Origin of the sequence: Streptomyces violaceorubidus (assembly GCF_000717995.1) — a bacterium.
GTDB classification, from domain to species: domain Bacteria; phylum Actinomycetota; class Actinomycetes; order Streptomycetales; family Streptomycetaceae; genus Streptomyces; species Streptomyces violaceorubidus.
Genome location: NZ_JODM01000012.1, coordinates 1 through 55602, shown reverse-complemented (window position 1 = coordinate 55602; position 55602 = coordinate 1). Strand labels below are relative to the sequence as shown.

Sequence of the window (55602 nt, the reverse complement as noted above, 5' to 3'; positions counted from 1 at the left end):
TTGGACGGCACCTGCCCGGCCGACTCGTTGAACTTCGAGTTCTGCTCCTTGGACAGGGCGAACTCGATGAACTTCCAGGCCGCCTCCTTGTTCTTCGAGCTCTTGAACATGCCGAGCCCGTCGACCGGGTTGGACACCTGGACCCGCTTGCCACTCGCGCCGACCGGCTGCGGGATGCCGCGGAACTTCTCGACGCCGAGCGCCTTCACGTGGTCCTGGTAGGAGCCCAGGTTGTGGTTGAGCATGCCGATGGTGCCGGTGTCCCACTGGGCGACCATCTTGGCGAAGTCGTTGTTGACGTCGGCGGCCGGCGTGACCTTCTTGTAGAGGGCCGCGTACTTCTCCAGCGCCTCCACGTTCTTCGGGTCGTTGACGGTGGTCTTCTTCTTGTCGGCGTCCCAGAACGAGGTGATGCCGGACTGCCCGTACATCGCGTCGAAGGCCTGGGCGATGGATCCGGAGCCGCCGCGGATGGTGTAGCCGAACTCGTTCTTGCCGGTGTCGGTCAGCTTCTCGGCGGCGTCGTAGAACGCGTCCCACGTCGTCGGCGCGTCGAGACCGGCCTTCTCGAACAGGTCGGTGCGGTAGTAGAGGACACCGTTGTTGGCGGAGGTCGGCATCGAGTAGAGGGTGCCGTCGCCACCGCCGGCGGCCTTCAGGGACTCGACCATGTCCTTGTTGAGCCTGCCGCTCAGGGAGGACTTGGTGAGCCGCTCGTCCAGCGGCTCCAGGGCGCCCTGGGCGGAGAAGCCCGCGAGCATCGAGGCCGTCACGCCGCCGACGTCCGGCAGGCCGCCGCCCTGGATGGCGGTGTCGACCTTGGACTGGTACTCGGTGGCGGCGATCCCGACGTACTCCACGTCGATGTCCGGGTTCGCCTTCTCGAAGTCGGCGATGATCTCCTTCCAGACGGCCGTGCGGATGCCGCCGTTGTTGTCCCAGAAGACGATCTTCCCCTGGCCGCTGCCCTCGGCGCCCTTGTCGCCGCCCGCCCCGCTGCCGTCGTCACCGCAGGCGGTGGCGGTCAGCGCGAGCACGGCGCCCAGGGCGACGGCGGCGGACGTCCGGCGCCGGGCTGTGCCTTTGTCTCTGCTGCTGAGCATGCTGATCCTCATTGGTCGGCTCTCTTCCGGGTCTTCTGGGTCTTCTGGGTCTTCTGGTTTTCCGGATCCGGCAAAGCGGTGGAACGACAACGTGGGGGTTCAGTGGGTTCGGTGGGGCCCGACGCGGAACCGCGTGAACGTGGCGGTGCCGGCGTGTCCCCGGCCTGCGGGCGCGAGGGCGAACAGGCCGAGCAGTGCGCCGACCCAGCGCCAGGGGGCGGCGGCGAACTCCCGGCCGACGGGGTGGGGGCCGTCGCCGAGGTCGTAGGAGAAACGGCAGCGGGCCCCGGGGACCGTCTCGATCCGCAGCCGGGCCCGTCCCCCGGGTGCGGGGCGCGGCCGGTCGGCGTCCCGCTCGCCCTCGGCCACCGACTCGGCGAACCGGTGCACCAGGTGCACCCGCCCGTCGGTGTCCCGCTGGAGCCCGATCCAGCGGTAGGCGTCGCCGAGCACCGCGAGTCCGGCCCGCGCGCCGGTTTCCTCGCCGTGCAGGCGCAGGTCGACCTCGATCACCGAGGGCTCGCCGGGGAAGCGCTGGGTGAGGACGTTCGGCAGCAGGCGCAGGTCGTGCGCGTCGGCCGAACGGACGCAGGCCAGGCGCAGCCCGTCCCCGGCGTGCTCGGTGGACCAGCCCGCGCGGGGGTTGGCCGTCCACGACCACTGGCGGCCGAACCGTCCGCCGGGGAAGTCGTCGTCGGTCGCGGGCGCGGCGGGCGGCTGCGGGGCAGGGCGGGACGGGTGTGCTCGGTGACCGGGGCACCGGCGTCGCCGAGGACCGGCCAGCCGTCCGCGTCCCACCGCATCGGCTGGAGGTGGACCACCCTGCCGTACGCGCCGCGCTGCTGGAAGTGCAGGAACCAGTCCTCGCCGGACGCCGTGCGCACCCAGCCGCCCTGGTGGGGGCCGTTGACGTCGGTGTCCCGCTGTTCCAGGACGACCTTCTCCTCGTACGGTCCGAAGAACCCGCGGGAGCGGAAGGCGCCCTGCCAGCCGGTCTCCACCGATCCGGCGGGGGCGAGGATCCAGTACCAGCCGTCGTGCCGGTAGAGCTTGGGCCCCTCCAGGGTGAACCAGCCGGGGAGCCGGTGGGCGTCGACGATCACCTTGCCGTCGTCCAGGAGTCCGGTGCCGTCGGGGCGCATGCGGTGGCCGGTGAGGCGGTTCTTGATCCCGGAGCGGGAGCGGGCCCAGGCGTGCACGAGGTAGGCCTCGCCGGTCTCGTCGTCCCACAGCGGGCAGGGGTCGATCAGGCCCTTGCCCGCCTTGACCAGGTGGGGGACGGTCCACGGGCCCCGGATGCCGGGGGCGTTGACCTGGAAGACGCCCTGGTCCGGGTCGCCCCAGTAGATCCAGAAGCGGCCCGCGTGGTGGCGCAGGGACGGTGCCCAGACGCCGCGGTCGTGGCGGGGGCGCGCGAACTCCCGCTCGGGCTCCAGGCGCTCCAGGGCGTGGCCGACCAGGGTCCAGTCGACCAGGTTGCGGGAGTGCAGGAGGGGCAGGCCGGGGACGCGTCCGAAGCTGGAGGCGGTCAGGTAGAAGTCGTCCCCGACGCGGACCACGTCCGGGTCGGACCAGTCGGCGTTCAGGACGGGGTTGGTGTACGTCCCCGCGGTCCCTGGCGCGGTCCCCGGCGCGGACGCGGCGGTCACGGGCTCACCGCCTTGCGGACGAGGGCGGCGGCGCCGTCGGCGTCGAGGCGGCCGTCGGCGACCACGGTGGCGATCCGGCGGACCAGGGTGCCGCCCGGGGCGACGGCCACCCGGTCGTCGTGGGCCAGCGAGGAACCCGCCCCGGGGTACTCCTCGGTGCGCACGAACCACGGGTCGCGCCGGGTGCGTTCGGTGGCGCCGGCGAACACCAGCGACCAGGTCTCCCCGGTCATGGCGAGCCAGTGAGCGGTGCTGCCGTGCACCTCGCGCTCGCCCTCCCGGTCGGCGGTGAAGACCCTGGGCGCCGCGCTCTCCTTGCGGGCGCGCCAGAAGAAGCCGCCGTAGGCCGCGCCGGGGCGCCCGTTGGTGGCGGGGCTGCCGAGGGTGAGCGGGTGAGGGGTGACGTTGGTGAGGGAGAAGGTGAAGTCCAGCGCCCAGGCGGCGCCGGTGATTTCGCCGGCCGCGACCGTGCGGCGCTCGCGCAGCAGTTCGGTGCCGCCGGCGACCCAGCGCAGCTCCTCGACGAAGCCGTCGGGGGCGCGGAGCTGGAAGGCGGTGTGCCGCTGGGTGCCGTGGTTGTCCAGCTCGGTCGGCCCCTGGTCGCGGACGAAGGTGCGCCCGCCCCAGAAGTTGTGCCCCTCGACGTCGGGAACGGCGACACCGACGCCGAGGTGGTGGAGGTGGTCGGCGGGGCTGAACTCGGTCACGGGGGTGCCGGCCAGGGTGGTGACGGGGTGCAGGTAGGGGCGCGGCGAGAGCCGGTGCGGCAGCTCGGGGCGGGTGGCGTACCGGGCGACGGGGCGGCCCGCCACGCGCAGCACCGGGGAGTCGTTGCCGGTCATCGGGTGCTCACCTCGTCACGGGGGTGCTCGGTGCGCGGCGCCCAGGGCGCGCCCAGTTCGGAGTAGAGGGCGAGGGTGTCGGCGGCGGCGGCCACGAGTGCGTCGACGCCGGGGACCACGCGGCGGTCCTCCCCGGGGACGCGGTGCCAGGCGGCGGCGGGCAGCGGCTCCGGGTCGGGTGCCCGGCGGATCGCCTCGACGACCCGCATGAAGGCGCCCGTCTCGTGCGGCGGGACCAGCAGCGGGACCCCGGTGGTGAGGTGGTCGACCAGGTTCTCCAGCAGGTCGGTGCGGTCGTGGTGGAATTCCTCGGGGCCGTGGCCGCCGCGCTGGAGCAGGACGCGGTCCTGCTTGTACCAGAAGGTGACGCGGCCGCTGGAGCCGTGCACCAGTACGTAGGGCTCGTCGGCCCGCTCGGCGCACAGGGTCGCGGCGACGGTGACGCGGTGCCCGCGCGCGGTGCCGATCCGCACGCAGGAGGTGTCGTCGGCCTCGATGTCGTTGGCGTGGCTCAGCTCGGTCTCGATGCCGGTGACGTCCTCGGCGCGGGCGGTGCCGCCGAGGGCGAGGGCGGTGGCGACGGCGTGCGCCAGCGGGTTGGTCAGCGCGCCGTCGATCACGTCGGCGCCGTTCAGCCGTCGCTTGCCCGACCAGGGTGCCCGGCGGAAGTAGGCCTCGTCGCGCACCCACGCGCCGGCCCCGCCGACGCCCACGACCTCGCCGATGGCGCCCTGGGCGACCAGCTCGCGGATGGCGGGGACGGCGTGCGAGCCCAGTGACTGGAACCCGACCTGGCAGGCGACACCGGACTCGGCGACCCCGTCGGCCATGCGCCGGAACTCGGCGTACGAGGGGGCCGGCGGCTTCTCCAGGAGGAGGTGCACTCCTCGGCGGGCGGCGGTCAGGGCGAGGTCGGTGTGGGTGGGGATCGGCGTGCAGATCACGGCGATCTCGGCGCCGGTGGAGTCGAGCAGCGCGCCGAAGTCGGTGGACTGCTCGGGGACTTCTCCCCCGGCCTCCTGCTCGGTCAGCGGTGTCAGCTCGCAGATGCCGGCCAGCCGGACCAGTCCCGCCTTCTCCAGGCGGCGGATGTTGGCGACGTGCCAGCGGCCGTGGCCGCGGGCACCGGCGAGGACGACGGGAACCCGGCTCATCCCTTCACCGCCCCCGCGCTGAAGCCGGTGATCAGCCACTTCTGGATGAAGGCGAAGACGATCACGACGGGGACGGCGGCGACGATGCCCCCGGCGGCGAGCGCGCCGAGGTCGACGCTGTCCGCGCTCATCAGGGAGTTGAGGCCGACCGGGATGGTCTGCTTGTGCTGGTTGTTGAGGAACATCAGGGCGAACAGGAAGTGGTTCCAGGAGTGCACGAAGGCGAAGGAACCCACCGCGATCAGGCCCGGCCGCAGCAGCGGCAGCACGACGATCCGGAAGGCCCTGAAGCGTCCGCAGCCGTCGACCCAGGCCGCCTCCTCCAGGGAGTACGGCACGTTCTTGATGAAGTTGCTGATCAGGATGATGGACAGCGGCAGCTGGAAGACCGTCTCGGCGATGATGACACTGCCCAGCGAGTTGATCATCTGGAGCCCGGCGAAGATCTCGAACAGCGGCACCAGGAGCAGCGCGCCCGGCACGAACTGGGAGCAGAGCAGGGCGAGCATGAAGACCCGCTTGATCTTGAAGTCGAACCGGGCGAGGGCGTAGCCGCCGGCCAGCGCGACGAGCGTGGTCATCACCAGGGTCGCGAGCCCGACGTACACGCTGTTCTGGAAGTAGGTGCCGAAGCCGCGGTCGGTCCACACCTTCTCGAAGTGCTCGGTGGTCATCGGCCAGGGCACGAGCGAGGTGGAGCCGGCCGGGCGCACCGCGAAGAGCAGGATCCAGTAGAACGGGATCATCGTGAAGACCAGGTAGATCCCGAGCGGCAGGTAGATCTGCCAGCGGGGCACCTCGTCCCAGGCCGGGCGCTTCTTGAGCGGCCGCGGCGGTGCGGGGGCGGCCGGCGCGGGGGCGGGGGCGGCCGCGGCGGCCTCCTTGGTGATCACTTGTTCTCGCCTCCGAACTTGCTCAGCCGCAGGTAGACGATCGAGCAGAAGAGCAGGATCACGAACGCGACCGTGGTGAGTGCCGACGCGTAGCCGAAGTCGTGGGCGTCGACGCTGGTGTTGGCGATGTACAGGGGCAACGTCGTGGTCTCGCCGGCGGGTCCGCCGCCGGTCAGGGTGTAGAGCAGGTCGACGTTGTTGAACTCCCACACCGCGCGCAGCAGCGTGGACAGGATGATGGCGTCCTTCAGGTGCGGCAGCGTGATGTGCCGGAACTGCTTGAGCCGGCTCGCCCCGTCGACCTCGGCCGCCTCGTACAGGTCCTTGGAGACGGACTGGAGGTCGGCGAGGATGAGGATCGCGAAGAAGGGCACCCCGCGCCAGAGGTCGGCGACCACCGCCGCGGAGAACACGGTCGAGGTGTCGGAGAGCCAGCTGGTGCCGTACGAGCCGATGCCCATGTCGGCGAGGTAGCGGGTGACGCCGGTCTGGGAGTTGTAGAGCAGCACCCAGATCGCGGAGGTCAGCACGCCGGAGACGGCCCACGGGGAGAAGACCATGGCCCGCCCGATGCCCCGGCCCACGAAGGTCTGGTTGACGATGAGCGCCAGTGCCAGGCCGAAGAGCAGTTGCAGTCCGACCTCGACGAAGACCCACTTGGCGCTGAAGACGAGGGTGTCCCGGAACACCGGGTCCTCGGTGAAGATCTTGACGAAGTTGTCGAAGCCCGCGAAGCCGTTCCGCCACGGCTTGGTGGGGTTGTACTCCTGAAGGCTGTAGTAGAAGACGCTGATGACCGGGTAGGCGATGAAGCCCAGCATCAGCAGGGCGGCCGGTCCGATCAGCAGGTACGGGAGCCTGCGCGGCGTGGCCGAGGCACGGCGCCGCCTGGGTGGCGCGGGCGGTTTCGCCACGGCTGCGGCTTGGGCCATGACAGTTCTCCGTTCAGTTACGTCTACGTCGTGCGGGGCATGCGCGGAGCTGGTGGGAAGCGCCGATGGGAAGCGCTTTCTCGATGGGCAGGGGCGTGCCGGGTCCCGCCGTCGGCGGGCTCAGCCCGCGTAGGGGTCCCGCACCTTGCCCGGGCGGGCCAGGAACTCGAAGTCGCAGCCGGTGTCGGCCTGGGTGATCTGTTCGTTGTAGAGCGCGCCGTAGCCCCGTTCGTAGCGGGCGGGCGGCGGGGTCCAGGCGGCCCTGCGGCGCTCCAGCTCCTCGTCGTCCACGCCCAGGTGCAGGGTGCGGGCCTCGACGTCGAGGGTGATCGGGTCGCCGGTCCGGACGAGGGCGAGCGGTCCGCCGACGTACGACTCGGGGGCCACGTGCAGCACGCACGCGCCGTAACTGGTGCCGCTCATCCGCGCGTCGGAGATCCGGACCATGTCCCGCACGCCCTCCTTGAGCAGGTGGTCGGGGAGGGGCAGCATCCCGTACTCGGGCATGCCCGGGCCGCCCTTGGGCCCGGCGCCCCGCAGCACGAGCACGCTGTCGGCGGTGATGCCCAGGTCCGGGTCGTTGATGGTGCGCTGCATGGTCCTGTAGTCGTCGAAGACGACGGCGGGACCGGTGTGCTTGAGCAGGTGCGGCTCGGCGGCGATGTGCTTGATGACGGCGCCGTCCGGGCAGAGGTTGCCGCGCAGGACGGCGACCCCGCCCTCGGCCGCGACCGGGTTGTCCCGGGGCCTGATGACCTCGTCGTGGTGGACGCGGGCGCCCGCCAACTGCTCGCGCAGGGTGTCGTGCGAGATGGTGGGCCGGTCCAGGTGGAGCAGGTCGGTGATGCGCGAGAGGAAGCCGGGCAGGCCGCCGGCGAAGTGGAAGTCCTCCATCAGGTACGTCTGTCCGCCGGGGCGGACGTTGGCCAGCACCGGGACGGTGCGGGCGATGCGGTCGAAGTCGTCGAGGGTGAGGGTGACGCCCGCGCGGCCCGCCATCGCGATCAGGTGGATCACGGCGTTGGTGGAGCCGCCGAGTCCGAGCACAGTGGTGACGGCGTCCTCGAAGGCGTCGGCGGTGAGGACGTCGCTCAGCTTCCGGTCGCGGTGGACCAGTTCGACGATGCGCATTCCGGCGGCGGCGGCCATCCGGTCGTGCCCGGAGTCGACGGCCGGGATGCTGGAGGCGCCCGGGACGGTGACGCCGAGGGCCTCGGCGGCGGCGGTCAGCGTGGAGGCGGTGCCCATCGTCATGCAGTGGCCCGGCGAGCGGGCCAGACCGCTCTCCAGTTCCTGCATCTCGCAGTCGCCGATGAGGCCGGCCCGCTTGTCGTCCCAGTACTTCCACATGTCGGTGCCGGAGCCGAGGGTCTGGCCGCGCCAGTGCCCGGGGAGCATGGGCCCGGCGGGGACGAAGACGGCGGGCAGGTCCACCGTGGCGGCGCCCATCAGCAGGGCGGGCGTGGACTTGTCGCAGCCGCCCATCAGCACGGCGCCGTCGACCGGGTAGGAGCGCAGCAGTTCCTCGGTCTCCATGGCGAGGAGGTTGCGGTAGAGCATCGGGGTCGGCTTCTGGAAGGTCTCGCTGAGCGTGGAGACCGGGAACTCCAGCGGGAACCCGCCCGCCTGCCAGACCCCCCGCTTGACCGCCTGGGCGCGGTCGCGCAGGTGGACGTGGCAGGGGTTGATGTCGGACCAGGTGTTGAGGATCGCGATGACGGGCTTGCCGAGGTGCTCCTCGGGCAGGTAGCCGAGCTGCCGGGTCCGGGCGCGGTGGCTGAAGGAGCGCAGGCCGTCCGTGCCGTACCACTGGTGGCTGCGCAGCTCCTCCGGGGACCTCCTGTCGGTCATATCGACCACCCCGCGGCGATGGCGGCGACCTCGGCGCGCTCGCCCTCGGGCAGCGGCTTGCTCGGCGGGCGCACCTCCCGGCGGCACAGGCCCAGCGAGGCGAGGGCCTCCTTGACCACGGTGACGTTGTTGGCGGAGCCGTTGGCGGCGCGCAGTTCCTCGAAGCGGCGGATCTGCTCCCAGACCTTCATGGCGGCCGGGTAGTCGCCGGAGCGCAGCGCTTCGATCATGTTCAGCGAGACGGCCGGGGCGACGTTCACCAGCCCCGAGGTGAAGCCGGTGGCGCCCGCGCTGAAGTACGAGGGGGCGTACGGCTCGGCGAGCCCCGCCACCCAGACGAAGCGGTCGAGGCCGGCGTCGCGGGCGAACGCCGCGAACTTGGCGGCGTCGGGGACGGCGTACTTCACGCCGATCACGTTGGGGCAGGCGTCGGCGAGGTCGGCGAGGCGGGCGCCGGTGAGCTGGGCGTTGCGGATGTAGGGGACGACGCCCAGCTCCGGCACGGCCTCGGCGACGGCGCGGTGGTAGTCGACCCAGCCGCCCTGGGAGACGTAGGGGTGTACGGGCTGGTGGACCATCACCATGGTGGCGCCCAGGTCGCGGGCGTGCCGGGCGGAGGCGACCGCGGTCGGCACGTCGTGGCCCACGCCGACCAGGATGTCCGCGCGCTCGCCGGTCTCCTCGATCGTCAGCTCGGTGACCAGGCGGCGCTCGGCCGGGGAGAGGGCGTAGAACTCGCCGGTGTTGCCGTTGGGGGTGAGGGTCGTGATGCCACCGTCGAGGAGACGACGCAGCAGTGCCCGGTAGGTGGCGGGGTCGACGGTGCCGTCCTCGGCGAACGGGGTCACCGGGATCGCCACCACGTCGGCCAGGGCCGCCCGCTGGGTCTCGAACGTCGCTGTCATGCCTGACCGTCCTCTTCCTGGGCCGCGCTCCCCGCTTCGGGGAAGGCCCGCTCGACGAAGGACGCGATGTGCGCGTGCAGGGCGCGGCCGGCACCGTCCGCGTCACCGGCGAGGGCGAGGCGCAGGATCTCCTGGTGCTCGCCGGCCTCCCGCTCCCAGGAGGGGTCGGCGGCCCAGGCGACCGCGGAGACGAGGGCCGCCTGGTCGCGGACCTCGTCGAGCATCCGGCCGAGCAGCGGGTTGCCGCAGGGCAGGTACAGGGCGCGGTGGAACTCGCGGTTGGCCAGCGACCGTTCGGCCGTGTCCGTGGCCCGTTCGGCCTGGGTGAGCGCGTCCCGGGCGGCGTCCAGGGAGGCACCGCGGCGCACGGCGCGCTTGAGCGCCTCGGGCTCGAGGAGCAGCCGGACGTCGTAGACCTCGCGCGCCATGTCCGCGTCCACCATGCGCACCGTGACGCCCTTGTACTGGCTCATCACGACCAGTCCGGTACCGGCCAGCGTCTTGAGCGCCTCGCGCACCGGCGTCTTGGACACCCCGAACTGTGCGGCGAGGTCGGTCTCGACCAGGGCCTGGCCGGGCGTCAGCCGGCCGGTGAGGATGCGGCGTTTGATCTCCTCCAGCACGTACTGCGTGCGGGAGGGGATCGGCGTGGGCACAGAGGTCATGCGCGCCTCTCGGAATCTCGCGTCGGATGCGCGACAGATCTCTGACATCAGATCTCGCGTATCGCGTCTCATATATGACGTACGGAGTACGACGCGTTGAAGGTAAGAGGGGCGCGCGGCGGCGTCAATGCTTCTGACAAAGGAAGTCGGGTTCGGCGGATGTTCGTTACGCGGTGCGGGACCAGCCCGGGTCGCGTCCGCTGAGCCCCACGGTGCGCTCCAGCAGCGGTGCGTCGGCGGGCACGGCGACGACCGGCCCGAACATGCCCTGGTCCCGCTCGGACTCCGCCGCGGCGGCGGCCAGCAGCGCGTGCGCCGCCCGCAGCGCGGCCGGGTCGGGGGTGTACTCCTGGCCGGTGGCGCGGGCCAGGTCCCAGCCGTGGATCACCAGTTCGTCGGCGACGACGGCACCGGCGACCGCGCCGGGCAGGTCGATGCCACCGGCCCGGGTCGCGCCGGTCCACGCCCCGGGGTCGCGCCACGCCTCGGCGAGTTCCCCGAGCGCGGCGGCGAGTTGCTCGCGCCAGCCGGGGCCGATGTCCGGCACGGACGCCTCGGGGCTGGTGTCCGTGGTGGGCCCCAGGTCCTTGCGGGCGGCGTCGCGGAAGGCGACGGCGAGACCGGTCAGGTGGCCGAGCAGGTTGCGCACCGCCAGGTCCGGGCAGGGCGTCGGGTCCGCGAGCCGGTCGTCGCGCACGCCGTCGGCGAGGCGGGTGAGGATCCGCGTCTGCGGTCCCAGGTCGAAGGTCGTGGTGTCGGCGGTCATCGGCTGCTCCTCGGGTCGTGCGTGGCCGGCTCTTCTCGGGGGTGGACTCGTCGCAGCCGGGAAACTCATCGGCCGCGGGGCCCGGCACTAGGTCACCTGCCCGATGCCCGCGCCGGGGCCTTAGGCCCACGCTGACCAGGTATGACGAAGGCAGGAACGAGGAGATCCGCAGGTCCGGACGGACCCTGGCCCGTGGTGCGCGTCCTGCGCGACCGCGACGCGGGCCTGTGTCTCGCCGGGGTGGTGGTGTCCGGCTTCGGCACCTCGGCGCTGTGGCTGGCGGCCGGCGTGTGGGTGAAGGACCTGACCGGCTCGGACGGGCTGGCGGCGCTGTGCGTGCTCGCGATGTGGGCACCGACGCTCGCGGGCCCGGCGCTGGGCACCCTGGCGGACCGCGTCCGCCGCAGGCCGCTGCTGATCGCCACCGGCCTGCTGATGGCCTGCCTGCTGCTCACGCTCTTCGCCGTGGACTCACGGGACACGCTCTGGCTGCTCTTCGCGGTGCTCCTCGTGTACGGCGCGGCGGGCGTCGTCCACGACGCGGCCGAGTCGGCGCTGGTCGCCGCAGCCGTCGCCCCGGGGCTGCTCGGCGACTTCAACGGCCTGCGCACGACCGCCAACGAGGGCATGAAGCTGGTGGCGCCCTTGGCCGGGGCGGGGCTGTACGCGGCGTACGGCGGACCGGGCGTGGCGCTGCTGGACGCGGTGACCTTCGTGCTGGCCACCGGCGTGTACGCCGCCCTGCGGGTCCGGGAGGCGCCACCGGAGCGCCCCACGGCGAGTTGGCGGCGCCGCACGGCCGAGGGGGCCCGGTATCTGCGGGGCCATCCCGGCCTGCGCCCGCTCGTCCTCGCGGGCGGCGTCACGATGCTGTGCGCGGGCGTCAACGGCGCCACCGTCTACGCCGTCGTGGACGCCCTCGGGCACTCCCCCGCGTACGCCGGTGCGCTGTACGCGGTCCAGGGCGCCGGGTCGGTGGCGGTGGGGCTGCTCGCCGGACCGGCGATCCGGCGCCTGGGCGGGCGGCGCTTCGCCGCCGCGGGGATCGCCCTGTTCGGCGTGGCGGTGGCGGCGCGGGCGGCACGGTACGACGCGGTGGCCCTGGCCTCCGGTGCGGCGATCGGCGCGGGGCTGCCGACGGTGCTGATCGCCGCCCTGACCGCCGTGCAGCACGAGACCCCGGGGCCGCTGCTCGGCCGGGTCTCGGCGACGGCCACCTCCCTGGTCCTCACGCCCAACGTGCTCGGACTCGCCGCGGGCGCGGCCCTGGTGGAGCCGATCGGCCCGCGCCTGCTGCTGCCGGCCGTGGGGGCGGTGCTGCTGGGGACCGCGGCGGTGCTGGTGCCCGCGCGGAGTGCGACGGAGGGGCCCACGCCGTCAGCCGCGTAGGACCAGCCACTCCTGGAGCTCGACGAGGTTGCCCGCCGGGTCCACGAGGTGGGCGACACGCATGCGGTCCGTCATGGGGGCCGGGCCGTGGACGAGTTCGGCTCCCCGCGCGGTGACCTCCTCGCAAGCGCGGTCCAGGTCGTCCACGCGCAGGACGACGAGGGACCGGTGGCCGGCCGGCTCGTCGGCGAGTCCGCCCAGCACCTGGGCCAGCTGCGCGCGGTCCTGAAGGGCGATGCCCGCGGTGCCGCCGTCGGGGGTGAACTTCGCGTACGGGCCGTCCTCCGCCTCGAGCTGCGGCTTCAGCCCCAGGACGTCCCGGTAGTAGCGGTAGCAGCGGGGGAAGTCGGTGACCAGAAGGCGGACCTGGGCGAGTTCCATGGGCATCCCCTCCGAAGAGCGCGACGAGGGCGTCCGGCCCCGGCCGGCCCCGGACGCCGTCGTCCGCACCCTACGCGAGGGACGTGAGCCCCGCCCGCACCTCCTCCAGATCCCCGTCCGAGGCCAATCCGGCGTGGTACAGGCGCAGTTCGTTCGCCCCGAGGTCCCGGGCGCGGGCGGCGTCGGCGGCGAGGGTGCGGGGGCTGCCGCCCATGCCGGAGACCACCGTGAGGTTGGCGGCGAGGACGGTGCCGTCGGCGGCCTGTTCGGCGAAGGGCGTCAGCAGGCCCGCGCCGCCCGTGCAGGGCACGACCACGCCGTCCGCGACGGAGAGGATGTGCGCGGGGTCGACCCCGGCGTTGGCGCCGCAGTGGTGGGAGACCGGGTCGGCGTGCAGCAGGACCTGGAAGCCGTCGGGCGCGGCGGCGCGGACCGCCGAGACCGCCGCCTCCTGGAGCGTGCGGGCCCGGTCCTCGCGCCACGCCCGTGTGGCGTTCGCCGGTGCCGCTCCGAGGAGCTTCTCCACGCCCGCCCAGCCCCCGTCCGAGGGCGCCGCGCCCCGCCACACCGGTTCGAGGGCGGTGCGCACGGCGGCGGCGAGCGGGTCGGCGTCCAGGCCCTGGGCGGCGTAGCCCGCCCGGCAGGCGGGGCAGAAGCACAGCGACATCAGGTACTGCCCGGCGTCCCCGAGGGCCACCCCGGCCGTCTTGTCGTGGGCGTGCAGGTGGGCGAGCCCGTACCAGCCCAGTGACTCCAGTTCCGTGCCGTGCGCCCCGGGCCGCACCGCCGCCTCGGCGGCCAGGTCGGTGAGGTAGGCGCGCGTGGCGGGCTGCGCGATGCAGGGCGCCCAGGGGTAGCGGTCGCCGTAGGCGTTGACCACGCAGGTGTGCGGGTGCTCGGCGCCGAGGCGGGAGTTGTGGGCGAGGACGACCCAGGTGTGCACCTCCAGGCCCGCGTCCGCGAGGGCGGCGGCGGCCTCGCCGTACGCGTCGCCGGGCGCCCAGTCGCCCGCCTCGTACGGGCGCGGGCTGCGACCCTCCCAGCGGGCGGCGTCCGGCGGGTAGAGGACGGCGGCGTACTCGGCGGTGACCACGCGGTGGCGCGGGTGGCGCGGGGTGAGGGCGCGGGTGGAGTGGTAGGCGGCGGCGAGCGTCACCTGCGCCACGCCGAGCTCCGCGACGCGGGCGGGGGCGTCCGGGTCGCCGCACACGTCCCAGGGGTAGAGGAACGCCGAGGTCTTCACCGGCCGGCCCCTTCCCGCAGCAGCGCCTGACCCCGCTCGACGATCCGCGCGAGCTGCTTCACGTGCTCCTCGGCCGGCTCCTCCAGCGGCGTCCGCACCTCCCCCACGTCCAGGCCCCGCAGCCGCACGCCCGCCTTGACCAGGGCGACGGCGTACCCGCGGCCCCGGGCGCGCAGGTCGACGAAGGGCCGGTAGAAGCCGTCCAGCAGACGGTGCACGGTGGGCTCGTCGCCCTCGCGCAGCGCCCGGTGGAAGGCGAGGGCGATCTCGGGGGCGAAGCAGAACACGGCGGACGAGTAGAGGGTGACGCCGAGCGCGCGGTAGGCGAGCTGGGTCTGCTCGGCGGTCGGCAGTCCGTTGAAGTACAGGAACTCCTCGCCGGGCAGTTCCGTGCGCACCGCGCTGACGGTCCGCTGCATGAGGTCGAGGTCGCCGAGCCCGTCCTTGAGGCCGACGATGCCGTCCGTGCGGGCCAGTTCGACGACGCTCCCGGGGGTGAAGACGGCGTTGTCGCGCTGGTAGACGATCACGGGCAGCGCGGTCGCGGCCGCCACCTCCCGGTAGTGCCGCACCAGTCCCTCCTGCCCGGCGAGCACCAGGTAGGGCGGCATGGCGAGCAGCCCGTCGGCGCCGGCCTCCTCGGCGAGGCGGGCGTAGCGCACGGCGAGGGCGGTGCCGTAGCCCGCGCCCGCCAGCACGGGCACCCGGCCCGCGCTCTCCTCGACGGCCGCGCGGACGCAGGCCGCGAACTCCTCCGGGGTCAGCGCGTGGAACTCGCCGGTGCCGCAGCAGGCGAACACGGCGGCGGCACCCGCCTCGACCCCGCGGCGCACATGGGTGCGGTAGACGTCCAGGTCGAGTCCGCCGTCGGGTCCGTACGCCGTGACGGGGAAGAACAGCGGGCCGCTGGGCACGGTGAGCCGAGCGGCGAGAGGGGCTGAGGTCACAAGCGCTCCCCATTCCATATCTATGACCTTCGTCTACATTTCTGAACGCGACCACGCTAAGCCGCCCCGCTAACACCGTCAAGCAGGCGCCCTCTTGACGCCCGACCACGCGCTCCTTAGCGTGTCCACGCATCTGAACGTGAGGCACACACCGGCACGCACCCACGCGTCCGCCACTACGACAGACCGACCTAGGAGTCCCGAGGATGCCCGCTCCCCGCACCGTCCTGCTCACCGGCGCCGCCGGCGGCCTCGGCACCCTGATGCGGGCACTGCTCCCCGACCACGGCTACGCACTGCGCCTGCTCGACCTGCGCCCCGTCGAGGGCGAGCCGGACGCGATCGTCGCCGACCTCGCCGACCGGGACGCCCTGCGCGAGGCCGTCCGGGGCGTCGACGCGATCATCCACCTCGCGGGCATCTCCCTGGAAGCCTCTTTCGACAAGATCCTGAAGGCCAACATCGAGGGCACGTACAACCTGTACGAGGCCGCCCGCGAGGAGGGCGTCGGCCGCATCGTCTTCGCCTCCTCCAACCACGCCGTCGGCTACACCCCCCGGCCGCAGGGCGAGGACCCCCTCATCCCCGTCGACACGCCGCGCCGCCCGGACACCTTCTACGGCCTGTCCAAGTGCTTCGGCGAGGACCTGGCCCAGCTCTACTGGGACAAGCACGGCATCGAGACCGTCTCCGTCCGCATCGGCTCCTGCTTCCCCGAGCCGACCAGCGTGCGCATGCTCTCGGTGTGGATGAGCCCCGCGGACGGCGCCCGCCTCTTCCACGCGGCCCTCACCGCCGAGAACGTCGGGCACACCGTCGTCCACGGCTCCTCCGCCAACACCCGCCTGTGGTGGGACCTGACCTCCGCACGGGCGCTCGGTTACGAACCCCGGGACGACTCCGAGCCGTACGCCGACAAGCTCCTCGCCGAGCAGGGCGAACTGGACCCGGACAACCCGGCGCACGCCCGCCTGGGCGGCCACTTCGTGACCGACCCCCCGATCTGGCCCAACTGACCGGAAGACGACCCCGCGAGAACCACCGAGGAAGCGGACGGGCACCGAACGGGCCCGTCCGCTTCCCCATGCGGGCATCCGCGCTGCCCGTTCTCACCCCGCCCCGCGCTCCGCCCCAGGTCCGAGACGGGCACCCGGCACCGCAAACGGGCACACCCGGGCAGCATCGGATCCGCAACAGACCTGGTCAGTGCCGCGCGGCCGCTGTAGAACTTCCCCCAAGGGCCACCCGGGCCCGAACGGGCAGGCGCGCGGCGACGAGGCGGTGAGGCGGGTGTTCGGCATGAGCACGGGTACAAGGACGACGGAAGAACGCCGGCACGAGATCGTGCGCGTGGCCCGCGCCACCGGCTCGGTCGACGTCACCGCGCTCGCCGCCGAACTGGGCGTCGCCAAGGAGACCGTACGACGGGACCTGCGCGCCCTGGAGGACCACGGGCTGGTCCGCCGCACCCACGGCGGCGCCTACCCGGTGGAGAGCGCCGGGTTCGAGACCACGCTCGCCTTCCGCGCCACCAGCCACGTGCCCGAGAAGCGCCGGATCGCGTCCGCGGCCGTGGAACTGCTCGGCGACGCGGAGACGGTCTTCGTCGACGAGGGCTTCACCCCCCAGCTCATCGCCGAGGCCCTGCCCCGGGACCGGCCGCTGACCGTGGTCACCGCGTCCCTGCCGGTCGCCGGCGCCCTCGCGGAGGCCGGTGACACCTCCGTCCTGCTGCTCGGCGGCCGGGTCCGCTCGGGCACCCTGGCCACCGTCGACCACTGGACGACGAAGATGCTGGCCGGCTTCGTCGTCGACCTGGCCTACATCGGCGCCAACGGCATCTCCCGCGAGCACGGCCTCACCACCCCCGACCCCGCGGTCAGCGAGGTCAAGGCGCAGGCCGTCCGGGCCGCCCGCCGCACGGTGTTCGTCGGCGCGCACACCAAGTTCGGGGCGGTGAGCTTCTGCCGCTTCGCGGAGGTGGGCGCCCTGGAGGCCATCGTCACCAGCACCCTGCTGCCCTCGGCCGAGGCCCACCGCTACTCACTGCTCGGCCCCCAGGTCATCCGCGTCTGAGCACCACCCGGCCCCGTCCCGCACGGGCACGTCCACACCCTTCAATGCCCTGTATCTCCCTATACCTCCCCATACGTTCAGGAGCGATCCATGCGAACCCAGAGCCGACGGAGGCCGCGAGCGACTCTCGCCCTGGCCGCCGCAGGGACGCTGCTCGCCCCGCTGCTCACCGGCTGCTGGGTCGGGGCGGGCGGCGCCGGATCCGGCGGCAACGCCATCAACGTCCTGATGGTCAACAACCCGCAGATGGTCGAGTTGCAGAAGCTCACCGCCGACCACTTCACCAAGGACACCGGCATCAAGGTGAACTTCACCGTCCTGCCGGAGAACGACGTCCGCGACAAGATCAGCCAGGACTTCGCCAACCAGGCCGGCCAGTACGACGCCGCCACCCTCTCCAACTACGAGATACCGATCTACGCCCGCAACGACTGGCTGCACGAGATGGACTCCTACGTCGCCAAGGACCCGGCCTACGACGAGCAGGACGTCCTCGGCCCGATGCGCGAGTCCCTCACCGCCGAGGACGGCAAGCTCTACGGCCAGCCCTTCTACGGCGAGTCGTCCTTCCTGATGTACCGCAAGGACCTGTTCGCCAAGGCGGGCCTCGAGATGCCCGAACACCCCACCTGGACCGAGGTGGCCGGCTTCGCCGAGAAGCTCGACGGGTCCGAACCCGGGATGAAGGGCATCTGCCTGCGCGGACTGCCCGGCTGGGGCGAGCTGATGGCACCCCTGACGACGGTCGTGAACACCTTCGGCGGCACCTGGTTCGACCAGGACTGGCAGGCCCGGCTCGACTCCCCCGAGTGGCAGCGGGCGACGAAGTTCTACGTCGACCTGGTCCGCGAGCACGGCGAGTCCGGCGCCGCCCAGTCCGGCTTCGCCGAGTGCCTGAACAACATGACCCAGGGCAAGGTGGCCATGTGGTACGACGCCACCTCCGCGGCCGGCTCCCTGGACGCCGCCGGGTCCCCGGTCAAGGGCAAGGTCGGCTACGCGCCCGCCCCGGTGGAGAAGACGGACTCCTCCGGCTGGCTCTACACCTGGGCCTGGGGCATCCAGAAGGCCTCGCGCAACGCCGACAAGGCCTGGAAGTTCCTCTCCTGGGCGTCCAGCAAGGAGTACGAGCAGCTGGTCGGCGACGAGATCGGCTGGTCCAACGTCCCGGCCGGCAAGCGCGCCTCGACGTACGGGAACCCGGCCTACGTGAAGGAGGCCGCCGCCTTCCAGGAGATGACCAGGAAGGCCATCGAGGGCGCCCGGCCCAAGGATCCCGGCGTGCAGCCGCGGCCCGCGCCCGGCATCCAGTTCGTCGGCATCCCCGAGTTCACCGACCTCGGTACCAAGGTCTCCCAGGAGATCAGCGCGGCCATCGCCGGACGCCAGTCCGTCGAGGAGGCCCTGAAGAAGTCCCAGCAGCTCGCCGAGAAGATCTCCGAGGAGTACGAGGGACGATGACCGCCACCACCACGGCCCCCTCGGCCGCACCCGAACACACCCGCCCCACCGTCCGCCCGCCGTCCAACCGGCTGCGCGCCTGGGCCACCCGCGCGCCCCTCCTCCCCGCCCTGGTCTTCATGGTCGTGGTCACCCAGCTGCCCTTCGTGGCGACCCTGGTGATCTCCTTCTTCGACTGGAACGCCCTCTACCCCGACGCCCGCCACTTCACCGGCTTCGCCAACTACGGCGACGTCCTGAGCGACCCGGCCCTGCGCAAGTCGGTGTGGACGACGATCCTGCTCACCGTGGCGGTCGTCCTGGCCAGCCTGGTCCTCGGGCTGGTCCTCGCCCTGCTCCTCGACCGCAGGTTCAAGGGCCGCGGCGTGGTCCGCACCCTCCTGATCGCCCCGTTCCTGGTGGTCCCGGTGGCGGCGGCCCTGCTCTGGAAGCACGTCCTCTACAACCCCGAATACGGCCTGCTCAACGGGCTGTTGCACTACGTCGGCGGACCCCAGCCGGACTGGATCTCGAACACCCCGCTGCTCGCGGTCGAGGCCTCACTGGTGTGGCAGTGGACGCCGTTCATGATGCTCATCCTGCTGGCCGGACTGCAGAGCCGGGACCAGCAGCAGATCGAGGCCGCCCGGGTGGACGGCGCGGGCGACTGGCAGATCTTCGTCCACCTCACCCTCCCCCACCTGCGCCGCTACCTGGAACTCGGCGCCCTGCTCGGCTCGATCTACATCGTCCAGAACTTCGACGCGGTCTTCACCCTCACCTCCGGCGGCCTGGGCACGGCCAACCTGCCCTACACCGTCTACCAGAGCTTCTACCAGGCCCACGAGAACGGCCTCGCCTCGGCCGCGGGCGTCCTGGTCGTCATCGGCTCGATCGTCATCGCCACCTTCGCGCTGCGCGTGGTGTCGTCCCTGTTCCGCGAGGAGGCCGGCCGCGCATGACCGCCACCGCCGTACGCTCCGTCGTCACCGACGCCAAGCCCGCCCACACCCGCCGCAGGGCCGGTGCCGGCCTCGGCCTCGTGGCCTGGCTGGTCGGGATCGTCTTCTTCCTGCCCATCGCCTGGATGGCGCTGACCTCCTTCCACTCCGAGTCCGACGCGGCCACCAACCCGCCGTCCTTCGCGGCGTCGCTGACACTGGACGGCTACCGCGAGTTCTTCGGCGCGGGCGGCGGGGCCAGCCCCTGGCCCGCCCTCGTCAACTCGGCGGTGGCGTCGATCGCCTCGACCCTCTTCGTCCTGGTCCTGGCCCTGCCCGCCGCCTACGCCCTGTCCATCCGTCCGGTGAAGAAGTGGACCGACGTCCTGTTCTTCTTCCTCTCCACCAAGATGCTTCCGGTGGTCGCGGGCCTGCTGCCGATCTACCTGTTCGCCAAGAACACCGACATGCTGGACAACATCTGGCTGCTGGTCGTCCTCTACACCTCGATGAACCTGCCGATCGCGGTCTGGATGATGCAGTCCTTCCTGGCCGAGGTCCCGGTCGCCATCATCGAGGCGGCCCGGATGGACGGCGCGAAGCTCCCCACGATCCTGGTCCGGGTCGTGGCCCCCATCGCCCTCCCGGGCATCGCCGCCACGTCGCTCATCTGCTTCATCTTCAGCTGGAACGAGCTGCTCTTCGCCCGGGTCCTGACGGGCGTGGTAGCCGAGACCGCCCCCGTCTTCCTGACCGGCTTCATCACCAGCCAGGGCCTCTTCCTGGCCAAGGTGTGCGCCGCGTCGCTCGTCATCTCCCTGCCGGTGCTCGCCGCGGGGTTCGCCGCCCAGGACAAACTGGTCCAGGGCCTGTCGTTGGGAGCCGTGAAATGAAGGCCGCCGTCATCGAGTCCGTGGGCCGCGCCGTCGTCACCGAGGTCCCCGACCCGACGCCAGGGCCGCGCGAGGTCGTCGTCGAGGTCGCCGCCTGCGGCCTGTGCGGCACCGACCTGCACATCCTCCAGGGCGAGTTCGCGCCCAAGCTCCCGATCGTGCCGGGTCACGAGTTCGCGGGCGCGGTGGTCGGCGTCGGCGCCCAGGTCACGGAGGTGGCGGTCGGCGACCAGGTGGCCGTCGACCCCTCCCTCTACTGCTACGAGTGCCGCTACTGCCGCACCGGTCACAACAACCTCTGCGAACGCTGGGCGGCCATCGGCGTGACGACGGCGGGCGGCGCGGCCCAGTACGCGGTGGCGCCGGTCGCGAACTGCGTGAAGCTCCCCGAGCACGTCCGCACCCAGGACGCGGCCCTGATCGAGCCGCTCTCCTGCGCCGTCCGCGGCTACGACGTCCTCCAGTCCCGACTCGGCGCCCACGTCCTGATCTACGGCTCCGGCACCATGGGCCTGATGATGCTGGAGCTGGCCAAGCGCACCGGCGCGGCCAGCGTCGACATGGTCGACCTCAACCCGGCCCGCCTGGAGACGGCCCGCGGCCTCGGCGTCTCGGCCTCGGCCGCCACCCCCGACGAGCTGGACCGCCCCCAGGGCTGGGACCTGGTCATCGACGCCACCGGCAACGCGGCGGCGATCCAGGACGGCCTGGACCGGGTGGCCAAGGCCGGCACCTTCCTCCAGTTCGGCGTCGCCGACTACGCGACGCGCGTCCAGATCGACCCGTACCGCATCTACAACCAGGAGATCACCATCACCGGCTCCATGGCGGTCCTCCACAGCTACGAGCGCGCGGCGGAGCTGTTCGCGAACGGCGTCCTCGACCCGGACGTCTTCATCAGCGACCGCGTCGAACTGGCCCGCTACCCCCAGGCCCTGGAGCAGTTCGCGGCGGGCGTGGGCCGCAAGATCGTGGTCGTGCCGTAACGGGAAACGGGCGGGGGCGGCGGGGGCCAGAGCCCCGAGACCGCCGCCCCACCCGCCCTCGACCCAATTGGCTCCCGGGTAAGGGAACGGTAAAACGCCCCCGCTCGTTCACCCGGCATGACAGCTATGACCCCCGGCTCGAACATCCCCCTCTCCGCCGCCCGCGTGACGGTGGACGTCGCCGCGCCCGTGCGGCTCGACGTATCGGGCCTGCTGCTCACCGCCGACGGCAAGGTGCGCTCCGACGACGACTTCATCTTCTACAACCAGCCCACCGGCCAGGGCGTGACCTACCGCTCCGGCGGCGGTGCGGCCCCGGACGCGATCGTGGTGGACACCACCGCCGTCCCGCCGGGCATCGAGAAGATCGTCGTCACCGCCAGCCCGGACGCCGCCGGCCAGACCTTCCAGGGCATCGAGCCGACCGCCACCATCCGCAACGCGGACGACAACTCCGTGCTCGCCAGCTTCACGCCCCCGCAGCTCGGCACCGAGACCGCCCTGGTGATCGTCGAGGTCTACCTGCGCAACGGCGCCTGGAAGGCCCGCGCCGTGGGCCAGGGCTACGCCAACGGCCTGGCGGGCATCGCGACCGACTTCGGCGTCACGGTGGAGGAACCGGCGGCCCCGGTCCAGCCGGCGGCCGCGCCGCAGCCCCGGACGGCCACGCCCCCGCCCCCGCCCGCCGCGGCGCCCACGATGCCCGCCGCGCCGCCCGCACCGCCCGCCGCACCGCCCGCGCCCGCCCCGGGCACCGGCAAGATCAACCTCGACAAGGGCCGGGTCAGCCTCCAGAAGAACCAGACGGTGTCCCTCGTCAAGGGTGGCCGACCGGTCCTCTCCCAGGTCAAGATGGGCCTCGGCTGGGAGCCGGCGTACCGCGGCAAGGACATCGACCTGGACGCGTCCGTCATCGCCTACGGCCCCCAGCGCAACCACATCGACAGCTGCTACTTCGGCAAGCTCTCGATCGTGAACGGCGCGATCAAGCACTCCGGCGACAACCTGACCGGAGAGGGTGGCGGTGACGACGAGGTGATCGTCGTGGACCTCGGGCGGCTCCCGCAGGAGGTCAGCGGCCTGGTCTTCACGGTGAACTCGTTCTCGGGCCAGAAGTTCACCGAGGTCGCCAAGGCGTACTGCCGCCTCATCGACGCCGCGAGCGGCGAGGAGCTGGTCCGCTTCGACCTCACCAGCGCCGAGCCGCAGACCGGCGTGATGATGGCGAAGCTGATCCGCCAGTACTCCGGCGAGTGGGAGATGACGGCCATGGGCGACTTCGTCAAGTCCCGCACGGTCCGCGGCATGGTGAAGCCGGCCGCGCAGGCCCTGTAGGCGCCCGCACGTCGAGAAGGGCCGCCGCCCGTCCCGCGGGTGGCGGCCCTACGGCCTCGCCAGACCCTCCATGAGCAGCGACAGGTACCGGCGCACGGTCGTCCCGTCCACCTCGTCGGCCGCCTCGGCCGCCGTCACCACCCCGTGCAGCAGCCGCAGCACCTCGACCGGCTCGACGTCCGGCCGCAGCGCGCCGGCCTCCTGCGCGGCCCGTACCAGCCGGGTCGCCGCCCCGCGCACGCAGTCGCCGCACGCGGGTCCGCCGCCGGTGACGGCCGTACCGAGCAGCGCCTTGAGTCCGCGCACCTGGAGCATCCCGACGGCCAGCTCGTCGAGCCAGGCCAGGAGCGCCGCGCCCGGCGCCCGCACCGCCGCGATCACGTCGGCGCGGGCCGCGATCGCCTCGACCCGTTCGAGGTAGGCGGCCTCCAGCAGCGCCTGCCGCGTCGGGAAGTGCCGGTACAGGGTGCCGGCCCCCACCCCGGCACGCCGGGCGATGTCGTCCAGGGAGGCACCCTCACCGTGCTCGGCGAACGCCTCCGCCGCCACCGCCAGCAACCGCTCACGGTTACGCCGCGCATCCGCCCGCATGGGCCTGACCTGCGCCACAGCCCCTCCCTGCACAGCGGGCAACCTTCCGGGCACCCTACCGCGAGCGCTCGGTACGGTCCTCCCAGGGCCAGTCGGCGTCCCGCCCCGCCTCCTCGAACGTCTTCGAGGGAGACACGGCAGCAGAAGGGTGCCCGAGGTCGGAATCGGCGACGGAAACAGTCGGATGCTCTGCCGAATTGAGCTGCACCGACCCGAAGTCGATGACGGGATTCGAACCCGCAACCGTCCGATTCGAGGAAGTATCCGCTGCCTGCGCACCGGGCACCCCTCGGCTGCCGGGCCTCCCGAGATCAAGAGGGCGGCGGCATAGGGTTCTTCGGAGAGAAGAAGTGGCCGCCGCCCGCGCACCGGGAGGTTACGAGTGGACCTTCAGCACTCCAGAAGGGCGGTCGTCGTGCGGGCGACCGAATTGATCAACCACGCTTCTGGCGCTTCCACGGCCCCGTGATCGCCAGCATGATGCCCGGCGTCTGGATGTTGGCGTAGAGGGTCCGGCCGTCGGGCGAGAAGGTGACGCCGGTGAACTCGCTGTACTCGGGCTCGTCCGCGGTGCCGAGGTTCAGTTCGTTGCGGGCGATGGGGTAGGTGCGGCCGCTGTCGGTGGCGCCGAACAGGTGCTGCACGCCCTCGCCGTCCTCGGCGATGACCAGGCCGCCGTAGGGGGAGACGGTGATGTTGTCGGGGCCGTCGAAGGCGCCGTCGGCGGACGGGTCGGCGTTGACGCCGAGCAGGACCTTCAGGGTGAGGGTGCGGCGCTTGGGGTCGTAGAACCAGACCTGGCCGTCGTGCGGGCGGCCGGGGCTCTCGTCACGGGCGTAGGAGGAGACGATGTAGGTGCCGCCGTCGGCCCACCACATGCCCTCCAGCTTGCGCGCGCGGGTGACCTCACCGGTGGCGAACTGCTTGCGCACGGAGGTGGTCTTCGCGTCGCGGTCGGGGACGTCGACCCAGTCGACGCCGTAGACGGTGCCGGTCCTGGTGGCGCGGGAGAGGTCGTCGACGAACTTGCCGCCGGAGTCGAAGCACTTGAAGGCCTGGAGGACCCCGGCGTCGTCGGCGAGGGTGCGCAGCCGGCCGCGGCCGTGCCGGAAGTGCTCCGGCGGGGTCCAGCGGTACAGGAGGCCGTTGGGGCCCGAGGCGTCCTCGGTGAGGTAGGCGTGGCCGCGCTTGGGGTCGATGACGACGGCCTCGTGGGCGTAGCGGCCGAGCGCCTTGATCGGCTTGGGGTCGCGGTTGGCCCGGCGGTCCTCGGGGTCGACCTCGAAGACGTAGCCGTGGTCCTTGGTCAGGCCGTTCTTGCCGGCCTTGTCCTCGGTCTCCTCGCAGGTCAGCCAGGTGCCCCACGGGGTGCTGCCGCCCGCGCAGTTGGTGGCGGTGCCGGCGATGCCGACCCACTCGGCGACGTGGCCGCCGCGGCGGACCTCGACGACGGTGCAGCCGCCGGCGGCGGCGGGGTCGTAGACGAGGCCCTCGGCGAGCGGGACGGGGTGCGGCCAGTTGTCACGGTGGCCGGCGAGTTCGTGGTTGTTGACGAGGAGGGTGGCGCCGCGCGGGCCGTCGAAGGCGGCGGTGCCGTCGTGGTTGGACGGGGTGTACTCGCCGGACTCCAGCTTGGTCCGGCCGGAGTAGGTGATGATCTCGTACCGGAAGCCGGCGGGCAGGGCGAGGATGCCGTCCGGGTCGGGGAGCAGCGGCCCGTAGCCGACTCCGCCGTGGTCGTCGTGTCCCTCGTGGCCGTGACCGCGCTCCTCCCCCGCGCTGTCGGTGTCCGTGGACGCGAGGGCGTTGGGCGCGGTGGCGAGGGCGCCGACGCTGCCCGCCAGCACGACCCCTGCGCCGGTGAGCGCGGATCGGCTGGCGAAGTCCCTGCGGGTGAGCGACATGGTGTCTCCTGTGACGGTGGGCGAGCCGTGGAGGGTGGCGGACCTCGGTCCGGCGTCACGGTTCCGCCCGCTGCTGAACGGGAGTCCCGTCGCCTCCTGAACGGCAGTTGAACGGGCGGAGACTCTCCCGCACGGCCGTCGCTCGCGCTCGCGTCGGCGGGGCGCCCGCCGGGGGCTCAGCCGCCCTGCTGGGAGCGTGCCTTGAACGCCGCCTTGCGGGCCTCCTTGGCGACCTTCTTGTCGGGGTGCAGCCGCCCCATCGCCTCCAGGACGTCCGGCGTGGCCGGGTGCTCGACCCGCCAGACCGTGTCGAAGAAGCCGCTGTGCTGGCGGGCGAGGTCCTCCACCAGGGCGCGCAGTTCCTCGGAGTTGCCCTCGGCGGCCAGTTGCGCGGCGACGGTGTCGATGGTCAGCCAGAAGACCATGTCCTGCGAGGGCGCGGGCACGTCCCGGGCCCCGTGCTCGGTGAGCCAGACCCGGGCCAGGCCGCCCAGTTCGGCGTCGTCGAGGACATCGCGCAGGGCGGGCTCGGCCTCCGCGCCGACCAGGGAGAGCGCCTGCTGGCAGCGCAACCGGCGCAGCGGCGCGCCGGCGTCGAGGCCCCGGGCCGCCGCGAGCAGTTCGCGGGCGGCGTCGAGCGGGCTCCGCCCGCCCAGCCACCGCTCGGTCTCGGCGTGGGCCGCGGCGGGCGGGAAGGACGCGGTGCCGTCGAGCAGCGCGTCGGCGCCCTTGTCGGCGAGGTCGCCGACGGCGGGGGCCTCGAAGCCGGCGTCCAGGAGCCGGGCGCGCAGTCCGTACAGTCCGAGCGGGGTGAGCCGCACCATGCCGTAGCGGGTGACGTCGGCCTCGTCGACGGGGGCGGCGGGCTCCTCGTCGGCGTCGGCCATGAGCGCCTCGTCGACCGGCTGGTACTCGACGAGGCCGACCGGTTCGAGGAGCCGGAACTGGTCGTCCAGGCGCATCATCGCGTCCGACACCTGCTCCAGCACCTCGTTGCTGGGCTCGCTCATGTCGCTGGGCACGATCACCGAGGCGGCCAGCGCGGGCAGCGGCACCGGGGCGTCGCCGGGTCCGTCCTCGCCGACGGTGAGCAGGTAGAGGTTGCCGAGCACGCCGTCGAGGAACTCGGACTCGGCGTCGGGGTCCCAGTCGAGGGAGGACAGGTCGACCTCGCCGCCCTCGGCCATCGCGTCGACCAGGTCGTCGAGGTCGGGCACGCTCGCGTCGGCGAGCACGGCCTCCAGGGCGGTGAGCCAGATCCCGAGCACGTCCTGGGGGGAGCCGCCGGTGAGCAGGGCGAGGTCCTCGCCCGCGGCCACGGTGCCCGCCTCCTCGTCGGTGATCTCGACGAGCCCGGTGTCCACGGCGATCCGCCAGGCCTCGCTCGCGTACGCGGCGGCGTCGTCCCCGCTCAGCCCGAGCTGCTCGGCCGCCGCCGGCAGTTGCTCCTCGACGAGCCCGCCCCCGGCGTCGACGCGGGTGTCGGGGCCGGCCCAGCGGGCCAGTCGCGCGGCCCGGGCGAGCACCGGCGCGGACAGCGCGTCGCGGGCCAGGTCCGCTTCGGGGCGCAGCCGTGCGGGCGGCAGGGTGGAGCTGTCTGACATCGGAAGTTTCTCCTCGCGCGCCTCTTGACCACCGTACGGCCGCATCCGGCCGCGTCCGGGCGTGGTCCGGACCGTGTACGGCTCAACTGCTCAGCCTAGACGGGTTTCGTCCCCTGCCGCCCGGTTCATCTCCCCGCCGGGTGGTGTACATGGCCGAAACCTTGACAACCGGCGCGGCCAGGCAGGAGATTGACGCGCGTAGAAAGCGGGGGGCGGGCCGGGGAAACACGTGTTCCTCCAGGCCCATGCGTCCCGGCGTCCCTCGCGTCCCACCCTCGTCCCGGCGCCACGTCACGTCCCCGGAGGGATCCCGTTGGCCAGCAAGTCCTCCGCGCGCCTCGCCGCGCTCACCGTCGCCGCCGTCTGCTCGGCGGCGTCCACCGTCGTCCTCACCGTGCCCGCGCACGCCGGTCCGGCAGCGGCCGACCCGGTGCGGATCCATGACATCCAGGGCAGCACCCGGCTGTCCCCGTACGCCGGCCGGCAGGTCGCGGACGTGGCCGGCATCGTCACCGGCGTCCGGGGCTACGGCTCCTCCAAGGGCTTCTGGATCCAGGACCCGCGTCCGGACGCGGACCCGGCCACCAGTGAGGGCGTCTTCGTCTTCACCAGCAAGGCCCCCGAGGTCGCCGTCGGCGACGCGGTCACCGTTTCCGGCACGGTCTCGGAGTACGTCCCCGGCGGTACGTCCTCGGGGAACCAGTCGCTGACCGAGATCACCCGCCCCGCGGTCACCGTCGTCTCGAGCGGCAACGCCCTCCCGGCCCCGACGACCGTCTCCGCCCGGTCGGTGCCGCCCGCGTACGCCCCCGAGGGCGACGCCGCGGCGAACGGCTCGGTCAACGGCCTGACCCTGCGACCGGGGGCCTACGCCCTGGACTACTACGAGTCCCTGGAGGGCATGAACGTCCGGGTCCTTGACGTCCGGGTGGTCGGCGCCTCGGACCCGTACACCGAGCTGTGGGTCACGGTGAAGCCCTGGGAGAACCCGAACCGCCGCGGCGGCACGGTCTACGGTTCCTACGACGCCGGGAACACCGGCCGGCTGCAGATCCAGTCGCTGGGCAAGCCGGCCGACTTCCCGGCCGCCGACGTGGGCGACACGCTCGCCGGCACCACCGCGGGGCCGCTGGACTACAACCAGTACGGCGGCTACACGCTGGTCGCGAGCGAGATCGGCGCTCTGGAGAGCGGTGGCACCGAGCGCGAGTCGACGCGCCCGCAGAACGCGCGCGAGCTGGCGGTGGCGACGTACAACGTCGAGAACCTCGACCCGTCGGACGACACCTTCACCGCGCACGCCGAAACGATCGTGCACCACCTGAAGTCGCCCGACATCGTGTCGCTGGAGGAGATCCAGGACGACAACGGCGCCACCGACGACGGCACCGTCACGGCCGACGAGACGGTCGGGAAGCTGATCGACGCGATCGTCGCGGCCGGCGGACCGCGTTACGAGTGGCGGGGCATCGACCCGGTGGACAAGGCGGACGGCGGCGAGCCCGGCGGCAACATCCGCCAGGCGTTCCTGTTCAACCCGGAGCGGGTCTCCTTCACCGACCGGGCGGGCGGCGACGCCACCACGGCGACCGGGGTGCGCAAGGCGCGCGGCAAGGCGGCGCTGACCCTCTCCCCCGGCCGGGTCGACCCGGCGAACCCGGCCTGGGAGGACAGCCGCAAGCCGCTGGCGGGCGAGTTCGTCTTCCGCGGCCGGACGGTCTTCGTCATCGCCAACCACTTCAACTCCAAGGGCGGCGACCAGGGTCTGACGGCGCAGTACCAGCCGCCGTCGCGCGGTTCGGAGACCCAGCGCCACGCGCAGGCGACGGTGGTGAACACCTTCGTCAAGGAGATCCTGGCCGCCCAGGAGAACGCGGACGTCGTCGCCCTCGGGGACATCAACGACTTCGAGTTCTCCGAGACCGCGCGCCTCCTGGAGGACGGCGGCGCCCTGTGGTCGGCGGTGAAGTCGCTGCCGAGGAGCGAGCGCTACTCGTACGTCTACCAGGGCAACAGCCAGGTGCTGGACCAGATCCTGGTCAGCCCGTCGGTCCGCCGCGGCGGCCACCTCGCCTACGACAGCGTGCACGTCAACGCCGAGTTCCACGACCAGATCAGCGACCACGACCCGCAGGTGCTGCGGTTCCGTCCGTGACGGGACCCCGGTGGGGGCGGGTTCGGGACTTCAGCGGGGCACGAGGCCCAGCGCGTGGTCGTAGCGACCGACCGTGCTGCTCTTCAGGCCCGGCCAGTTCCGCACCCGCTCCCACTGGGGCGTCGCCGAGCCGACTCCGTCGCCGGGTGCGGCGAGGGCGTCGATGTGGGCCCGGGCGCTCTCCCACTCGGCGTAGTTGAGGACGCGGGTGCCGTCGGTGCTGAGGTGGAAGTGGGCGCGGATGCCGCCGGGGTGCGGGTTCGGCTCGCTCTCCAGGGCCTCGAAGACGGCGTCGACCCAGGCGCGCTGCCGCTCGGGGTCGGGCCCCTCGAACTCGACCTCGACGATCACGACGCAGCCGGGAACGACGGCTGCCGCCCCGGCCGCGCGGGTGGTGGCGCGGTATTGCCGGTACCTGCCGAGCCCCAGCCGCTCGATGCCCGGCACGGCGGTGTCGATCTCGTCGACGCGCTCCTGCCGGTGGGTCTTGGCGAAGGCCTCGTACGCCTGCTCGCTCGCCCACTGGGAGTGGTGCAGCAGGGTGCTGCCGTCGTGCCCGGTGTAGACGTGGTAGCCGCGCAGGTCCCGGGCGGGCCAGGGCCGGTTCTCCCAGGTACGCGCGATGGCGTCGACGGTCTGCCGCTGCCGCTCGGGGGTTCCCACGCGCCAGGTGCTGAAGAAGGGCGCGAGAGCGTCGGGGCGGGCGAGGCGGGGGTGGGCGTCGGTGCGGCGGGTCATGCCGGCCTCCGGTGATCGTGGTCGTCGGGTGCACGCACCACTCTCCGACCTCGACCAAGGTTGAGGTCAAGGCCCTCCCGCTACCGGCGAGACGCAGGCGACGAGGGGCCCCGTCGGGAGCCCCTCGTCGCGCCGCTTCCCCGTGTGTGCCCTCAGCAGTGCCCGTGACGTCGCCGCACCAGGCTCGCCGCGACCACCACGCCCGCCGCCGCCCCGGCGGCCAGCACGACCCGCGGGTGCCCGAGCCCCGCCCGCACCGCACCGCGGGCCCGACCGGGCGACGCGTGCCGCTCCGCGGTGCCCCGGGCCCGGCCCGCCTTGTCGTGCGCGGTGTGCCCGGCCCGGCCGGCCTTGTCCTGCACGGCGTGTCCGGCGTGCGCGGCGGAACTGCGCAGTTGCACGCCCATGGCCCCCGCCTTGTCCTTCAGGTCGGCGGCCTTGGCCTTGGCACGGCCCTTCACGTCGGCCTTGCCGGCCAGCTCCTCCACGGTGTCGCCGAGCTGGCCGCGGGTCTCTTCGATCTGCCTGCGCAGCTCGTCGGGGCCCTTCGCCCCGCCGACCGGCTGCGCGGTGGAGCCGCTCCTCGAACCGTCCCGGCTCGTCGCGTCGGTCATCGATGTGCCCTTTCCCTGATCTGGTCGACGTCGGCCCTGACACTGCCGAGGGTCTCCTCGGGCTTGGGCGGCACGGCCCGGCGAAGCTGGGCGCGACCGGTCATGGCCAGTACGCCGGCGATCACGAAGAGCGCCGCCGTCACGATGAGCGCCGCGGCCCAGACGGGCAGTACCAGCGAGAGCGCGGCGGTGGCCGTGCCGGCCAGCGCGAACAGGCCCACGTAGGCGATGGCGCCCGCGGCACCGAGCATTCCGCCGCCGCGCCCGGCCCGCTTGCCCTTCTCGGCCAGTTCCATCTTGGCGAGGGCCACTTCCTGGCGCACGAGCCGGGAGAGCTGTTCGGTGGCCTGCCCGACGAGTTCGCCCACGGAGTGCTGCTCGTCGTGCGCCGGCCTGGTGTGCATGGTTCCGGTCACGGTGTTCCCGCCTCCTCTCGGTTCGGAGCACCCCGGGTACCCCGGGCCGAGCGGCGCTACCCCTACCGGCACCCGCACCGCGGCGAACCCGCGAACGCTCCCGCACTGAAGCGTTCCTTACGCATACCTGGTAGCCGAATTAAGTGGAGCTACACTGTCCGCCCGCCGACACTACTCCCATGACGACACCCCTGACGACACCCGTGACGGCGGGCGACCGCCCCGCCGCCCCCTTCGGCCGCGCCCTGTGCGCCATGGTCACGCCCTTCACCGACTCCGGCGCGCTCGACCTCGACGGCGCCCGGCGGCTCGCCGGGCACCTGGTCTCGCGGGGCTGCGACGGCCTGGTGCTGTCCGGCACCACGGGCGAGTCGCCGACCACCACGGACGCCGAGAAGGCCGCGCTGGTCGCGGCCGTCCGGGAGGCGGTCGGGGACCGGGCGGCCCTCGTCGCCGGCGTCGGCACCGCGGACACCCGGCACACGGTGGAGCTGGCGCTGGCTGCCGAGAAGGCGGGCGCGGACGGACTGCTGGTGGTCGCGCCGTACTACAGCCGGCCCCCGCAGGACGCCCTGGAGGCGCACTTCCGCGAGGTCGCCGACGCGAGCGGGCTGCCCGTGATGCTCTACGACATCCCGGGCCGCACCGGCACCCGCGTCGAACCCGACACCCTGCTCCGCCTCGCCGGGCACCCGCCGTCGCCGTCAAGGACTGCGCCTACGACCTCCTCGGCACCCAGAAGGTGCTGTCCCGCACCGGGCTGGCGTACTACGCGGGCTGCGACGAGCAGGTCCTCGCCCTGTACGCGGTCGGTGCGGCGGGGTACGTCAGCACCGTCGCCAACGTCGCGCCGGACCTGTTCCGGGCCGTCCTCGACGCCTTCGACGCGGGCGACACCGGCCGCGCCGCCCTGCTCCAGCGGCGGGCGATCCCCCTCATCGAGTCCATGATGGCCGCCGGCCTGCCCGGCACGGTCACCGCCAAGGCCCTCCTCGGCGCCCTGGGCCTGCCGGCGGGCCCGGTCCGCGCGCCGCTGCGGCCCGCGGACCCCGAGACCATCGCCGGCCTGCTGGCGGCCTACGGGGAACTGACCGCCCGCGCCGCTCAGTCCCAGGCGTAGCCGTCACCGAACAGCAGGGTGTGCTCCAGTACGTCCTCCGCCGGGTCGTCGATCTGCCCGACATGGACGTTGAGGAGCCCCACGCGGGGGCCGTTGTGCGAGCCGGTCGTCGTCTCGTCGGCGTGCGCGGCCCCCGCCGCCCCCACCGACCCGCAGCACACCAGCACCGCGGCCCCCGCCGCGGCCAGCAGGCGCGCCGCGCGCGTGTTCGTCGTTCCAGGGGTCGTACCAGGCGTCATCCCAGGTCCTCGTCTCGTCGGATCGGCGTCTGATCGGACTCTGCGTCCACCCGTTCATCCGCCAAGACCACCGGAAAGTCACGGGCGGTCATCCGTACGTGCGGGTCACCGTGACCCGCGATGAGCAGAAGGCGCTACCACGGTGTGAAGCTCACCGGGCTGCGCGCGCTCGCGAAGCGCCTGGGGACCCAGCCGGAACTCGCGCGCCGGCTCTGGGCCACCGACGACACCGCCGCACGCCTGCTGGCCCTCCTGATCGCCGCGCCGAGCAACTGCGCGTGGCCTGGACCACCGACCCCGAGCCCGTGGTCGCGAGCGCCGGCTGGGCCCTGACCACCGAACGCGTGACGAGGAAGCCCGCCGGTCTCGACCTCACGGCCCTGCTGGACACCGTCGAGTCGGAGATGAAGGACGCCCCAAACCGCCTCCTGTGGGCGATGAACCACTGCCTGGCCCGGATCGGCATCGACCACCCCGAACACCGCCCCCGCGCCCTCGCCGTCGGCGAACACTTGGGCGTCCTGAGGGACTACCCGCTCCCCCGGGCTGCACCTCCCCCTACGCCCCCGCCTGGATCACGGAGATCGTCCGCCGCCAACAGCGGCCGACCACCCCCACGAACACCTGAGCGCCCTCCCCGCGACACACGGACAGGGCGCTCGACGGAGTGACGCCGGGTCAGTTGTGGCTGTGCAGCACCTCGTTCAGGCCGCCCCACACCGCGTTGTTCGGGCGGGCCTCCACCGTGCCGGTGACCGAGTTGCGGCGGAAGAGGATGTTGGAGGCGCCGGAGAGCTCGCGGGCCTTGACGACCTGGCCGTCGGGCATCGTGACGCGGGTGCCCGCGGTGACGTAGAGGCCGGCCTCGACCACGCACTCGTCGCCCAGCGCGATGCCGACGCCCGCCTCGGCACCGACCAGGCAGCGCTCGCCGATGGTGATGCGGACGTTGCCGCCGCCGGAGAGGGTGCCCATGGTGGAGGCGCCGCCGCCGATGTCGGAGCCGTCGCCGACGACGACGCCCGCGGAGATGCGGCCCTCGACCATCGAGGTGCCCAGCGTGCCGGCGTTGAAGTTGACGAAGCCCTCGTGCATGACGGTGGTGCCCTCGGCCAGGTGCGCGCCGAGGCGGACGCGGTCGGCGTCGGCGATGCGGACGCCCTTGGGGGCGACGTAGTCCGTCATGCGGGGGAACTTGTCGACCGAGGTGACCTGGAGGTGCAGGCCCTCGGCGCGGGCGTTGAGGCGGACCTTCTCGATGTCGTCGACGGCGACCGGGCCCAGCGAGGTCCAGGCGACGTTGGCGAGGTGCGCGAAGATGCCGTCCAGGCTCTGGCCGTGCGGCTTGACCAGGCGGTGGGAGAGCAGGTGCAGGCGCAGGTAGACGTCGTGCGTGTCGACCGGCTTCTCGTCCAGCGAGGAGATGACCGTGCGGACCGCGACCACCTCGACGCCGCGGCGGGCGTCCGGACCGACCGCGGCGGTGGCGCCGCCGCCCAGGAGTTCGGCGGCCTGTTCGGCGGTGAGGCGCTCGGTGCCGGAGGGACCGGGCTCGGCGGACAGTTCGGGGGCCGGGTACCAGGTGTCGAGGACGGTGCCGTCGGCGGCGATCGTGGCGAGGCCGGCGGCCACGGCGCCGGTGGTGCGGGGAGCAGTCGTGTCGGTCATGAGGGCAACCTAACCGGCCGTCGCCGGTGGAAGCGAGCCGGGACCGCGGCCGTCTCGGGTGCCGGGCGCGGGGACCAGCCGGGCCAGCACCTGACGGGCGTACTCCTCGTCGTACGGCGTGTCCGTGAGCAGGACCTGGAGGCAGATGCCGTCCAGTACGGCGACCAGGGCGCGGGCCGTCACGGGGTCGGTGCGGGCGGCGAGCAGGGCGCCCACGCCCTCGGCCCACTCGGCGGCGACCGGGCGCAGCGCGGGGCGGCGCAGGGCGGCGAGGTACAGCTCGTACTCCAGCTCCACGCCGGTGCGGTCGCCGCCGAGCCACTCGCCGAGGACGCGGGCGAGTTCGGCGGGCAGGTCGGCGCCGGGTTCCAGGAGAGCGGGGTGGGCCGCGACGACCTTGGCGAAGCCCTCGTTGGCCTGGCGCAGGGCGGCGACCAGCAGGTCGTCCAGGGTCGCGAAGTGGTACGTCGTGGAGCCGAGCGGCACGTCCGCCTCGGCGGCGACGGTGCGGTGGCTCAGCCCGGCGATGCCCTTCTGCCCGACGACGCGGATCGCGGCGTCGATGATGCGCCGGCGCCGCTCGGGGTCGTGGCGGCGGACCATCAGTGCGCCCCGCCGAGGTTGAGGACGACGACGCCGATGATGATCAGCGCGACGCCGGCGGCCTTGGTGGGGGTCATCCCCTCGCCCATGAAGGCGACCCCGATCGTGGCGATGGCGGCCGTGCCCACCCCGGCCCAGATGGCGTAGGCCGTGCCGACGGCGAGGAGCTTCAGGGTCTGGGCGAGGAGCGCGAAGGAGAGCAGGTAGGCGAGGGCCGTCAGCAGTGAGGGCACCAGTCTGCTGAAGCCCTCGCTGTACTTCATGGCGGTGGTGCCGGCGACCTCGGCGGCGATGGCTCCGGCCAGGAGCAGGTATCCCATGTGTACGAGCGTACATAAAGAGGGGACGGGGGCGGGGCGCGAACGCGAGAACGGCGACGCCCGAAGGCGTCGCCGTTCTCCGCGACCGTCGTGGCGGGTGCGTCTCAGACGTTGAACCCGAGCGCGCGCAGCTGCTCGCGGCCGTCGTCCGTGATCTTGTCCGGGCCCCACGGCGGCATCCAGACCCAGTTGATGCGCAGCTCGTTGACGAGGCCGTCCGTGGCGGACTTGGCCTGGTCCTCGATCACGTCCGTCAGCGGACAGGCCGCCGACGTCAGGGTCATGTCGACGGTGGCGATGTTCGCGTCGTCGACGTGGATGCCGTAGATCAGTCCGAGGTTGACGACGTCGATGCCCAGCTCGGGGTCCACGACGTCCATCAGGGCCTCGCGGAGTTCCTCCTCCGAGGCCGGCTTCATTTCCACGGTCTCGCTCATGCCGTCGTCTCCTTCTCGGCGTCGGCGCCGTCCAGCGCCTGGGCCGTCGCGTCCTTCCAGGCCATCCAGCTCAGCAGGGCGCACTTGACCCGGGCCGGGTACTTCGAGACCCCGGCGAACGCGACCGCGTCCTCCAGGACCTCCTCCATGGCGTCGTCCGGCTCGACCTTGCCCTTGGACTGCATCAGCTCCAGGAAGGTCTCCTGGATCCGCTGCGCCTGGGCCAGGTCCTTGCCGACCAGCAGGTCGTTCAGCACGGAGGCGCTCGCCTGGCTGATGGAGCAGCCCTGGCCCTCGTAGCTGACGTCGCTGATCGTCGTGCCGTCGTACTTCACCCGGAGCGTGATCTCGTCCCCGCAGGTGGGGTTGACGTGGTGGACCTCGGCGTCGCCATCCCGCAAGCCCCGCCCGTGCGGGTTCTTGTAGTGGTCCAGGATGACTTCCTGGTACATGGAGTCCAGCTTCATGCTCTTCGCTCGTCCCGTCAGCCGAAGAAGTTCCGTACGTGCTCCAGGCCGTCGACCAGCGCGTCGATCTCGGCCGGCGTGGAGTACAGATAGAACGACGCTCGCGTGGTCGCAGGAATTCCGTAGCGCAGGCAGACGGGGCGGGCGCAGTGGTGGCCGACCCGGACCGCGATGCCCTGCTCGTCGAGGACCTGACCCACGTCGTGCGGGTGGATGTCCCCCAGCGTGAAGGAGATCGCCGCGCCGCGCTCCTCGGCCGTGGTGGGGCCGATGACGCGCAGGTCCGGGACCTCCAGCAGGCGCCCCACCGCGTACTCGGTCAGCGCGTGCTCGTGGGCGAGGATCTTGTCCATGCCGATCGAGTTCAGGTAGTCGATCGCCGCGCCGAGACCGACCGCCTGGGCGATCGGGGGCGTGCCCGCCTCGAACTTGTGCGGGGCCGGGGCGTAGGTGGAGGAGTGCATCGAGACGGTCTCGATCATCTCGCCGCCGCCGAGGAAGGGCGGGAGGTCCTCGAGGAGCTCCTGGCGCCCCCACAGCACACCGATGCCGGTCGGGCCGCACATCTTGTGGCCGGTGAAGGCCACGAAGTCGGCCTGGAGCGCCTGCACGTCCAGCGGCATGTGCGGCGCGGCCTGGGAGGCGTCGACGCACACCAGGGCGCCGACCTCCTGGGCGCGGCGCACGATCGCCTCGACCGGGTTCTGGGTGCCCAGGATGTTGGAGACCAGCACGAAGGAGACGATCTTCGTCTTCTCGGTGATGACCTCGTCGATGTTGGACAGGTCCAGGCGGCCGTCGTCCGTGAGGCCGAACCAGCGGAGCTTCGCGCCGGTGCGCTGCGCGAGCAGCTGCCACGGCACGATGTTGGAGTGGTGCTCCATCTCCGTGATGACGATCTCGGTCTCGTGGTCCACGCGGTAGGGGTCGTCGGCCCAGCCCAGCATGTTCGCGACCAGGTTGAGGGACTCCGAGGCGTTCTTGGTGAAGATCACCTCGTCGCGCGAGGGCGCGTTGATGAACTCCGCGACCTTGTCACGCGCGCCCTCGTACAGCGCCGTGGCCTCCTCGGCGAGGACGTGCACGCCGCGGTGGACGTTGGCGTTGTAGCGCTCGTAGTACTCGCTGAGCGCGTCCAGCACCTGCCGCGGCTTCTGGCTGGTCGCCGCGTTGTCCAGGTACACGAGCTTGTGCCCGTCATGGACCTGGCGGTCCAGGATGGGGAAGTCCTTGCGGATCGCCTCTGTGTCGAGGAGGCCCGGCAGCTGTGTCACTCGGATGCGCCGCCCTTCGTGTATGCCTCGTAGCCCTCGGCCTCGAGCTTGTCGGCCAGCTCGGCGCCACCGGACTCGGCGATGCGGCCGTCCGCGAAGACGTGGACGTGGTCGGGCTTGATGTACCGCAGGATGCGCGTGTAGTGCGTGATCAGCAGGGTGCCGACCTCGCCGGTCTCGCGGACCCGGTTGACGCCCTCGGAGACGACGCGCAGGGCGTCGACGTCCAGGCCGGAGTCGGTCTCGTCGAGGATCGCGACCTTCGGCTTGAGCAGCTCCAGCTGGAGGATCTCGTGGCGCTTCTTCTCACCGCCGGAGAAGCCCTCGTTGACGTTGCGCTCGGCGAAGGCGGGGTCCATGTTGAGGCGCTCCATGGCCTCCTTGACCTCCTTCACCCAGTGCCGCAGCTTGGGGGCCTCGCCGCGGACGGCGGTGGCGGAGGTGCGCAGGAAGTTGGAGACGGAGACGCCGGGGACCTCGACCGGGTACTGCATGGCGAGGAAGAGGCCGGCGCGGGCGCGCTCGTCGACGGACATCTCCAGGACGTCCTCGCCGTCGAGGGTGACGGTGCCGCCGGTGATCGTGTACTTGGGGTGACCGGCCAGCGAGTAGGCGAGGGTCGACTTGCCGGAGCCGTTGGGGCCCATGATGGCGTGCGTCTCGCCCTGCTTCACGGTGAGGTCGACGCCCTTGAGGATCTCCTTCGTGGCGTTGTCGGCCTCGACGGTGACGTGCAGGTCTCGGATTTCAAGCGTTGCCATGGGTGCCTCAGGACTCCTGGGTGAGGGAGACGAGCACGTCGTCCCCTTCGATCTTTACGGGGTATACGGGGACGGGGCGCGTCGCCGGAAGACTGTCGGGCTTGCCGGAACGCAGGTCGAAGCGCGAGCCGTGCAGCCAGCACTCGATGTGGCAGTCGTCGACCTCGCCCTCGGCCAGGGAGACGTTCGCGTGCGAGCAGATGTCGTGGATCGCGAAGAGCTCGCCCTCGGTCCGCACGACGGAGATCGGCGTGCCGTCGAGTTCCACCCGCTTCGGGGTGTCCTCCTCCAGCTCGTCCGCTCCACAGACGCGTACGAAGGTCATGCGACCGAAGCCTCCAGCTCCTCTTCGATCTTGGCGAGGAGCCGCTCCTCGATGTCGGCGACGCCGATCTGCTGGACCAGCTCGGCGAAGAAGCCGCGGACCACCAGGCGGCGGGCGTCGATCTCGGGGATGCCGCGCGCCATCAGGTAGAAGAGCTGCTCGTCGTCGAAGCGGCCGGTCGCCGAGGCGTGGCCGGCGCCGACGATCTCGCCGGTCTCGATCTCCAGGTTCGGCACCGAGTCGACCCGCGCGCCGTCGGTGAGGACGAGGTTGCGGTTCATCTCGTAGGTGTCGGTGCCCTCGGCCGCGGCCTCGATGAGGACGTCGCCGATCCACACCGCGTGCGCGTCGTCGCCCTGGAGGGCGCCCTTGTAGACGACGTTCGACTTGCAGTGCGGCACGTTGTGGTCGACCAGGAGGCGGTGCTCCTGGTGCTGGCCGGCGTCGGTGAAGTACAGGCCGAACAGCTCGGCCTCGCCGCCGGGCCCGGCGTAGGCCACGCGCGGATGCAGCCGGACCAGGTCGCCGCCGAAGGTGACCACGAAGGACTTGAAGGTGGCGTCGCGGCCGACGAGCGCGTTGTGCTGGCCGACGTGGACGGCCTGGTCGTCCCAGTCCTGGACGGAGACGACGGTCAGCTTGGCGCCGTCGCCCAGGACGTAGTCGACGTTGGCGGCGAGCACCGCGTCACCGGAGTGGTCGATGACGACCACGGCCTCGGCGAAGGCGCCCAGCTCGACGACCTGGTGGGCGTAGGCGGTGCCGCCCTCGCCGTGCACGACGATGCGGATCGGCTCGGTGAGGACCGTCTCCTTGGGGACGGTGATCACGCCGGCCTTCTCGAACGCCGAGTAGGCCTGGGCGGCGACCCGGTCCACGGGGGTGCCGGCCCGGCCGATGCGCGCGTCCTCGCGGCCGACGGTCTCGACGACGACGCCCTCGGGCGCGTCGATGTCGACCTTCACACCGTCACCGGTGGCGACCGCGGTGCCGTCGTGCAGCCCGCGCAGTCGCTCCAGCGGGGTGAACCGCCATTCCTCCTCGCGGCCGTGGGGGACCGGGAAGTCCGCCACGTCGAAGGACGCGGGTGCGCTCATGCGCGTGGCGACGGTCGACTCGGCGGCCACCGCGATCTGGCCCGCGGTGGTGGACCCCACGGGGATGTTCTGAGCCTCAGCCATGGCTGTCGGTCTGCTCTCTTCCTGCGTTCCTGAATCTGGTGACTGCGGTGGGGGGCGGGGGTCAGCCGACCGCGCCCTCCATCTGCAGCTCGATCAGCCGGTTGAGCTCGAGGGCGTACTCCATGGGCAGCTCCTTGGCGATCGGCTCGACGAAGCCGCGCACGATCATCGCCATCGCCTCGAACTCGCTCAGACCGCGGCTCATCAGGTAGAAGAGCTGGTCCTCGGAGACCTTGGAGACGGTCGCCTCGTGGCCCATGGACACGTCGTCCTCGCGGACGTCCACGTAGGGGTACGTGTCGGAGCGGGAGACGGTGTCGACGAGCAGCGCGTCGCACAGCACGTTCGACTTGGAGCCGTGGGCGCCCTCGCCGATCTCGACGAGGCCGCGGTAGGAGGTGCGGCCGCCGCCGCGCGCCACGGACTTCGACACGATGTTGGAGGAGGTGTTCGGCGCCATGTGGACCATCTTGGAGCCGGCGTCCTGGTGCTGGCCCTCGCCCGCGAAGGCGATGGAGAGCGTCTCGCCCTTGGCGTGCTCGCCCATCAGGTAGACGGCCGGGTACTTCATCGTCACCTTGGAGCCGATGTTGCCGTCGATCCACTCCATGGTCGCGCCCTCGTACGCCACGGCGCGCTTGGTGACCAGGTTGTAGACGTTGTTCGACCAGTTCTGGATGGTCGTGTAGCGGCAGCGGGCGTTCTTCTTGACGATGATCTCGACCACGGCGGAGTGCAGCGAGTCCGACTTGTAGATCGGCGCGGTGCAGCCCTCGACGTAGTGCACGTAGGCACCCTCGTCGACGATGATCAGGGTCCGCTCGAACTGGCCCATGTTCTCCGTGTTGATGCGGAAGTAGGCCTGGAGCGGGATCTCGACGTGCACGCCCTTCGGCACGTAGATGAAGGAGCCGCCGGACCACACGGCGCTGTTCAGCGAGGCGAACTTGTTGTCACCGACGGGGATGACGGTGCCGAAGTACTCCTTGAAGAGCTCCGGGTGCTCCTTCAGGGCCGTGTCGGTGTCCAGGAAGATGACGCCCTGCTCCTCCAGGTCCTCGCGGATCTGGTGGTAGACGACCTCGGACTCGTACTGCGCGGCGACACCGGCGACCAGGCGCTGCTTCTCCGCCTCGGGGATGCCGAGCTTGTCGTACGTGTTCTTGATGTCCTCGGGCAGGTCCTCCCAGGACTCCGCCTGCTTCTCCGTGGAGCGCACGAAGTACTTGATGTTGTCGAAGTCGATCCCCGACAGGTCCGAGCCCCAGTTCGGCATGGGCTTCTTCTCGAAGAGGCGCAGGCCCTTGAGACGGAGCTTGGTCATCCACTCCGGCTCGTTCTTCTTCGCGGAGATGTCGCGGACGACGTCCTCGTTGATGCCGCGTTTGGCGGAGGCGCCGGCCGTGTCGGAGTCGGCCCAGCCGTATTCGTACTTGCCCAGGCCCTCGAGCTCAGGGTGAGCAGTCTCCGTGGGGAGAGTCATGCGGGGTTCCTCCCGGCCGTGCTTGCGGATGCGTTGTGGGTCTCGGACATCGTCTTGGAAGCCTCGTGCGAAGCCGTCTCGGACGTCTCGGCGGGCTTCGAAGTCTTGGGAATGAACGTGGTGCAGACCCCGTCGCCGTGCGCGATGGTCGCGAGACGCTGTACATGCGTACCGAGCAGCTCGGCGAAAAATTCCGTCTCCGCCTCGCACAGCTGCGGGAACTGCTCCGCGACGTGGGCGACGGGGCAGTGGTGCTGGCACAGCTGCTCGCCCTGCTGGGGATGGGGTGCGCTCCGCGCGGTAGCAGCGTACCCGTCGGCACTCAGGGCCTTGGCCAGGGCTTCGGCGCGCTGCTCGGCGGGGACGGACTCGACGGCCGCGCGGTACGCGCCCGACTGGGCGGCGATCCGGGCGCGGGCGAAGGCGGCGATCGCCTGCTCCCCGCCCTCCTGCTCGGCGATCCAGCGCAGGGCGTCGGCGGCCAGCTTGTCGTACGACTGGTCGAAGGCGTCCCGGCCGCAGTCGGTGAGCGCGAAGACCTTCGCGGGCCGCCCGCGCGTGCGCGTGCCGTAGACCCGCTGCTCGCGGGACTCCACCACGTCGTCGGCGACCAGGGCGTCGAGGTGGCGCCGGACGGCGGCCTGGGTCAGGCCCAGGCGTCCGGCGAGCTCGGCGACGGTCGAGGGCCCGTGGTCCAGGATGGAGCGCGCGACACGGTTGCGGGTGGACCGCTCACCGGTCGCGAGTTCCTCCTGCGGAGCCTCACCGACGTTTTTCACAACGCCATTGTTGCGTAATTCCTCCGGAGCGGGCAAGCCGCGTCCGGATCACCGGACGGTGCCCTGCGTCACTTAGGCATACCTAAGATGACCTGCGGAAACGATCTTTGATCGATCAGCGGCGGGGCAATCCGCTGGCGTCCGCGAGCGGCTTCCGGAACACTCCCCCGCATGCCCACCCCCTCTCCGACCGGCCCTCTCGTCACCCGCGGCACGCTCGCCGCCGGGCTGCGCGAACTGGGTGTGCGGACCGGCGACACCCTCCTCACGCACTCCTCCCTCAGCTCCCTCGGCTGGGTCTGCGGCGGCCCCGTCGCGGTCGTCCAGGCACTGCTCGACGTGCTCGGCCCGAGCGGCACCCTGGTGGTCCCGACCCAGACCGGCGACCTCTCCGACCCGGCCCTGTGGACCAGCCCGCCGGTGCCCGAGGAGTGGTGGGAGACCGTGCGCGCGGCGACGCCCGCCTACGACCCGCTGATCTCGCCCTCGCGCGGCGTGGGCGTGGTCCCGGAGACGGTGCGCACCTGGCCCGGCGCCCGGCGCAGCGCCCATCCGCAGACCTCCTTCGCGGCCCTCGGCGCCCGCGCCGAGGAGGTGGTCGCGGGCCACGCGAGGGACTGCCGGCTCGGCGAGCGCAGCCCGCTGGCCGCGCTGGAACGGCTGGACGCCCGGGTCCTGCTGCTCGGCGCGGGCTACGGCGCGTGCACCGCCTTCCACCTCGCCGAGTACCGGATCCCCGCCCCGCTGGTGGAGGTGGGGCGCCCGGGACCGGTGGGGTGGGAGCGGGTGACCGAGGTGTCGATCACCTCGGAGCGCTTCGACGAACTGGGCCACGACTTCGAGCGGGACCGTCCCGTCACGCGCGGCAGGGTCGGCGCGGCCGACGCACGCCTGTTCCCGCTGCCGGACGCGGTCGCCTACGCCCAGCGGTGGCTGCCCGTGCACCGCCCCCGCGAGTGAGTCCCGTCCCGGGTGCCGGGAGGTTTTCCACACCCCCGCGCCCGGCCGGTCGTGGGCGAACCTAGACTCGTGACCCATGCGAAGTGAGCCCGTGGTCCAGGTCCAGGCCCTGGTGAAGCGGTACGGCACGAAGACCGCGGTGGACGGCCTCGACCTGGTGGCCCGCACGGGCGTCACCGCCGTGCTCGGCCCCAACGGGGCGGGCAAGACGACCACGGTCGAGACCTGCGAGGGGTACCGGCGGCCGGACTCCGGCACGGTGCGCGTGCTGGGCCTGGACCCGGTGGGACAGAGCTCTCAGCTGCGGCCCCGGATCGGCGTCATGCTCCAGTCCGGCGGCGTCTACTCCGGCGCCCGCGCCGACGAGATGCTTCGCCACGTGGCGAAACTGCACGCGCACCCGCTGGACGTCGACGCGCTGATCGAGCGGCTCGGTCTCGGCTCGTGCGGCCGCACCACCTACCGCAGGCTCTCGGGCGGGCAGCAGCAGCGGCTCGCCCTCGCGATGGCCGTGGTGGGGCGCCCGGAGCTGGTGTTCCTGGACGAGCCGACCGCCGGCCTCGACCCGCAGGCCCGCCGCGCCACCTGGGACCTGGTACGGGACCTGCGCGCGGACGGGGTCTCGGTGATCCTCACCACCCACCACATGGACGAGGCCGAGCAGCTGGCCGACGACGTCGCCATCGTCGACGCCGGCCGGGTCGTCGCCCAGGGCTCCCCCGAGCAGCTGTGCCGCGGCGGCGCCGAGAACACCCTGCGGTTCACCGGCCGCCCGGGACTGGACGTCGCGTCCCTGCTCAAGGCGCTGCCCCCGGACTCCGCCGCCGCCGAGGTGACCCCGGGCTCCTACCGGGTGAACGGCGAGGTCGACCCCCAGCTGCTCGCGACGGTGACCTCGTGGTGCGCGCAGCACGGGGTGATGCCGGACCGCATCTCGGTGGAGCGGCACACGCTGGAGGACGTTTTTCTGGAGCTCACGGGCAAGGAGCTGCGCGGGTGACCACCACGACAGACACCACGGGGACGTACGCGCCCAGGCCCGGCGCCGCCCCCCTCGGGCGGATGATCGCGGCCCAGGCCGTGCTCGAGACGAAGATGTTGCTGCGCAACGGCGAGCAGCTGCTGCTGACAGTGATCATCCCGACGCTGCTGCTCGTCCTGTTCAGCTCCGTGGACATCATCGACACCGGCGCCGAGGAGGCGGTCGACTTCCTCGCGCCCGGCGTCCTCGCGCTGGCCGTGATGTCGACGGCGTTCACCGGGCAGGCCATCGCCACCGGCTTCGAGCGCCGGTACGGGGTGCTGAAGCGGCTGGCGGCCTCGCCCCTGCCACGCTGGGCCCTGATGACCGCGAAGACCGCGTCGGTGCTGGTCACCGAGGTGCTCCAGGTCGTGCTGCTGACGGTGATCGCCTTCGCGCTGGGCTGGTCGCCGCACGGCAACCCGGCGGCCGTACTGCTGCTCCTGGTCCTCGGCACCGCCGCCTTCTCCGGGCTCGGGCTGCTGATGGCGGGCACGCTCAGGGCGGAGGCCACGCTGGCCGCCGCCAACCTGGTCTTCCTGCTGCTCCTCGTGGGCGGCGGGGTGATCGTGCCGCTGGACAAGTTCCCGGACGCGGCGCGGGACGTGCTGGGGCTGCTGCCGATCTCCGCCCTGTCGGACGGGCTCCGGGACGTGCTCCAGCACGGGGCCTCGATGCCCTGGGGCGACCTGGGCATCCTCGCCGTGTGGGCGGTCGTGGGTCTCGCGGCCGCCGGGAAGTTCTTCCGCTGGGAGTAGGGACACATGTCCGGAACGGACCCTCGTGAAAGCGTGCACAAGCGGGCGCCTACGATGGACGGCGTGCCAAACGTGACCCGTGCCGACGCCGCAGCCGCCGTGCGCAACCCGCTCGCCTTCATCGCCGCGCGCTGGACCCCGTACCCCCGTACGGTCCGGCGGGCGGCCCTCGCGCCCCTCGTGATGTCCGTGATCATCGTCGTCACCGGCGGCGCCGTCCGGCTCACCGGCTCCGGGCTCGGCTGCCCGACCTGGCCCAAGTGCACCGACGACTCGCTCACCACCACGAGCGAGATGGGCTTCCACGGCGTCATCGAGTTCGGCAACCGCATGCTGACCTACGCGCTGTGCGCCGCGGTCGGCTGGGCGATCGTCGCGGCCCGCTCGCAGAAGCCGTACCGGCGCAGCCTCACCCTGCTCGGGTGGGCGCAGTTCTGGGTCGTGATGAGCAACGCGGTGCTCGGCGGCATCGTCGTGCTCGTCGGGCTCAACCCGTACACGGTCGCGGCCCACTTCGTGGCGACGACGGTGCTGCTGACGCTGGCCACGGTGATGTGGCAGCGCACCCGGGAGGGCGACACGGCACCGCGCCCGCTGGTCGGCGCGTCCGTGCGGCAGCTGGTGTGGGTGATGGTCGCCGTCTCGGCGCTGCTGATCGTGGTCGGCACCGTCGTCACCGGCGCGGGCCCGCACGCGGGTGACTCCAGCGACGTCCCGCGGATGCCGGTCGACTGGGAGATGATCAGCAAGGCACACGCCGTACTGGCGTGGATCGTGGTGACGCTGACCTTCGCCCTGTGGTTCGTGCTGAAGGCGGTCGACGCGCCCGAGGGACCGCTGGCCCGCACCCGGGACCTGTTCCTGGTGCTGCTGGCGCAGGGAGCAGTTGGCTACATCCAGTACTTCACCGACCTGCCCGAGGTCCTCGTCGGCCTGCACATGTTCGGCTCGTGCCTGGTGTGGATCGCGGTGCTCCGGGTGCTGCTGGCACTGCGCGAGCGGCCCGAGGAGACGGTGTCCGGACTGCCCGCTCAGGAGTACGACGCCACCAGCGTGTCGATCGCCGGCCCCAGGTAGCCCCGGGTCAGCTCGGCGCGGCGGGCGGTCCACTCGGCCGGGGGCGCGGGCCGCGGGCCCCTGCCGTACCGCCGTTCGGCGACGTCCTCGACGACCTCGCCGGGCGCGCCCAGGGCGGGCAGCTCCGTCAGGGCCTCCCGCTTGGTGATCAGCCGTCCCTCCCGCAGCGTGACCGTGGCGCGGGCGAAGGTGATCAGACCCAGGTCGACCCAGACGTCCTGCCGCCACAGCTCCGCCCGGTCCACGTTCGGCCGCCAGAATTCCCGCTGGTCCCGCACGACGAACCCGGCCAGCTCCGGGTCCCCCACCGGTGGCAGCAGGTGCTCGGGCGACTCGCCGTGCAGGACGCGGCCGAAGCTGTGGAGTTCGCGCCGGGTGACCGGGGTGACCGTCCGCTTGAAGAGCTGCTGGTGGGCCCAGGTCAGATGCCGCTGCTCGGGGTCGGCGACGGTGTCGGGCGACAGGTAAGTGCAGTGCAGCAGTCCGGCCAGGGGCGCGTCCCGCAGCCGGGCGTGGAGCAGCCCGAGCCGCCAGGCCGTACGGGCCGTGGCCGGCCGGGGCAGGACCGCGACCAGGTCGAGGTCGCTGCGGCCCTCCTGGTAGTCGCCCGCACCCAGTGAACCGTGCGCCCAGACGGCCACGGGGTCCAGGGGCGCGAGGCCGGTGAGGAAGCGGTCGAGCAGCGCGTCGGTCGGCATGCGCCCAGTCTCCACGCCCGGTTCCGGCGTGTACACCGCTCACTCCAGCCCGTAGACCCGCCCCGCGTTCTGCGAGGCGATCATCCCCGCCACCCGCTGCGCGTCCCCGAGCGACCACGCGCCCTCGGCCACCCAGGTGCCCAGCACCCGGCCGAGGGCCTCGCGGAAGAGCCGGGCGGCGACCACGTGCAGCTCGGGCAGGCCCTGGGCGCCGCTGGAGAAGAGGATCTTGCCGAAGGGGGCCAGCTCCAGGATCTCCGCGAGGACCGTCGCCGCGCGGGCGCCGGTGCGCACCAGGGCGGCCCCCGAGTCGGCGTAGACGTGCGGGAAGACGCCGGCCAGGTGGGCGGCGTGGCGGTGGTAGGGGTAGCCGTGCAGCAGGACCAGGTCGGTGCCGAGTCCGGCGGTGGCCCGCACGAAGTCGGTGAGCAGGACCGGGTCGGTGCGGTCGATGCGCAGGCCGGGCTCGCCGAGGCCCGCGTGCAGTTGGAGGGGCAGGCCCGAGGCGACGGCGATCCACAGCAGGTGGCGCAGCAGCACCGGGTCGCTCAGCTCCCCGCCGACCTCGCGCCCGCCCAGCCAGCGGCCGGCGGCCCCGCGCACCTCGCCCGCGCCGGGCGGCTCCGGGGCGAGGGCCAGACCGTGCCGTACCCCGGCGACGGAGGTGAAGGCGACGGCGTGCGCGGCGGCGCCGTGCACGGCCTCGGCGAGGTTGGCGAGGAAGGACTCGACGGTGCCCGAGGTGTCGGCGACCTGCTCGGCGAGCAGTTCCAGGCGCACGATCTCGCGCGTGTCCGCGTCCGCGGCGGAGGCCATCTCGGTGGGGCCGGTGAGGTCTCCGGGCAGGCCCGTGTCGACCAGGTAGGTGGTGATGCCGCTGCCGCGCAGCAGCCGGCGGTCGGCCTCCATGACGCCCAGTTCGCGGCGCCGGGCCAGGTAGTGGGCGGGCGGGCAGTGCGGTTCCAGGCCGAGCAGGGGCGGGCACCAGCGGCGTACCGCGAAGCCGGTCTGGGTGTCGAAGAGGGTGGTGCCCGGTGCGGGCGGACCCTCGGTGCGGGCCAGCTGGGCCTCGAAGGTGCCGAGGCCCAGCTCCGTTCTCAGCACGCCGTGGCAGTACTGGTCCACCAGGGACGGCGTTTCGATCATCCGGGCTCCCCGTGCTGGGACCGAGCGCCGCGCGGCTGGCGCGCCTTGCGGCCCGCGCGCCGGGCGGCTTCCTACGGTCCTAACGGGTGAACCCGCTCTCAGGTGTTGCTCGGCCCGCCGACCTGGATGCCCGCCATGCGCGACCACTCGTAGCGGCCCGTGGTGAGCTTGGCGGCGAACTCGCCGTCGAAGTCCTCGTGGACGGTGATCCCGGACCGCTCGACGGCCTTGAGCGCGCCTTCGTGGGTGCGGGCGACCTGGTCGCCCCAGGCTCCGTCCTCGCCGACCAGCACGATCCGGGCGCCGCGTTCACCCAGGTGGGCGACCTGGGCCTCGGCGCCGCCGTGGGCCTTGGCGAAGGACTCGATCCGTCGGGCCATCCGGGTCACCTCGTACGCGGCCCACCGCTCGGCCCAGCCGCTCTTCGCGCCGGACTGCTCCGTGTCCACCTGCTGCGTGTCTGCCATGCCCAGGATGCTACCGACGGGTAGATCGAACGGCGACGGGCGGGGTGCGTGGCCTTGACCACGCGCCCCGCCCGTCGGACGGCTTCGTCGGAGGACGCTCAGCGCAGGAAGGGGTCCACCGCGACGGCGAGGAACAGCACCGACACATAGGTGATGGACCAGTGGAACAGCCGCATCTCCTTGAGCTTGCCGCCGGTCACCTCGGCCTTGGCGCGGTTCTGCAACCCGTGCGCCTCCCACAGCCACATGCCCCCGGCCGCCACGGCGACCGCCGTGTAGAACCAGCCGGTGTAGCCGAGCGGGGTCAGCAGCAGCGACACGACGACCATGACCCAGCTGTAGATGACGATCTGCCGGGCGACCACCTTGTTGGACGCGATCACCGGGAGCATCGGCACGCCCACGCGCGCGTAGTCCTCCTTGACCTTCATGGACAGCGGCCAGTAGTGCGGCGGCGTCCAGAAGAACATCACCCCGAAGAGGATGATCGGCGCCCAGGACATCGAGTTGGTCACGGCCGACCAGCCGATGAGCACCGGAAGACAGCCGGCGATACCGCCCCAGACGATGTTCTGGGAGGTGCGCCGCTTGAGGATCATCGTGTAGACGACGACGTAGAAAAGGAGCGCGCCGAGGGAGAGCCAGGCCGAGAGCCAGTTGACGGTGAACCCGAACAGCAGCGTGGAGACGACCGCCAGGGTGATGCCGAAGACGAGGCACTCGACCGGACTGACCATGCCGGTCACCAGCGGGCGCTGCGAGGTCCGGTCCATCAGCGCGTCGATGTCGCGGTCGATGTACATGTTCAGCGCGTTGGCGCCGCCTGCCGACAGGTATCCGCCGACGCAGGTCAGCAGCACCAGCTTCAGATTCGGAACACCCTGTTCGGCCAGGAACATCACCGGAACGGTGGTGATCAGCAGAAGCTCGATGATCCGCGGCTTGGTCAGCGCCACGAACGCCTTGACACGGGCCCCGAACGGCCGGTGACTCGGGCTCTGGCTCGTCCCGATATCCCCCATTGCCTTAAGGGCATGGGAGGTACCCCCACCCGCAGGACGGGATTCAACGGCCGTCACGCACACCCCTGACAGAGACATCCCAGCAAGCCCGTGCCGTGTGAAGTGGCGGTAAAGGCTCGCGCGTACCACGCCACTTTAGACGTTGCCCATACCTCGGCCTTCGCGGGGGTGGGCTCGTGTTGGCGCGGACGCTCCGACGTGCGTTCGGAGAGTCGATTGAGCGGTCAGATGAGCGGCTCCGTATTCACTTGCCGAATGCGGTTTCGCCCAGTCGACAGGCGGACCCGAAGGAGTCCCGGCAGTCTGGTTTCCAGCGGAAAAACGCACGTACTTACGGAGGTAGGCTCGGCAATGGCCGGCCGACTCATGGACGCGCCGGCAGCCCGTGCCCCGTGCACCGGCAACCGACATGTGGAGAGGAGCCCTGACTCAGGGTGAGCACCAAGCCGACCACCACAGACCTCGAGTGGACCGAACTGGACCAGCGGGCCGTGGACACCGCCCGCGTCCTGGCCGCCGATGCCGTACAGAAGGTTGGCAACGGCCATCCGGGTACGGCGATGAGCCTGGCGCCCGCCGCCTACACCCTCTTCCAGAAGGTGATGCGGCACGACCCCGCCGACGCGAACTGGGTCGGGCGCGACCGTTTCGTGCTGTCCGCGGGCCACTCGTCCCTGACCCTCTACACCCAGCTGTACCTGGCCGGCTTCGGCCTGGAGCTGGCGGACCTCGAATCCTTCCGCACCTGGGGCTCCAAGACCCCCGGCCACCCGGAGTACGGCCACACCACGGGCGTGGAGACCACGACCGGCCCGCTGGGCCAGGGCGTGGCCAACGCCGTGGGCATGGCGATGGCCGCCCGCTACGAGCGCGGCCTGTTCGACCCGGAGGCCCCCGAGGGCACCTCCCCCTTCGACCACTTCGTCTACTGCATCGCCGGTGACGGCTGCCTCCAGGAGGGCATCTCCGCCGAGGCGTCCTCCACGGCCGGCCACCAGAAGCTCGGCAACCTGGTGCTTTTGTGGGACGACAACCACATCTCCATCGAGGGCGACACCGAGACCGCCGTCTCCGAGGACACCTGCAAGCGGTACGAGGCGTACGGCTGGCACGTCCAGCGCGTCGCCCCGAAGCCGGACGGCGACCTGGACCCGGACGCGATCTACGCCGCGATCCAGGAGGCGCAGAAGGTCACCGACCGGCCGTCCTTCATCGCCATGCGCTCGATCATCGCGTGGCCCGCCCCGAACGCGCAGAACACCGAGGCCGCGCACGGCTCGGCGCTCGGCGACGACGAGGTCGCCGCGACCAAGCGGGTCCTCGGCTTCGACCCGGAGAAGTCCTTCGAGGTCTCCGACGAGGTCATCGAGCACACCCGCAAGGCACTGGAGAAGGGCCAGGCGGCCCGCGCGGTGTGGGAGAAGTCCTTCCAGCAGTGGCGGGACAACAACCCGGAGCGCGCCGCCGAGTACGACCGCGTCGCCAAGGGTGAGCTGCCGAAGGGCTGGGAGGAGAAGATCCCGGTCTTCGAGGCGGGCAAGGGCCTCGCGACCCGCGCCGCGTCCGGCAAGGTGCTCCAGGCACTCGGCGCGGTCGTCCCGGAGCTGTGGGGCGGCTCGGCCGACCTCGCGGGTTCGAACAACACGACGATCGACAAGACATCGTCCTTCCTCCCGGTGGGCAACCCGCTGCCGGAGGCCGACCCGTACGGCCGCACCATCCACTTCGGCATCCGCGAGCACGCGATGGCCGCGGAGATGAACGGCATCGCGCTGCACGGCAACACCCGCGTCTACGGCGGAACGTTCCTGGTCTTCTCGGACTACATGCGCAACGCGGTGCGGCTGTCGGCCCTGATGCACCTGCCGGTGACGTTCGTGTGGACGCACGACTCCATCGGTCTGGGCGAGGACGGCCCGACCCACCAGCCGGTCGAGCACCTGGCCTCGCTGCGCGCCATCCCGGGTCTGAACGTGGTCCGGCCGGCCGACGCCAACGAGACGGCGATCGCCTGGCGGGAGATCCTGCGCCGCTGGACGAAGGAGTTCGGCAAGGGCCAGCCGCACGGTCTGGCGCTGACCCGCCAGGGCGTGCCGACGTACGAGCCCAACGACGACGCGGCCAAGGGCGGCTACGTCCTGTTCGAGGCCGAGGGCGGCGACGCGGAGGTCGTGCTCATCGCCACCGGTTCCGAGGTGCACGTCGCCGTCGAGGCACGCGAGCGGCTCCAGGCCGACGGCGTACCGACCCGTGTGGTGTCCATGCCGTCCGTGGAGTGGTTCGAGCAGCAGGACCAGGGGTACCGGGACAGCGTGCTGCCCCCGTCCGTGAAGGCCCGGGTCGCCGTCGAGGCCGGGATCGGCCTCACCTGGCACAAGTACGTGGGGGACGCCGGCCGGATCGTCTCGCTGGAGCACTTCGGTGCTTCGGCGGACGCCAAGGTGCTCTTCGAGGAGTTCGGTTTCACCGCCGAGAACGTGGCCTCGGCGGCGAGGGAATCCCTCGCCGCCGCGCAGCGCTGACGCCCGTACACGACACGTAGTAGGAGATGCATTCCCCATGACAGACGCACTCAAGCGCCTCTCCGACGAAGGCGTCGCGATCTGGCTGGACGACCTGTCGCGCAAGCGGATCACGTCCGGCAACCTCGCCGAACTGATCGACCAGCAGCACGTCGTGGGCGTCACCACCAACCCGTCGATCTTCCAGAAGGCGATCTCGCAGGGCGACGGCTACGACACGCAGCTCACCGACCTCGCCGCCCGCGAGGTCACGGTCGAAGAGGCCATCCGCATGATCACCACGGCGGACGTCCGGGACGCCGCCGACATCCTGCGCCCGGTGTTCGACAACACCGGCGGCAAGGACGGCCGGGTCTCCATCGAGGTCGACCCGCGCCTGGCGCACAACACCCGGGCGACGGTCGCCGAGGCCAAGCAGCTGGCCTGGCTGGTGGACCGGCCCAACACGCTGATCAAGATCCCTGCCACCGAGGCGGGTATCCCGGCGATCGCCGAGACCATCGGCCTGGGCATCAGCGTCAACGTCACGCTGATCTTCTCCCTGGAGCGCTACCGCAAGGTCATGGACGCCTTCCTGACTGGCCTGGAGAAGGCCAAGGAGCGCGGCCTGGACCTCTCGCAGATCCACTCGGTGGCGTCCTTCTTCGTGTCCCGCGTGGACACCGAGATCGACAAGCGGATCGACGCGCTCGGCACCGACGAGGCCAAGGCCCTGCGCGGCAAGGCCGCCGTCGCCAACGCGCGCCTCGCCTACCAGGCGTACGAGGAGGTCTTCGGCACCGACCGCTGGGCCGCCCTGGAGAAGGCCGGCGCCAACAAGCAGCGTCCGCTGTGGGCGTCGACCGGTGTGAAGGACAAGGCGTACAGCGACACCATGTACGTCACCGACCTGGTGGCCCCCAACACGGTGAACACCATGCCGGAGGCGACCCTGTTCGCCACCGAGGACCACGGCGAGATCACCGGGGACGCCGTCTCCGGGACGTACGAGCAGGCCCGTGCCGACCTCGACGCGGTCGAGAACCTCGGGATCTCCTACGACGAGGTGGTCCAGCTCCTGGAGAAGGAAGGCGTCGACAAGTTCGAGGACGCCTGGAACGACCTGCTGAAGTCCACGGAGGCGGAGCTCAAGCGCCTCGCTCCCTCGAAGGGCTAGAAATTGTCAAGCAGCAATCCGCTGCGTGACCCCGCAGACCGACGGCTCCCGCGCATCGCGGGGCCGTCGGGTCTGGTCATCTTCGGCGTCACCGGCGATCTGTCCCGCAAGAAGCTCATGCCCGCCGTGTACGACCTCGCCAACCGGGGCCTGCTGCCGCCGGGCTTCTCGCTCGTCGGGTTCGCCCGGCGCGACTGGGAGCACGAGGACTTCGCCCAGGTCGTGCACAACGCCGTCAAGGAACACTCCCGCACGCCGTTCCGCGAGGAGGTCTGGCAGCAGCTCATCCAGGGGATGCGCTTCGTCCAGGGCACCTTCGACGACGACGACGCCTTCGAGCGGCTGCGCGGCACCATCGAGGAGCTGGACAAGGCGCAGGGCACGGGCGGCAACTTCGCCTTCTACCTGTCGGTGCCGCCGAAGTCCTTCCCGGTGGTCATCCAGCAGCTGAAGAAGCACGGCCTCGCCGACCAGTCGAGCGGCTCCTGGCGGCGCGCGGTGATCGAGAAGCCGTTCGGCCACGACCTGAGGTCGGCCGAGGAACTGAACGCGATCGTCCACGAGGTCTTCGGCTCCGACCAGGTCTTCCGCATCGACCACTACCTGGGCAAGGAGACCGTCCAGAACATCCTGGCGCTGCGCTTCGCCAACACGATGTTCGAGCCGATCTGGAACCGCTCCTACGTGGACCACGTGCAGATCACGATGGCCGAGGACATCGGCATCGGCGGCCGGGCCGGTTACTACGACGGCATCGGCGCGGCGCGTGACGTCATCCAGAACCACCTGCTCCAGCTGCTCGCCCTGACCGCGATGGAGGAGCCCGCCTCCTTCGACGCGGACGCGCTGGCGGCGGAGAAGACCAAGGTGCTCGGCGCGGTCCGCCTCCCCAGGGACGCGGGCGTCCCCTTCTACCTGCGCACCGGCAAGCGTCTCGGCCGCCGGGTCACGGAGATCGCGGTCGTCTTCCAGCGGGCCCCGCACTCCCCCTTCGACACGACGGCCACCGAGGAGCTCGGCTCGAACGCGATCGTCATCCGCGTCCAGCCCGACGAGGGCGTCACCGTCCGCTTCGGTTCCAAGGTGCCGGGCACGTCGATGGAGATCCGGGACGTGTCCATGGACTTCGCCTACGGCGAGTCCTTCACCGAGTCGAGCCCGGAGGCGTACGAGCGCCTGATCCTGGACGTGCTGCTCGGCGACGCCAACCTCTTCCCGCGCACCGAGGAGGTCGAGCTGTCCTGGAAGATCCTCGACCCGATCGAGCGGTACTGGGACGAGCACGGCACCCCGGCCCAGTACCCGGCCGGCACCTGGGGACCCGTCGAGGCGGACGACATGCTGGAACGAGACGGACGGAGCTGGCGCCGGCCATGAAGACCGACCTCACGGACACCACGGCCAGCAAGATCAACAAGGCGCTGGTGCTCGGCCGTCGGGCCATCGGCACGCCCGCGATCGGCATGGTGCTCACCCTGGTCATCGTCACCGACGAGGAGAACGCCTACGACGCGCTGAAGGCCGCGAGCGACGCCGCGCACGAGCACCCCTCGCGCACGCTCCTGGTCATCAAGCGGGTCTCGCGCTCCCCCCGGGACCGTACCCGATCCCGGCTGGACGCCGAGGTGCGCCTCGGTGCCGACGCGGGCACCGGCGAGACGATCGTGCTGCGGCTGTACGGCGATGTCGTCGACCACGCCCAGTCGGTGGTCCTGCCGCTGCTGCTGCCGGACGCGCCGGTCGTGGTCTGGTGGCCGGTGAACGCGCCGCTGGACCCCGCGAAGGACCCCCTGGGCGCCCTCGCCCAGCGCCGGGTCACGGACACGTACGCCTGCGAGGAGCCGATACGGGAGCTGGTGGCCCGCGCCGACGCCTACGCGCCGGGCGACACCGACCTGTCGTGGACCCGCATCACGCCGTGGCGCTCGATGCTGGCGGCGGCCCTCGACCAGGTCGACTGCGAGGTGCAGTCGGTCGAGGTGGAGGGCGAGGAGTTCAACCCGAGCTGTGAGCTGCTCGCGATGTGGCTCGCCGACCGGCTGGACGTGCCGGTGAAGCGCACGGTGTCGACCGGGCCGGGGCTCACCGCGGTCCGGATGGACACCGACTGCGGTCCGGTCGTGCTCGACCGGGCCGACGGCTCGCTGGCGAACCTCTCCATCCAGGGGCAGCCGGCCCGGGCGGTCGCGCTCAAGCGCCGCGAGACGGCCGAGCTGATCGCGGAGGAGCTGCGGCGCCTGGACCCGGACGACACCTACGCCTCGGCGCTGCGGTACGGGGTGGACCGGCTGAACACGCCGGCCGAAGAGGACCCGGCCGGCGACGGGGACGCCCGCGCGGTCGCCGCTCCCGCCGGGAAGGTCGCGAAGGCTCCCGCGAAGGACGCGGCGCGGGAGAAGACACCGGTGAGGAAGGCGGCGGCGAAATGAGCGACACCCCGCAGCTGGTCGTGCACCGCGACAAGGAGCTGATGGCCGAGGCCGCGGCGGCCCGCCTCATCACGAAGATCGTGGACGCGCAGGCCTCCAGGGGCAGCGCGTCCGTGGTCCTCACCGGCGGCCGCAACGGCAACGGTCTGCTCGCGGCGCTCGCCGCGTCCGCGGCCCGGGACGCGATCGACTGGGGCCGCCTCGACCTGTGGTGGGGCGACGAGCGGTTCCTGCCGGACGGCGACCCCGAGCGCAACGTCACCCAGGCGCACCAGGCGCTGCTCGACGCGGTGCCGCTGGACCCGAAGCGGGTGCACGCGATGGCTCCGTCCGACGGTCCCTACGGTTCGGACGTGGAGGCCGCTGCCGCCGCCTACGCGCAGGAGCTGGCCACGGCGTCCGTCCCCGAGAACCACGCCGCGGTCCCGTCCTTCGACGTGCTGCTCCTCGGCGTCGGCCCGGACACCCATGTGGCCTCGCTCTTCCCGGAGCACCCGGGGGTCCGGGAGACGGAGCGCACGGTGATCGGCGTCCACGGCTCCCCCAAGCCGCCGCCCATCCGCATCTCCCTGACCCTGCCCGCGATCCGCGCCGCCCGTGAGGTGTGGCTGCTCGCGGCGGGCGAGGACAAGGCGAACGCGGTGGCGATGGCCCTGTCGGGCGCGGGCGAGATCCAGGCCCCGGCGGCGGGCGCCCGGGGCCGCGCCCGCACCCTGTGGCTGCTGGACTCGGCGGCGGCGTCCCAGCTGCCGAGGTCGCTGTACCCTCCGGCGTCGGCCTAGTTCCAGACCGTCCGGCGTTTTACGGACGAGGCCGTCAAGGCCGAAACGGGAGGGGCGGCGGGGGCGATCATCTTCCGTCACCCCTTCCGCAGCGGATACGTTCACTGCCGCCCGCGCAGCTCCCGGTACGCGGCGACCAGCGCCTCGGTGGACGTGTCCAGCCCCGGAACCTCCGCGCCCTCGCTCAGCGCCGGCTCCACCCGCTTGGCCAGCACCTTGCCCAGCTCCACACCCCACTGGTCGAAGGAGTCGACGTTCCAGATCGCGCCCTGTACGAACACCTTGGGGGTGAGCTCGCGGGCCAGGATGGTGGTGGTCGGGTGGTCGCCGCGGAAGGTCTTGTGCGGGACCAGTTCCTCGGGCACCCCTTCGGCGCGTACCTCGTCCGGGGTCTTGCCGAAGGCGAGGGCCTGGGTCTGCGCGAAGAAGTTGGCCATCAGCAGGTCGTGCTGGGCCTTCAGTTCCTCGCTCAGCTCGCCCACGGGCCGCGCGAA

The 55602-nt window shown here is 72.0% G+C and carries 52 protein-coding genes and 4 pseudogenes (1 of these 56 only partly in view); 20 read left to right on the top strand and 36 right to left on the bottom strand.

Features of this window, described 5'->3' with window-relative positions:
• The 10 genes and pseudogenes from IE94_RS0116925 to IE94_RS0116880 form a co-directional block, all read right to left on the bottom strand.
• Positions 1–1115 carry the 5' portion of an ABC transporter substrate-binding protein gene (locus tag IE94_RS0116925; protein ID WP_030184730.1) on the bottom strand. Its footprint begins 256 nt before the window's first position, so 1115 of the gene's 1371 nt are visible here — the first part of the coding sequence; the start codon lies at positions 1113–1115; its stop codon lies beyond the left edge, outside the window.
• Positions 1116–1202: 87 nt separating this feature from the next.
• Positions 1203–2752 (bottom strand): annotated as a pseudogene (locus IE94_RS35725) (glycoside hydrolase family 43 protein).
• Complete coding sequence (locus tag IE94_RS0116915; RefSeq protein ID WP_030184728.1) at positions 2749–3594, bottom strand: DUF6807 domain-containing protein; 846 nt, start codon at positions 3592–3594, stop codon at positions 2749–2751. Before IE94_RS0116915 ends, IE94_RS35725 begins: the two are co-directional and overlap by 4 nt.
• Positions 3591–4748 (bottom strand): Gfo/Idh/MocA family protein, encoded by a 1158-nt coding sequence (locus tag IE94_RS0116910; protein ID WP_030184720.1) that lies wholly within the window; start codon positions 4746–4748, stop codon positions 3591–3593. Before IE94_RS0116910 ends, IE94_RS0116915 begins: the two co-directional genes overlap by 4 nt.
• Positions 4745–5641, bottom strand: a complete 897-nt coding sequence (locus tag IE94_RS0116905; RefSeq protein WP_030184717.1) for a carbohydrate ABC transporter permease — start codon at positions 5639–5641, stop codon at positions 4745–4747. The genes IE94_RS0116910 and IE94_RS0116905 overlap by 4 nt, the downstream gene beginning before the upstream one ends.
• Positions 5638–6573, bottom strand: coding sequence for a carbohydrate ABC transporter permease (locus IE94_RS0116900; protein ID WP_030184715.1), 936 nt, complete (start codon positions 6571–6573; stop codon positions 5638–5640). Before IE94_RS0116900 ends, IE94_RS0116905 begins: the two co-directional genes overlap by 4 nt.
• A 120-nt stretch (positions 6574–6693) precedes the next feature.
• Positions 6694–8424, bottom strand: a complete 1731-nt coding sequence (gene araD, locus IE94_RS0116895; RefSeq protein WP_030184712.1) for an L-arabinonate dehydratase — start codon at positions 8422–8424, stop codon at positions 6694–6696.
• On the bottom strand, positions 8421–9329 hold the full coding sequence (locus IE94_RS0116890; protein WP_030184710.1) for a dihydrodipicolinate synthase family protein: 909 nt from the start codon (positions 9327–9329) through the stop codon (positions 8421–8423). Before IE94_RS0116890 ends, araD begins: the two co-directional genes overlap by 4 nt.
• A complete protein-coding gene (locus IE94_RS0116885) occupies positions 9326–9994 on the bottom strand; it encodes a GntR family transcriptional regulator (RefSeq protein WP_030184708.1) in 669 nt (222 codons plus the stop codon). Before IE94_RS0116885 ends, IE94_RS0116890 begins: the two co-directional genes overlap by 4 nt.
• 166 nt (positions 9995–10160) lie before the next feature.
• Positions 10161–10760 (bottom strand): TIGR03086 family metal-binding protein, encoded by a 600-nt coding sequence (locus tag IE94_RS0116880; protein ID WP_030184706.1) that lies wholly within the window; start codon positions 10758–10760, stop codon positions 10161–10163.
• Positions 10761–10901: 141 nt separating this feature from the next.
• Between IE94_RS0116880 and IE94_RS0116875 the strand changes: the two genes are divergently transcribed.
• Entirely contained in the window at positions 10902–12149 is a 1248-nt protein-coding gene (locus IE94_RS0116875) for an MFS transporter (protein WP_037922840.1), read from the top strand.
• Here IE94_RS0116875 and IE94_RS0116870 read toward each other — a convergent pair.
• The 3 genes from IE94_RS0116870 to IE94_RS0116860 all read right to left on the bottom strand — a co-directional run bounded on the left by IE94_RS0116870 (position 12138) and on the right by IE94_RS0116860 (position 14720).
• Positions 12138–12530: a VOC family protein gene (locus IE94_RS0116870; RefSeq protein WP_030184702.1), complete on the bottom strand. Its 393-nt coding sequence runs from the start codon at positions 12528–12530 to the stop codon at positions 12138–12140. The two genes, IE94_RS0116875 and IE94_RS0116870, sit on opposite strands and share 12 nt — an antisense overlap.
• Positions 12531–12600: 70 nt before the next feature.
• Positions 12601–13773 carry a hypothetical protein gene (locus tag IE94_RS0116865; RefSeq protein WP_030184699.1) on the bottom strand — a complete coding sequence of 391 codons (1173 nt, stop codon included), beginning with the start codon at positions 13771–13773 and terminating at the stop codon, positions 12601–12603.
• Positions 13770–14720: a 5-dehydro-4-deoxyglucarate dehydratase gene (locus IE94_RS0116860; protein ID WP_030184696.1), complete on the bottom strand. Its 951-nt coding sequence runs from the start codon at positions 14718–14720 to the stop codon at positions 13770–13772. The genes IE94_RS0116865 and IE94_RS0116860 overlap by 4 nt, the downstream gene beginning before the upstream one ends.
• A gap of 206 nt (positions 14721–14926) precedes the next feature.
• Between IE94_RS0116860 and IE94_RS0116855 the strand changes: the two genes are divergently transcribed.
• From IE94_RS0116855 to IE94_RS0116825, 7 genes are all read left to right on the top strand, one after another.
• A complete protein-coding gene (locus IE94_RS0116855; RefSeq protein ID WP_030184693.1) occupies positions 14927–15736 on the top strand; it encodes an NAD-dependent epimerase/dehydratase family protein in 810 nt (269 codons plus the stop codon).
• 283 nt (positions 15737–16019) lie between these two features.
• The gene (locus IE94_RS0116850) at positions 16020–16796 is read left to right on the top strand and encodes a DeoR/GlpR family DNA-binding transcription regulator (protein WP_030184691.1); all 777 of its coding nucleotides are present in this window, start codon (positions 16020–16022) and stop codon (positions 16794–16796) included.
• A gap of 90 nt (positions 16797–16886) precedes the next feature.
• The gene (locus tag IE94_RS0116845; RefSeq protein ID WP_030184688.1) at positions 16887–18257 is read left to right on the top strand and encodes an ABC transporter substrate-binding protein; all 1371 of its coding nucleotides are present in this window, start codon (positions 16887–16889) and stop codon (positions 18255–18257) included.
• A complete protein-coding gene (locus IE94_RS0116840) occupies positions 18254–19198 on the top strand; it encodes a carbohydrate ABC transporter permease (RefSeq protein ID WP_030184685.1) in 945 nt (314 codons plus the stop codon). Before IE94_RS0116845 ends, IE94_RS0116840 begins: the two co-directional genes overlap by 4 nt.
• The gene (locus IE94_RS0116835; RefSeq protein WP_030184682.1) at positions 19195–20070 is read left to right on the top strand and encodes a carbohydrate ABC transporter permease; all 876 of its coding nucleotides are present in this window, start codon (positions 19195–19197) and stop codon (positions 20068–20070) included. The genes IE94_RS0116840 and IE94_RS0116835 overlap by 4 nt, the downstream gene beginning before the upstream one ends.
• Positions 20067–21056, top strand: coding sequence for a zinc-dependent alcohol dehydrogenase family protein (locus IE94_RS0116830; protein WP_030184674.1), 990 nt, complete (start codon positions 20067–20069; stop codon positions 21054–21056). Before IE94_RS0116835 ends, IE94_RS0116830 begins: the two co-directional genes overlap by 4 nt.
• 126 nt (positions 21057–21182) lie before the next feature.
• A complete protein-coding gene (locus IE94_RS0116825) occupies positions 21183–22391 on the top strand; it encodes a TerD family protein (RefSeq protein WP_030184670.1) in 1209 nt (402 codons plus the stop codon).
• Between the two features lie 48 nt (positions 22392–22439).
• On the opposite strand, the gene IE94_RS0116820 is transcribed toward IE94_RS0116825, so the two are convergent.
• The 3 genes from IE94_RS0116820 to IE94_RS0116810 all read right to left on the bottom strand — a co-directional run bounded on the left by IE94_RS0116820 (position 22440) and on the right by IE94_RS0116810 (position 26490).
• Complete coding sequence (locus IE94_RS0116820) at positions 22440–23000, bottom strand: TetR/AcrR family transcriptional regulator (RefSeq protein WP_030184663.1); 561 nt, start codon at positions 22998–23000, stop codon at positions 22440–22442.
• A 416-nt stretch (positions 23001–23416) separates the two neighbouring features.
• On the bottom strand, positions 23417–24886 hold the full coding sequence (locus IE94_RS0116815; protein WP_030184661.1) for a PhoX family protein: 1470 nt from the start codon (positions 24884–24886) through the stop codon (positions 23417–23419).
• 176 nt (positions 24887–25062) lie between these two features.
• Entirely contained in the window at positions 25063–26490 is a 1428-nt protein-coding gene (locus IE94_RS0116810; RefSeq protein ID WP_030184654.1) for a hypothetical protein, read from the bottom strand.
• 313 nt (positions 26491–26803) lie between these two features.
• On the opposite strand from IE94_RS0116810, the gene IE94_RS0116805 reads away from it, so the two are divergent.
• Positions 26804–28645 carry an endonuclease/exonuclease/phosphatase family protein gene (locus IE94_RS0116805; RefSeq protein WP_030184645.1) on the top strand — a complete coding sequence of 614 codons (1842 nt, stop codon included), beginning with the start codon at positions 26804–26806 and terminating at the stop codon, positions 28643–28645.
• 30 nt (positions 28646–28675) lie between these two features.
• On the opposite strand, the gene IE94_RS0116800 is transcribed toward IE94_RS0116805, so the two are convergent.
• The 3 genes from IE94_RS0116800 to IE94_RS0116790 form a co-directional block, all read right to left on the bottom strand.
• Positions 28676–29383, bottom strand: a complete 708-nt coding sequence (locus IE94_RS0116800) for an antibiotic biosynthesis monooxygenase (RefSeq protein ID WP_030184641.1) — start codon at positions 29381–29383, stop codon at positions 28676–28678.
• A gap of 152 nt (positions 29384–29535) precedes the next feature.
• Positions 29536–29997 carry a DUF3618 domain-containing protein gene (locus IE94_RS0116795; protein WP_030184637.1) on the bottom strand — a complete coding sequence of 154 codons (462 nt, stop codon included), beginning with the start codon at positions 29995–29997 and terminating at the stop codon, positions 29536–29538.
• Positions 29994–30413, bottom strand: a complete 420-nt coding sequence (locus tag IE94_RS0116790; RefSeq protein WP_030184634.1) for a phage holin family protein — start codon at positions 30411–30413, stop codon at positions 29994–29996. The genes IE94_RS0116795 and IE94_RS0116790 overlap by 4 nt, the downstream gene beginning before the upstream one ends.
• Positions 30414–30592: 179 nt before the next feature.
• Between IE94_RS0116790 and dapA the strand changes: the two are divergent.
• Positions 30593–31533 (top strand): annotated as a pseudogene (gene dapA, locus IE94_RS35720) (4-hydroxy-tetrahydrodipicolinate synthase).
• Here dapA and IE94_RS0116780 read toward each other — a convergent pair.
• Complete coding sequence (locus tag IE94_RS0116780; protein WP_030184630.1) at positions 31518–31772, bottom strand: hypothetical protein; 255 nt, start codon at positions 31770–31772, stop codon at positions 31518–31520. The pseudogene dapA and the gene IE94_RS0116780 overlap by 16 nt on opposite strands.
• A gap of 138 nt (positions 31773–31910) precedes the next feature.
• On the opposite strand from IE94_RS0116780, the pseudogene IE94_RS38150 reads away from it, so the two are divergent.
• Positions 31911–32400, top strand: a pseudogene (locus IE94_RS38150) (DNA alkylation repair protein); the annotation flags it as partial.
• 50 nt (positions 32401–32450) lie between these two features.
• On the opposite strand, the gene dapD reads toward IE94_RS38150, so the two are convergent.
• From dapD to IE94_RS0116720, 11 genes are all read right to left on the bottom strand, one after another.
• Complete coding sequence (gene dapD / locus IE94_RS0116770) at positions 32451–33440, bottom strand: 2,3,4,5-tetrahydropyridine-2,6-dicarboxylate N-succinyltransferase (RefSeq protein WP_030184626.1); 990 nt, start codon at positions 33438–33440, stop codon at positions 32451–32453.
• 9 nt (positions 33441–33449) lie between these two features.
• Positions 33450–34043 carry a TetR/AcrR family transcriptional regulator gene (locus IE94_RS0116765; RefSeq protein WP_030184624.1) on the bottom strand — a complete coding sequence of 198 codons (594 nt, stop codon included), beginning with the start codon at positions 34041–34043 and terminating at the stop codon, positions 33450–33452.
• Positions 34043–34363 (bottom strand): DMT family transporter, encoded by a 321-nt coding sequence (locus IE94_RS0116760; protein WP_030184618.1) that lies wholly within the window; start codon positions 34361–34363, stop codon positions 34043–34045. The genes IE94_RS0116765 and IE94_RS0116760 overlap by 1 nt, the downstream gene beginning before the upstream one ends.
• A gap of 104 nt (positions 34364–34467) precedes the next feature.
• Positions 34468–34800: a metal-sulfur cluster assembly factor gene (locus IE94_RS0116755; RefSeq protein ID WP_009187969.1), complete on the bottom strand. Its 333-nt coding sequence runs from the start codon at positions 34798–34800 to the stop codon at positions 34468–34470.
• Positions 34797–35267, bottom strand: a complete 471-nt coding sequence (sufU, locus tag IE94_RS0116750) for a Fe-S cluster assembly sulfur transfer protein SufU (protein ID WP_030184617.1) — start codon at positions 35265–35267, stop codon at positions 34797–34799. Before sufU ends, IE94_RS0116755 begins: the two co-directional genes overlap by 4 nt.
• A 17-nt stretch (positions 35268–35284) precedes the next feature.
• A complete protein-coding gene (locus IE94_RS0116745; RefSeq protein WP_030184614.1) occupies positions 35285–36541 on the bottom strand; it encodes a cysteine desulfurase in 1257 nt (418 codons plus the stop codon).
• Positions 36538–37302 (bottom strand): Fe-S cluster assembly ATPase SufC, encoded by a 765-nt coding sequence (gene sufC / locus IE94_RS0116740; protein ID WP_030184611.1) that lies wholly within the window; start codon positions 37300–37302, stop codon positions 36538–36540. The genes IE94_RS0116745 and sufC overlap by 4 nt, the downstream gene beginning before the upstream one ends.
• 7 nt (positions 37303–37309) lie before the next feature.
• Positions 37310–37627, bottom strand: coding sequence for a non-heme iron oxygenase ferredoxin subunit (locus IE94_RS0116735; RefSeq protein ID WP_003976896.1), 318 nt, complete (start codon positions 37625–37627; stop codon positions 37310–37312).
• The gene (gene sufD / locus IE94_RS0116730; RefSeq protein ID WP_030184598.1) at positions 37624–38808 is read right to left on the bottom strand and encodes a Fe-S cluster assembly protein SufD; all 1185 of its coding nucleotides are present in this window, start codon (positions 38806–38808) and stop codon (positions 37624–37626) included. Before sufD ends, IE94_RS0116735 begins: the two co-directional genes overlap by 4 nt.
• A 61-nt stretch (positions 38809–38869) precedes the next feature.
• The gene (sufB, locus tag IE94_RS0116725; protein WP_030184595.1) at positions 38870–40291 is read right to left on the bottom strand and encodes a Fe-S cluster assembly protein SufB; all 1422 of its coding nucleotides are present in this window, start codon (positions 40289–40291) and stop codon (positions 38870–38872) included.
• Positions 40288–41070 (bottom strand): helix-turn-helix transcriptional regulator, encoded by a 783-nt coding sequence (locus tag IE94_RS0116720; protein ID WP_030184592.1) that lies wholly within the window; start codon positions 41068–41070, stop codon positions 40288–40290. The genes sufB and IE94_RS0116720 overlap by 4 nt, the downstream gene beginning before the upstream one ends.
• Positions 41071–41241: 171 nt before the next feature.
• Between IE94_RS0116720 and IE94_RS0116715 the strand changes: the two genes are divergently transcribed.
• The 4 genes from IE94_RS0116715 to IE94_RS0116700 all read left to right on the top strand — a co-directional run bounded on the left by IE94_RS0116715 (position 41242) and on the right by IE94_RS0116700 (position 44886).
• The gene (locus IE94_RS0116715; RefSeq protein ID WP_030184590.1) at positions 41242–42030 is read left to right on the top strand and encodes an AAC(3) family N-acetyltransferase; all 789 of its coding nucleotides are present in this window, start codon (positions 41242–41244) and stop codon (positions 42028–42030) included.
• 76 nt (positions 42031–42106) lie between these two features.
• Positions 42107–43030 (top strand): ABC transporter ATP-binding protein, encoded by a 924-nt coding sequence (locus IE94_RS0116710; RefSeq protein WP_063829714.1) that lies wholly within the window; start codon positions 42107–42109, stop codon positions 43028–43030.
• A 62-nt stretch (positions 43031–43092) separates the two neighbouring features.
• Complete coding sequence (locus IE94_RS0116705) at positions 43093–43809, top strand: ABC transporter permease (RefSeq protein ID WP_063829716.1); 717 nt, start codon at positions 43093–43095, stop codon at positions 43807–43809.
• A gap of 6 nt (positions 43810–43815) precedes the next feature.
• Positions 43816–44886, top strand: coding sequence for a COX15/CtaA family protein (locus IE94_RS0116700; protein WP_030184584.1), 1071 nt, complete (start codon positions 43816–43818; stop codon positions 44884–44886).
• Here the strand turns inward: IE94_RS0116700 and IE94_RS0116695 are convergent.
• The 4 genes from IE94_RS0116695 to IE94_RS0116680 all read right to left on the bottom strand — a co-directional run bounded on the left by IE94_RS0116695 (position 44841) and on the right by IE94_RS0116680 (position 48282).
• The gene (locus IE94_RS0116695; RefSeq protein WP_209441071.1) at positions 44841–45584 is read right to left on the bottom strand and encodes a nucleotidyltransferase domain-containing protein; all 744 of its coding nucleotides are present in this window, start codon (positions 45582–45584) and stop codon (positions 44841–44843) included. The genes IE94_RS0116700 and IE94_RS0116695 overlap by 46 nt on opposite strands.
• Positions 45585–45623: 39 nt before the next feature.
• Entirely contained in the window at positions 45624–46730 is a 1107-nt protein-coding gene (locus tag IE94_RS0116690) for an amidohydrolase family protein (RefSeq protein WP_030184578.1), read from the bottom strand.
• Between the two features lie 98 nt (positions 46731–46828).
• Entirely contained in the window at positions 46829–47197 is a 369-nt protein-coding gene (locus IE94_RS0116685; RefSeq protein ID WP_030184577.1) for a hypothetical protein, read from the bottom strand.
• Positions 47198–47295: 98 nt separating this feature from the next.
• Positions 47296–48282: a heme o synthase gene (locus tag IE94_RS0116680; RefSeq protein WP_078606514.1), complete on the bottom strand. Its 987-nt coding sequence runs from the start codon at positions 48280–48282 to the stop codon at positions 47296–47298.
• Positions 48283–48653: 371 nt separating this feature from the next.
• On the opposite strand from IE94_RS0116680, the gene tkt reads away from it, so the two are divergent.
• The 5 genes from tkt to pgl are packed head-to-tail and all read left to right on the top strand — an operon-like array spanning position 48654 to position 55108.
• Positions 48654–50741 (top strand): transketolase, encoded by a 2088-nt coding sequence (gene tkt / locus IE94_RS0116675; protein ID WP_030184573.1) that lies wholly within the window; start codon positions 48654–48656, stop codon positions 50739–50741.
• 37 nt (positions 50742–50778) lie between these two features.
• On the top strand, positions 50779–51897 hold the full coding sequence (tal, locus tag IE94_RS39270; protein ID WP_030184571.1) for a transaldolase: 1119 nt from the start codon (positions 50779–50781) through the stop codon (positions 51895–51897).
• A 3-nt stretch (positions 51898–51900) separates the two neighbouring features.
• Positions 51901–53274, top strand: coding sequence for a glucose-6-phosphate dehydrogenase (locus IE94_RS39265; protein WP_030184567.1), 1374 nt, complete (start codon positions 51901–51903; stop codon positions 53272–53274).
• Positions 53271–54326, top strand: coding sequence for a glucose-6-phosphate dehydrogenase assembly protein OpcA (gene opcA, locus IE94_RS0116660; protein ID WP_030184565.1), 1056 nt, complete (start codon positions 53271–53273; stop codon positions 54324–54326). Before IE94_RS39265 ends, opcA begins: the two co-directional genes overlap by 4 nt.
• Positions 54323–55108: a 6-phosphogluconolactonase gene (pgl, locus tag IE94_RS0116655; protein ID WP_030184560.1), complete on the top strand. Its 786-nt coding sequence runs from the start codon at positions 54323–54325 to the stop codon at positions 55106–55108. Before opcA ends, pgl begins: the two co-directional genes overlap by 4 nt.
• Positions 55109–55209: 101 nt before the next feature.
• Here the strand turns inward: pgl and IE94_RS0116650 are convergent.
• Positions 55210–55602 (bottom strand): annotated as a pseudogene (locus IE94_RS0116650) (glucose-6-phosphate isomerase); the annotation flags it as partial.

Bases quoted from the DNA above. Each gene is read 5' to 3' on its own strand.
- IE94_RS0116910 (WP_030184720.1), bottom strand. From the start codon at position 4,748: ATGAGCCGGGTTCCCGTCGTCCTCGCCGGTGCCCGCGGCCACGGCCGC.
- pgl (WP_030184560.1), top strand. From the start codon at position 54,323: ATGAGCGACACCCCGCAGCTGGTCGTGCACCGCGACAAGGAGCTGATG.
- IE94_RS0116815 (WP_030184661.1), bottom strand. From the start codon at position 24,886: ATGTCGCTCACCCGCAGGGACTTCGCCAGCCGATCCGCGCTCACCGGC.
- IE94_RS0116710 (WP_063829714.1), top strand. From the start codon at position 42,107: ATGCGAAGTGAGCCCGTGGTCCAGGTCCAGGCCCTGGTGAAGCGGTAC.
- IE94_RS0116705 (WP_063829716.1), top strand. From the start codon at position 43,093: ATGATCGCGGCCCAGGCCGTGCTCGAGACGAAGATGTTGCTGCGCAAC.
- IE94_RS0116885 (WP_030184708.1), bottom strand. From the start codon at position 9,994: ATGACCTCTGTGCCCACGCCGATCCCCTCCCGCACGCAGTACGTGCTG.
- sufU (WP_030184617.1), bottom strand. From the start codon at position 35,267: ATGAAGCTGGACTCCATGTACCAGGAAGTCATCCTGGACCACTACAAG.
- IE94_RS0116825 (WP_030184670.1), top strand. From the start codon at position 21,183: ATGACCCCCGGCTCGAACATCCCCCTCTCCGCCGCCCGCGTGACGGTG.
- IE94_RS0116685 (WP_030184577.1), bottom strand. From the start codon at position 47,197: ATGGCAGACACGCAGCAGGTGGACACGGAGCAGTCCGGCGCGAAGAGC.
- IE94_RS0116760 (WP_030184618.1), bottom strand. From the start codon at position 34,363: ATGGGATACCTGCTCCTGGCCGGAGCCATCGCCGCCGAGGTCGCCGGC.
- dapD (WP_030184626.1), bottom strand. From the start codon at position 33,440: ATGACCGACACGACTGCTCCCCGCACCACCGGCGCCGTGGCCGCCGGC.
- IE94_RS0116715 (WP_030184590.1), top strand. From the start codon at position 41,242: ATGCCCACCCCCTCTCCGACCGGCCCTCTCGTCACCCGCGGCACGCTC.
- sufD (WP_030184598.1), bottom strand. From the start codon at position 38,808: ATGGCTGAGGCTCAGAACATCCCCGTGGGGTCCACCACCGCGGGCCAG.
- IE94_RS0116840 (WP_030184685.1), top strand. From the start codon at position 18,254: ATGACCGCCACCACCACGGCCCCCTCGGCCGCACCCGAACACACCCGC.
- sufC (WP_030184611.1), bottom strand. From the start codon at position 37,302: ATGGCAACGCTTGAAATCCGAGACCTGCACGTCACCGTCGAGGCCGAC.
- IE94_RS0116880 (WP_030184706.1), bottom strand. From the start codon at position 10,760: ATGACCGCCGACACCACGACCTTCGACCTGGGACCGCAGACGCGGATC.
- IE94_RS0116835 (WP_030184682.1), top strand. From the start codon at position 19,195: ATGACCGCCACCGCCGTACGCTCCGTCGTCACCGACGCCAAGCCCGCC.
- IE94_RS0116915 (WP_030184728.1), bottom strand. From the start codon at position 3,594: ATGACCGGCAACGACTCCCCGGTGCTGCGCGTGGCGGGCCGCCCCGTC.
- opcA (WP_030184565.1), top strand. From the start codon at position 53,271: ATGAAGACCGACCTCACGGACACCACGGCCAGCAAGATCAACAAGGCG.
- IE94_RS0116735 (WP_003976896.1), bottom strand. From the start codon at position 37,627: ATGACCTTCGTACGCGTCTGTGGAGCGGACGAGCTGGAGGAGGACACC.
- tal (WP_030184571.1), top strand. From the start codon at position 50,779: ATGACAGACGCACTCAAGCGCCTCTCCGACGAAGGCGTCGCGATCTGG.
- IE94_RS0116780 (WP_030184630.1), bottom strand. From the start codon at position 31,772: ATGACGCCTGGTACGACCCCTGGAACGACGAACACGCGCGCGGCGCGC.
- IE94_RS0116875 (WP_037922840.1), top strand. From the start codon at position 10,902: ATGACGAAGGCAGGAACGAGGAGATCCGCAGGTCCGGACGGACCCTGG.
- IE94_RS0116800 (WP_030184641.1), bottom strand. From the start codon at position 29,383: ATGACCCGCCGCACCGACGCCCACCCCCGCCTCGCCCGCCCCGACGCT.
- IE94_RS0116810 (WP_030184654.1), bottom strand. From the start codon at position 26,490: ATGTCAGACAGCTCCACCCTGCCGCCCGCACGGCTGCGCCCCGAAGCG.
- sufB (WP_030184595.1), bottom strand. From the start codon at position 40,291: ATGACTCTCCCCACGGAGACTGCTCACCCTGAGCTCGAGGGCCTGGGC.
- IE94_RS0116755 (WP_009187969.1), bottom strand. From the start codon at position 34,800: ATGAGCGAGACCGTGGAAATGAAGCCGGCCTCGGAGGAGGAACTCCGC.
- IE94_RS0116795 (WP_030184637.1), bottom strand. From the start codon at position 29,997: ATGACCGACGCGACGAGCCGGGACGGTTCGAGGAGCGGCTCCACCGCG.
- IE94_RS0116890 (WP_030184710.1), bottom strand. From the start codon at position 9,329: ATGACAGCGACGTTCGAGACCCAGCGGGCGGCCCTGGCCGACGTGGTG.
- IE94_RS0116850 (WP_030184691.1), top strand. From the start codon at position 16,020: ATGAGCACGGGTACAAGGACGACGGAAGAACGCCGGCACGAGATCGTG.
- IE94_RS0116870 (WP_030184702.1), bottom strand. From the start codon at position 12,530: ATGGAACTCGCCCAGGTCCGCCTTCTGGTCACCGACTTCCCCCGCTGC.
- IE94_RS0116695 (WP_209441071.1), bottom strand. From the start codon at position 45,584: ATGCCGACCGACGCGCTGCTCGACCGCTTCCTCACCGGCCTCGCGCCC.
- IE94_RS0116900 (WP_030184715.1), bottom strand. From the start codon at position 6,573: ATGGCCCAAGCCGCAGCCGTGGCGAAACCGCCCGCGCCACCCAGGCGG.
- IE94_RS0116830 (WP_030184674.1), top strand. From the start codon at position 20,067: ATGAAGGCCGCCGTCATCGAGTCCGTGGGCCGCGCCGTCGTCACCGAG.
- IE94_RS0116700 (WP_030184584.1), top strand. From the start codon at position 43,816: ATGTCCGGAACGGACCCTCGTGAAAGCGTGCACAAGCGGGCGCCTACG.
- IE94_RS0116845 (WP_030184688.1), top strand. From the start codon at position 16,887: ATGCGAACCCAGAGCCGACGGAGGCCGCGAGCGACTCTCGCCCTGGCC.
- IE94_RS0116690 (WP_030184578.1), bottom strand. From the start codon at position 46,730: ATGATCGAAACGCCGTCCCTGGTGGACCAGTACTGCCACGGCGTGCTG.
- IE94_RS0116855 (WP_030184693.1), top strand. From the start codon at position 14,927: ATGCCCGCTCCCCGCACCGTCCTGCTCACCGGCGCCGCCGGCGGCCTC.
- araD (WP_030184712.1), bottom strand. From the start codon at position 8,424: ATGACCGACAGGAGGTCCCCGGAGGAGCTGCGCAGCCACCAGTGGTAC.
- IE94_RS0116765 (WP_030184624.1), bottom strand. From the start codon at position 34,043: ATGGTCCGCCGCCACGACCCCGAGCGGCGCCGGCGCATCATCGACGCC.